This is a genomic window from Fodinibius roseus (assembly GCF_900129315.1).
Classification (GTDB): domain Bacteria; phylum Bacteroidota; class Rhodothermia; order Balneolales; family Balneolaceae; genus Fodinibius; species Fodinibius roseus.
The window spans coordinates 115,344-173,014 of the sequence record NZ_FQUS01000011.1; the positions used below are offsets into that span (position 1 = coordinate 115,344).

The 57,671-nt window shown below is 48.6% G+C and carries 43 protein-coding genes (2 of these 43 cut by a window edge); 30 read left to right on the forward strand and 13 right to left on the reverse strand.

Going from position 1 to position 57,671, the window contains the following annotated elements:
- The 17 genes from BUB16_RS11605 to BUB16_RS11690 form a co-directional block, all read left to right on the forward strand.
- Window positions 1–56, forward strand: partial view of a hemolysin family protein gene (locus tag BUB16_RS11605; RefSeq protein ID WP_084088219.1) — the end only. Its footprint begins 1,345 nt before the window's first position; only the last 56 of its 1,401 coding nucleotides appear in the window; its start codon lies beyond the left edge, outside the window; its stop codon occupies window positions 54–56.
- A 16-nt stretch (window positions 57–72) separates the two neighbouring features.
- Entirely contained in the window at window positions 73–1,116 is a 1,044-nt protein-coding gene (murB, locus tag BUB16_RS11610; protein WP_244545689.1) for a UDP-N-acetylmuramate dehydrogenase, read from the forward strand.
- 4 nt (window positions 1,117–1,120) lie between these two features.
- The gene (locus BUB16_RS11615) at window positions 1,121–3,031 is read left to right on the forward strand and encodes a DUF2779 domain-containing protein (RefSeq protein WP_073064150.1); all 1,911 of its coding nucleotides are present in this window, start codon (window positions 1,121–1,123) and stop codon (window positions 3,029–3,031) included.
- Window positions 3,032–3,229: 198 nt separating this feature from the next.
- Window positions 3,230–4,723, forward strand: a complete 1,494-nt coding sequence (locus BUB16_RS11620; protein ID WP_073064317.1) for a M48 family metalloprotease — start codon at window positions 3,230–3,232, stop codon at window positions 4,721–4,723.
- Window positions 4,724–5,294: 571 nt separating this feature from the next.
- Window positions 5,295–5,744 carry a hypothetical protein gene (locus tag BUB16_RS11625; RefSeq protein ID WP_073064152.1) on the forward strand — a complete coding sequence of 150 codons (450 nt, stop codon included), beginning with the start codon at window positions 5,295–5,297 and terminating at the stop codon, window positions 5,742–5,744.
- Between the two features lie 176 nt (window positions 5,745–5,920).
- The gene (locus BUB16_RS11630; RefSeq protein ID WP_073064154.1) at window positions 5,921–7,258 is read left to right on the forward strand and encodes a type II secretion system F family protein; all 1,338 of its coding nucleotides are present in this window, start codon (window positions 5,921–5,923) and stop codon (window positions 7,256–7,258) included.
- Window positions 7,259–7,290: 32 nt separating this feature from the next.
- On the forward strand, window positions 7,291–9,075 hold the full coding sequence (locus BUB16_RS11635) for a GspE/PulE family protein (RefSeq protein ID WP_073064157.1): 1,785 nt from the start codon (window positions 7,291–7,293) through the stop codon (window positions 9,073–9,075).
- Between the two features lie 41 nt (window positions 9,076–9,116).
- Window positions 9,117–9,596, forward strand: coding sequence for a hypothetical protein (locus tag BUB16_RS11640; protein ID WP_073064160.1), 480 nt, complete (start codon window positions 9,117–9,119; stop codon window positions 9,594–9,596).
- Between the two features lie 85 nt (window positions 9,597–9,681).
- Window positions 9,682–10,227, forward strand: coding sequence for a hypothetical protein (locus tag BUB16_RS11645; RefSeq protein WP_073064163.1), 546 nt, complete (start codon window positions 9,682–9,684; stop codon window positions 10,225–10,227).
- Between the two features lie 23 nt (window positions 10,228–10,250).
- Window positions 10,251–11,306 carry a hypothetical protein gene (locus BUB16_RS11650; RefSeq protein WP_073064165.1) on the forward strand — a complete coding sequence of 352 codons (1,056 nt, stop codon included), beginning with the start codon at window positions 10,251–10,253 and terminating at the stop codon, window positions 11,304–11,306.
- Between the two features lie 207 nt (window positions 11,307–11,513).
- Window positions 11,514–12,794 carry a type IV pilus twitching motility protein PilT gene (locus BUB16_RS11655; RefSeq protein ID WP_073064168.1) on the forward strand — a complete coding sequence of 427 codons (1,281 nt, stop codon included), beginning with the start codon at window positions 11,514–11,516 and terminating at the stop codon, window positions 12,792–12,794.
- A 3-nt stretch (window positions 12,795–12,797) separates the two neighbouring features.
- The gene (locus BUB16_RS11660) at window positions 12,798–14,462 is read left to right on the forward strand and encodes a PilN domain-containing protein (RefSeq protein ID WP_073064171.1); all 1,665 of its coding nucleotides are present in this window, start codon (window positions 12,798–12,800) and stop codon (window positions 14,460–14,462) included.
- Window positions 14,463–14,486: 24 nt separating this feature from the next.
- Window positions 14,487–15,332 (forward strand): hypothetical protein, encoded by an 846-nt coding sequence (locus tag BUB16_RS11665; protein ID WP_073064174.1) that lies wholly within the window; start codon window positions 14,487–14,489, stop codon window positions 15,330–15,332.
- Window positions 15,332–16,729 (forward strand): type II secretion system protein GspD, encoded by a 1,398-nt coding sequence (locus BUB16_RS11670; RefSeq protein WP_084088220.1) that lies wholly within the window; start codon window positions 15,332–15,334, stop codon window positions 16,727–16,729. The genes BUB16_RS11665 and BUB16_RS11670 overlap by 1 nt, the downstream gene beginning before the upstream one ends.
- A 1,340-nt stretch (window positions 16,730–18,069) precedes the next feature.
- Window positions 18,070–19,365 carry an adenylosuccinate lyase gene (gene purB / locus BUB16_RS11680; RefSeq protein WP_073064185.1) on the forward strand — a complete coding sequence of 432 codons (1,296 nt, stop codon included), beginning with the start codon at window positions 18,070–18,072 and terminating at the stop codon, window positions 19,363–19,365.
- Between the two features lie 83 nt (window positions 19,366–19,448).
- Window positions 19,449–20,450 carry a LuxE/PaaK family acyltransferase gene (locus tag BUB16_RS11685; RefSeq protein ID WP_084088221.1) on the forward strand — a complete coding sequence of 334 codons (1,002 nt, stop codon included), beginning with the start codon at window positions 19,449–19,451 and terminating at the stop codon, window positions 20,448–20,450.
- Between the two features lie 22 nt (window positions 20,451–20,472).
- Window positions 20,473–21,555, forward strand: coding sequence for an acyl-CoA reductase (locus tag BUB16_RS11690; protein ID WP_084088222.1), 1,083 nt, complete (start codon window positions 20,473–20,475; stop codon window positions 21,553–21,555).
- A gap of 197 nt (window positions 21,556–21,752) precedes the next feature.
- On the opposite strand, the gene BUB16_RS11695 is transcribed toward BUB16_RS11690, so the two are convergent.
- The 3 genes from BUB16_RS11695 to BUB16_RS11705 all read right to left on the reverse strand — a co-directional run bounded on the left by BUB16_RS11695 (window position 21,753) and on the right by BUB16_RS11705 (window position 25,776).
- Window positions 21,753–22,757: a metal-dependent hydrolase gene (locus BUB16_RS11695; protein WP_073064191.1), complete on the reverse strand. Its 1,005-nt coding sequence runs from the start codon at window positions 22,755–22,757 to the stop codon at window positions 21,753–21,755.
- A gap of 212 nt (window positions 22,758–22,969) precedes the next feature.
- A complete protein-coding gene (locus BUB16_RS11700) occupies window positions 22,970–25,012 on the reverse strand; it encodes an LVIVD repeat-containing protein (protein WP_211483157.1) in 2,043 nt (680 codons plus the stop codon).
- A 113-nt stretch (window positions 25,013–25,125) separates the two neighbouring features.
- Window positions 25,126–25,776, reverse strand: a complete 651-nt coding sequence (locus BUB16_RS11705) for a DUF305 domain-containing protein (RefSeq protein WP_084088223.1) — start codon at window positions 25,774–25,776, stop codon at window positions 25,126–25,128.
- A gap of 564 nt (window positions 25,777–26,340) precedes the next feature.
- Between BUB16_RS11705 and BUB16_RS11710 the strand changes: the two genes are divergently transcribed.
- The 5 genes from BUB16_RS11710 (at window position 26,341) to BUB16_RS11735 (ending at window position 38,703) form a co-directional block, all read left to right on the forward strand.
- Window positions 26,341–27,789 carry an ATP-binding protein gene (locus tag BUB16_RS11710; protein WP_073064197.1) on the forward strand — a complete coding sequence of 483 codons (1,449 nt, stop codon included), beginning with the start codon at window positions 26,341–26,343 and terminating at the stop codon, window positions 27,787–27,789.
- A 4-nt stretch (window positions 27,790–27,793) separates the two neighbouring features.
- Window positions 27,794–29,323, forward strand: coding sequence for an ATP-binding protein (locus BUB16_RS11715; protein ID WP_073064201.1), 1,530 nt, complete (start codon window positions 27,794–27,796; stop codon window positions 29,321–29,323).
- A gap of 247 nt (window positions 29,324–29,570) precedes the next feature.
- The gene (locus BUB16_RS11720; RefSeq protein ID WP_073064204.1) at window positions 29,571–31,328 is read left to right on the forward strand and encodes a response regulator; all 1,758 of its coding nucleotides are present in this window, start codon (window positions 29,571–29,573) and stop codon (window positions 31,326–31,328) included.
- 30 nt (window positions 31,329–31,358) lie between these two features.
- Window positions 31,359–34,898 carry a ligand-binding sensor domain-containing protein gene (locus BUB16_RS11725; protein WP_073064206.1) on the forward strand — a complete coding sequence of 1,180 codons (3,540 nt, stop codon included), beginning with the start codon at window positions 31,359–31,361 and terminating at the stop codon, window positions 34,896–34,898.
- A gap of 238 nt (window positions 34,899–35,136) precedes the next feature.
- On the forward strand, window positions 35,137–38,703 hold the full coding sequence (locus BUB16_RS11735; RefSeq protein ID WP_084088224.1) for a sensor histidine kinase: 3,567 nt from the start codon (window positions 35,137–35,139) through the stop codon (window positions 38,701–38,703).
- A 117-nt stretch (window positions 38,704–38,820) separates the two neighbouring features.
- Here BUB16_RS11735 and BUB16_RS11740 read toward each other — a convergent pair whose 3' ends face one another.
- Complete coding sequence (locus tag BUB16_RS11740) at window positions 38,821–39,867, reverse strand: glycosyltransferase family 4 protein (protein WP_073064215.1); 1,047 nt, start codon at window positions 39,865–39,867, stop codon at window positions 38,821–38,823.
- Between the two features lie 31 nt (window positions 39,868–39,898).
- Complete coding sequence (locus BUB16_RS11745; protein ID WP_073064218.1) at window positions 39,899–40,813, reverse strand: sulfotransferase family protein; 915 nt, start codon at window positions 40,811–40,813, stop codon at window positions 39,899–39,901.
- 664 nt (window positions 40,814–41,477) lie between these two features.
- Between BUB16_RS11745 and BUB16_RS11750 the strand changes: the two genes are divergently transcribed.
- Together BUB16_RS11750 and BUB16_RS11755 are read left to right on the forward strand one after the other, a co-directional pair.
- Entirely contained in the window at window positions 41,478–41,954 is a 477-nt protein-coding gene (locus tag BUB16_RS11750; protein ID WP_073064325.1) for a hypothetical protein, read from the forward strand.
- Between the two features lie 264 nt (window positions 41,955–42,218).
- Window positions 42,219–42,425 carry a hypothetical protein gene (locus BUB16_RS11755; RefSeq protein ID WP_073064221.1) on the forward strand — a complete coding sequence of 69 codons (207 nt, stop codon included), beginning with the start codon at window positions 42,219–42,221 and terminating at the stop codon, window positions 42,423–42,425.
- Window positions 42,426–42,438: 13 nt separating this feature from the next.
- On the opposite strand, the gene BUB16_RS11760 is transcribed toward BUB16_RS11755, so the two are convergent.
- A complete protein-coding gene (locus tag BUB16_RS11760; RefSeq protein ID WP_073064224.1) occupies window positions 42,439–43,521 on the reverse strand; it encodes a PAS domain-containing sensor histidine kinase in 1,083 nt (360 codons plus the stop codon).
- Window positions 43,522–44,223: 702 nt separating this feature from the next.
- Between BUB16_RS11760 and katG the strand changes: the two genes are divergently transcribed.
- Entirely contained in the window at window positions 44,224–46,464 is a 2,241-nt protein-coding gene (katG, locus tag BUB16_RS11765; protein ID WP_073064228.1) for a catalase/peroxidase HPI, read from the forward strand.
- 524 nt (window positions 46,465–46,988) lie between these two features.
- Here katG and BUB16_RS11775 read toward each other — a convergent pair.
- A complete protein-coding gene (locus tag BUB16_RS11775; RefSeq protein WP_073064234.1) occupies window positions 46,989–47,429 on the reverse strand; it encodes a CBS domain-containing protein in 441 nt (146 codons plus the stop codon).
- Between the two features lie 88 nt (window positions 47,430–47,517).
- On the opposite strand from BUB16_RS11775, the gene BUB16_RS11780 reads away from it, so the two are divergent.
- Window positions 47,518–48,207 (forward strand): TrmH family RNA methyltransferase, encoded by a 690-nt coding sequence (locus BUB16_RS11780; protein ID WP_073064238.1) that lies wholly within the window; start codon window positions 47,518–47,520, stop codon window positions 48,205–48,207.
- A 100-nt stretch (window positions 48,208–48,307) separates the two neighbouring features.
- Here the strand turns inward: BUB16_RS11780 and BUB16_RS11785 are convergent, their stop codons facing one another.
- The 4 genes from BUB16_RS11785 to BUB16_RS11800 form a co-directional block, all read right to left on the reverse strand.
- Window positions 48,308–49,282, reverse strand: a complete 975-nt coding sequence (locus BUB16_RS11785; RefSeq protein ID WP_073064241.1) for a M23 family metallopeptidase — start codon at window positions 49,280–49,282, stop codon at window positions 48,308–48,310.
- Between the two features lie 118 nt (window positions 49,283–49,400).
- Window positions 49,401–50,432, reverse strand: coding sequence for an HPr(Ser) kinase/phosphatase (gene hprK, locus BUB16_RS11790; RefSeq protein WP_073064243.1), 1,032 nt, complete (start codon window positions 50,430–50,432; stop codon window positions 49,401–49,403).
- Between the two features lie 11 nt (window positions 50,433–50,443).
- A complete protein-coding gene (hpf, locus tag BUB16_RS11795) occupies window positions 50,444–50,743 on the reverse strand; it encodes a ribosome hibernation-promoting factor, HPF/YfiA family (protein ID WP_073064245.1) in 300 nt (99 codons plus the stop codon).
- Between the two features lie 14 nt (window positions 50,744–50,757).
- A complete protein-coding gene (locus BUB16_RS11800) occupies window positions 50,758–51,675 on the reverse strand; it encodes a tyrosine recombinase XerC (protein ID WP_073064248.1) in 918 nt (305 codons plus the stop codon).
- 80 nt (window positions 51,676–51,755) lie between these two features.
- Between BUB16_RS11800 and BUB16_RS21230 the strand changes: the two genes are divergently transcribed.
- Window positions 51,756–52,034 carry a hypothetical protein gene (locus tag BUB16_RS21230; RefSeq protein ID WP_139240287.1) on the forward strand — a complete coding sequence of 93 codons (279 nt, stop codon included), beginning with the start codon at window positions 51,756–51,758 and terminating at the stop codon, window positions 52,032–52,034.
- Between the two features lie 37 nt (window positions 52,035–52,071).
- Here BUB16_RS21230 and BUB16_RS11805 read toward each other — a convergent pair whose 3' ends face one another.
- Window positions 52,072–53,241 carry a glycosyltransferase family 2 protein gene (locus BUB16_RS11805; protein ID WP_073064251.1) on the reverse strand — a complete coding sequence of 390 codons (1,170 nt, stop codon included), beginning with the start codon at window positions 53,239–53,241 and terminating at the stop codon, window positions 52,072–52,074.
- 610 nt (window positions 53,242–53,851) lie between these two features.
- Here BUB16_RS11805 and BUB16_RS11810 point away from each other — a divergent pair.
- A complete protein-coding gene (locus tag BUB16_RS11810) occupies window positions 53,852–55,003 on the forward strand; it encodes a hypothetical protein (protein ID WP_073064253.1) in 1,152 nt (383 codons plus the stop codon).
- Window positions 55,004–55,753: 750 nt separating this feature from the next.
- Here the strand turns inward: BUB16_RS11810 and BUB16_RS11820 are convergent.
- Entirely contained in the window at window positions 55,754–56,416 is a 663-nt protein-coding gene (locus BUB16_RS11820) for a lysophospholipid acyltransferase family protein (protein ID WP_073064257.1), read from the reverse strand.
- A gap of 80 nt (window positions 56,417–56,496) precedes the next feature.
- Here BUB16_RS11820 and BUB16_RS11825 point away from each other — a divergent pair, with 80 nt between their 5' ends.
- Both BUB16_RS11825 and BUB16_RS11830 read left to right on the forward strand, forming a co-directional pair.
- Window positions 56,497–57,123: an O-methyltransferase gene (locus BUB16_RS11825; protein WP_073064259.1), complete on the forward strand. Its 627-nt coding sequence runs from the start codon at window positions 56,497–56,499 to the stop codon at window positions 57,121–57,123.
- Between the two features lie 384 nt (window positions 57,124–57,507).
- On the forward strand, window positions 57,508–57,671 hold the beginning of the coding sequence (locus BUB16_RS11830; RefSeq protein ID WP_073064261.1) for an RNA polymerase sigma factor. 412 nt of this gene lie beyond the right edge of the window; the window shows 164 of its 576 coding nt (coding positions 1–164); it begins with the start codon at window positions 57,508–57,510; its stop codon lies off the right edge, out of view.

Below are 57,671 nucleotides of genomic sequence, written 5' to 3' on the forward strand. Positions count from 1 at the left end.
AAGTCCAGGGCAGCCGTTCCCGCCCGTCCGAAGAATCTCCAAAAACAAAGCAATAGAAGGTGAATTTTTTACATGCCACAACCTCATTCTCTTGATGAAATGCTGCAGCATGATGTCGAATTGCTGCCGTTCAACACCCTGGATATCGCCGCCCGGGCCCGGTCGTTTGTTTCGGTCCGAACGGTTGACCAGCTTCGGCATCTGCTGCAACATGATGCGGCCCGGTCCGATAACCTCTTAGTGCTGGGAGGCGGCAGCAATATCCTGTTTGCCGGCGATTATGATGGCCTCGTTTTACACATGGCGATTAAGGGTAAAAGAGTGATCGGGGAGACGGAAGAGCATGTATGGCTCGAGACGGGGGGTGGGGAGAACTGGCACCGGACGGTGCGCTATGCGGTGGATCAGGGGTGGGGCGGCATCGAGAACCTGTCACTGATTCCGGGTACGGTGGGAGCGGCGCCCATTCAGAATATCGGGGCCTACGGGGTCGAGCTGGCAGATGTTTTTGAGGAGTTGGAAGCCGTCGAGATTAACTCTGCCGAGATTCATTCCTTTGACAAGGAGCAGTGCCGGTTCGGTTATCGGGACAGTATTTTCAAGGGCGTGCTCAAAGGACAGTATGTTATCAGCAAGGTGGTCTTAAAGCTGGATAAGCAGCCCCGCCCGAATACCTCTTACGGGGCCCTTCAGTCAGCGCTCGATCAGCGGGATATCGAGCATCCCACCATCCGGGATATCAGCGATATTGTCATTGATATCCGCAACAGCAAGCTTCCCGATCCCGATACGCTCGGCAATGCCGGCAGCTTTTTTAAAAACCCGGTCATTGACAACGAAAAATTTGACCGGCTGAAGGCATCGTACCCCGGGATGCCCGGCTACCCGATCGACGACCAGACCACAAAGGTCCCGGCCGGCTGGCTGATTGAGGAGACGGGCTGGAAGGGAAAAGTGGTAGGAAATACCGGCACTTACCGGCAGCAGGCGCTGGTGATCGTCAATCACGGCGGAGCCACCGCTGATGAGATATTGGATCTCGCCCGGAAAATTCAGCAAACGGTCGGAGAGCAGTTCGACATCGATCTGGTCCCGGAGGTAAATATCATCGGCTGATATTATGGCAGAAACCTCCGGTACAACCCCATACTTTACCAAACACCTGTTCAGAGCGGGACTCCAATGTCCCACTAAGCTCTACTATAAAGCCCGTGGATACCCGGAAGACCGGTCCGCTCTGCCCTTTCTCATGCATGCCGGTTTCAACAGGAAATTGCTCAAATCGTTGATCCGCTCTGTCTATCCCGCAGGGAAATATATCGATGGAGATACCATTGAAGAGTCGGCTGCTCGCACCAGGGAGTATTTCGAGGCCAGTGAAATTGTTCTCTTTGACCCCGTATTTACCTGTCGTCAGATGATGGCGAAATTGCCGCTGGTCGTCAAGAACGGGCAGCAACTGACCGTCTTCCAGGTACAGACCAAGGCGTTTAGCTCGCGGAAACACCAATTGTTGGACCGCAAAGGCGATATTCCCCCGAAATGGAGGAAGTACCTGCTCGGCTTTGCCTATCAGCTTTATATTTTGCAGAAAGCATATCCCGGCTGCTCTGTACTCCCGCTCCTGGTGCTCCCGGACAAAGCGGGCTATGCGCAAACCGATGGGTTGCCGGCGCTGTTAAAGCCGTTTGAGACTCCGGCGGCAACCCCGCCGTCAGTGCCCGGGGAAAACCAGCAGCTGCTGGCGAAGCTTGACGTGAGGGAACCGGTAAGGCGGGTTCGGGAGGACCCGGGTTTTGCGGAAACGTACCTGCCCAAACCTTCTTTCCCGCAGTCGGTGGAGTATTTGCGCGAGATCTACCTCCGGGAGCAGAAAGTGGAACCGGAAGTGGGCTACAAGTGCAGGAATTGTGAGTTCAATATCGGGCAGGCCCAACAATCGGGAGGAGCACAGAGTGGGTTCGGGGAGTGCTGGGAGTCGAAGCAGCCCGGGGAAGGGGGGGACGACCCTGATCATGTGTTTGAGCTGATGGGACCGGGTACCCGGCAGCTGATGGAACGGGAAATATTTTACCAGCGTAATATTGACAACGGGGATATTCATTCGGTAGCATCGATTGCCGGGGGGGAGGGACGTATAACGGAGACCATGCGCCGGGCACTGCAGATACATAAAACGACATCGACGGAGGTGCCCGGGGAGATTATGCGTGCCTCTCTCCGGAAGGAGCTCCGGCGATGGGAATATCCGCTTCACTTTCTCGACTTCGAGGCCGGGAACTATGCGGTGCCTGTACGCAGGGGACGTCCACCCTATCACCTGGTGGTATTTCAGTTTTCGTGCCATACCCTCCGGAAAGACGGCCGTTGGCAGCATCACCAGTGGATTGACAGCCCGGGAAACGGTTATCCCAATTATGAACTCGTACGCCGGCTGATGGAGATTCCGCATATCAGCAAAGGTACGATTGTACAGTATTCCAACTTTGAGCGCAATGCACTCAAGATCATCCGCCGCGAGCTCAGAGATGAAGCGGAAATGGTCCCCGACAGCCCGCGGTTGATTCGGTGGATCGAAGATATTATCCGACGGAATGACTCGAACCATCCCCCGTCTCCTTACTTAGCCGATCTCAGCCGGCTCGTAAAAAATTATTATTATAACAATGAGATGGAAAACTCGCTGAGCATTAAGGATGTCCTGCAGTCGGTGATGACAAGAAGCGATTACCTGGCAAAGGCCTACAGCAAGCCCTATAACAGCCAAAACTTTGAGGAGATCATCTGGTGGCAGTCCGACAGCTCCGGAAAAGCAAGAAATCCCTATACCATTTTAGAGGAAAGTGGATCGGGTGCGGTCCGGCGCGGCACGGAAGCAATGTATATTTACGGGAAACTTATTGCCGGCAACATGAGTAAGAAAGAGAAATCAGCGTACCGGAAATCGCTGCTGCGCTACTGCGAGCTCGATACGCTGGCGATGGTTATGATTTATCAACATTGGAAGCAAACATTGAATCGATTATATTAGCTTTATGATAATGGTGATCAAAGCTGAAAGTATGTAACTGAGTGCTTTGAAAATCAGGATTTTGTACAATACCAGTCCAGGAGCTATTTTAAAGCCGCAGTGTATAGATTAAACATGAGAATTTTGAAATCGTGAAAACACAGAGATTGGGTAAAACAACGATTTTGCAAAGACTCTAACTATTAAATGGGATCTATTATGAGGTTATTACAGCTACGGAATGGATTGTTAGTTCTTTTGGCGGGACTTCTGGTTGCTGCCTGCGTGATGCAGCGAAGTCCGATTACAGGCCAGAAACGGGCTTATGGGTACAGCTGGGAAGAGGAGAAACAACTGGGAGCCCAGGCTGACAAGCAAATTCAGCAGCAGTATGGGGTCTACGAGGATGAAGAATTGCAAACATATGTTGAAGATATAGGCCAGAGGGTGCTTGCCCAAAGCCATATGCGGCGCGAAGATACCCAGCAAAAGTATAAAGAGACCGAATTTCATTTCCGGGTGCTGAACAGCCCGGTTCCCAATGCCTTTGCGCTGCCCGGCGGCTATGTCTACGTAACCCGGGGGTTGTTGGGACACCTGGAAAATGAAGCACAGTTAGCGGTGGTGTTGGGACACGAGATCGGTCATGTGGCGGCCCGCCACTCTTCCCAGCGTGCCTTTGAACAGCAGATTGGTCAGATTGCCCTGCTGGGCGGTGCGGTAGCGGGACAAGAGTTATTGGGGGTGCCCGGTGGAGAAATCCTTAATATGGGGAGCCAGGCCGCACAGCTCCTGTTTTTGAGCTACGGCCGCGAGGATGAGCGGGAATCCGATCAGTTGGGCGTTGAATATGCCTCCATGGAAAACTATAATGCCGCTGAGGGGGCCGGATTTTTTTCGGCCTTAAAACGAATATCCGAGCAGTCGGGACAATCCATCCCGGCCTGGGCTTCGACGCATCCCGATCCTTCGGAACGGGAAGACAGGATTCCGGAGCTGGCCCGGGAATGGGAACAGAAGGGATATGAGCAGAAGATTACAGGGACCGATCAGTTCATGAATGTTATTGACGGACTGGTATTCGGAGAAAATCCAAGGGAGGGATTCGCGCGCGAGGGGACCTTTTATCACCCGGAGCTTGAATTTCAGTTTCGTTATCCTTCGGCATGGAATGTGATCAATCAGACGACCATGGTAGGCGTGGTCAATGACGATGAAGATGCTATCATCATCATGGAGATAGACAGTGAAGCAGACAGCCCCCAGGCATCGGTCCGCAGTTTTGTTAACCAGGAGGGAATCACTGTCCAGGGCCAACAACAGCAGAGCATCAATGGACTTGATGCCTATCAGGCCACGGCCACAGCGACCGGGGATAACAATACGAAGTACAAATTCTATGTCTCAGCCCTCTCTTTCGATGAGAATATCTATCGTTTTATTTCGTACAGTGTAGCCGAAAAATTTGACGGGTATGAATCACAGTTCGTGAATGCCATAAACTCATTTACCCGGCTTACCGATCAAAGTATCCTGAATATTCAGCCGGCCCGCCTGCAGGCTTTTCGCACGGACCGTTCGGCCGCTTTTTCCTCTTTTGTTCCTCAAAATCTTCCCATGGATATTACGGCCGAAGACCTGGCCATTGCCAACCAGGTACAGCTGAATGAAACCATAGAGGCCGGCAGCTGGATTAAAATCCCCCGTCAATAATTTAAAAGAGCAAAAGCAAACATCCCGGAAGGCAACAATTAACGGGCTGTGCAAGGCGGGAAGGGGCCGCCTTCCCTGCAGAAGCGTTACTGAGCGAGGTATCGAAAAGCATGGAAGTAATAAATTTATTACAAAATATGTAGTAAATATTAAATTAAGCATGTGGAATAATTTTCCATATATGGCTGTTTTTTCCTTTTTTTTCGGTTAAAATACATTCTACAAAATCCATATCTGCCCCGTAAAATCCTGAGAGGAGTTTTGTTTCCTGCCTGCCAATAAACGGCATAACGATTTTAATACCAGTCACTTACAGGTATTGATCGTGCTGTAAATGCCCCCTTAGAAGATGAAGAGATCTTCCTGTCAAGCATGTTGGCACACCGTTTGCAAATAAAAGAGAAGTAACACACCCTCCTGAAATCTCTAACCTGTGACGAGTCCATCGGTTTGTCACGGCAGAAGGTTTTTTGATGATGAAAAATATCATCAAGAGGTATTGCTTTAACGTTAAAAAATAACAGCTCATATACGGGGCATTTCAACCATTAAAAAAACATAGGTATCTACAATGGGACAGCAACAACTTTTACTTGTAATCCTGGTAACCATTATCGTCGGCGTGGCTACGGTAACGGCCATTAATATTTTCGGCGCAAGTGCTGAAAATTCAGCTATTGACGCAACGCGGCAGGATATATTGACCATGGGAGCTCAAATGCAGGGCTATGCGCTTAAGCCTGAATTGATGGGCGGCGGCGGCGGAGACTTTACGGGCCTGACCGTCGACAAGCTGGGCTTTGGCTATACGGAAAAGACCAGTGACACAGCATTCGAGAATGGAAACGCGGCATACTCGCTTACGGTAGCGGCAGATGGCAGCAGTGTAGAAATAACAGCCACGCCGCACCGCCTTGCAGACGCGACGACCTGGAGCCCCAAGGCTTTTACGGTGACGGTTTTGAAAGATGACATTTCCGTGGATACTGAACCTGCCAAGGCAACGGCTTCCGCCTCTTAATTAAGGCAAGAAGCTTAGATCTACCCGCTGAAACCAACTCAGCGGTTTTTACCGGGAGCGTACAATACAGCAGTATTCGGGAAGGGAGGGACTGACAGCAGTCTCTTCCCTATCGAATAGAAGGTTTTGAAAAGAGACATCTTTAGGGCAAAAAATTAAACTAAACGAGGATATCTATGCCTCTCTTTAGATTTTCCGGGCAGACAGCGAATAACAAGCTGGTGCAGGGCGAGTTTGAGACCGATAGCAAAAGGAGCGCGAGGGAAAAAGTTAACCAGCTCGCTCGAGTCAGGAATATTGACATTACTTCTCTGGAAAAAAGGGAACTGTACATTTTTAAAGTTCAGCGCAACGGGTCAGCCGTAATCCAGGGAGAGCAGAAGGCCTTTAGCAAAGAGGAACTGACCCAGGCACTGCATAAACTCGGTTATACCGTTATTCGCGTCCGGAAAAAATGGTTCCGTTTCAAGGGACTTGTATCAACCGGGGAAGTCGTGACCTTTATCCGGTTGTCGGCGGACCTTCTGCGCCAGGAATTGCCGTACAATGAGATCCTGACGCTGCTCTATGAAGACACGGCCAACAAACGACTCAAGGAGGTTATCAGGGAAATTCAAAAAGATTTGCAGCATGGGAAAGAGGGGTATGAAGTGTATGGCAAGCACAAAGATGTCTTTGGCAAGTTTGCCGCCCATATGCTGGGGATCGCTTCCACCAGCGGTAACATGTCGGAGGTATTCGAAAGCACGGCTAAATTCATGGAGAGGGACGCTTCGTTTAAAAAGAACCTGAGGCGTTCGCTGATGATGCCCGGCATAGCCTTGACGGCTGTGTTCGGGGTGATCCTTTTTTATGTAGGATATATCTTTCCGCTGATGGCTGAAATGTTCCTGGAGTTTGATATTGCGCTGCCGCCGATGACGGAAGCTACGCTGAACTTTAGTCACTTCCTGCAGGATTACTGGATTGCTGTCACGCTGATATTTACGGTACCCGCTCTGTTATTTATCTATTACATACGAACACCCGGGGGAAAGTATGTACTGGATAAACATATTATAAAAATCCCGGTCATCGGGGACCTGCTCCATAAGATGAGTATCGAGATTTTCTCACGGGTTTTCTACACCCTGTACAGTGATTCAGGTCAGAATGTGGAGGTGATAAAAATCGCGGCAGAGGCGTGCAGAAATGTTTACATGGAACGGCAGATTAAAGAAGTGGCGATAAAACGAATGCTTAAAGATGGGACTGGCCTGGTGGATGCTCTTACGGCGACGGGCGTGTTCAGCCGGACGGCCATAAGCCGGTTTCGGCTGGGAGCCGAATCTGGATCTGTGCGTGAGAATGCCAAACAACTGGCTGATTATTACCAGGTGCAGACCGAATATAAGCTTCAGACGACTGTAGAGCTGATTAATGTAGGCGTTAATATCATTATTGCCATTGCATTGACGGCCATTACGGTGATCTCGTCCGAAGCCGCACTCATTCAACCGAATATTACCATTTAGGAATGGCGATATGACAAACGTAAACTGAAACGATGGGAAAAGTAAAGACACACCGGCATATTGGAGAAATCCTGCACCGGAAGGGTATTATTTCCGGGCAGCAGCTGGAAAAAGCATTTCAAATACAGGCTGCGGACAACGACATCTCCGCCCGCAGGTTTTCCCGGATACTTCACGAGCAGTTGGATGTCGACCGTCATATATTGACAAAGGCAATATCGGACATTTTTTCAATCAAAGAGTTTGTGCTGAGCGATGAGGAGTTGGAAGGCCAGAAGATAAGAGAAATCAAAGATGTTCTGGATAATATCCCTGAGTTTCTGCTGGATGATCTTATTGAACAGAATGCCCTGCCTGTATCCCTGCACCATCAAAAGGCAGTCATACTCACCTCGGATCCGATGAACCCGCGTGTTACTGATTTGGCCGGCCAGCTTTCGGCCAATCATTTTGAGCTGAGGTACTGTAAGCAGGATTTGCTGAATGATCTGATTGAAGAGGTGCTCTATAAGAAAAATGATATCCTGGAACAGCTGAATGATATCGAATTCGAGGAAACCGAACTCCAGGAGGACCAGGAGGAAGAAATTGAAGAAGAAGAGCTCGATGCTGAGATCAATCAGAGTATGCTTAATAAGCTGGTTGAAGGGATGCTGGTGGAAGCCGTACACAAGGGGGCCAGTGATGTACATATTATTCCCATGGGGAAGACGACGACTGATATCCGGTTTCGCATTGATGGAAAATTGCAGATTTGGCATCAACAGGATAAGGTGAAGCCGGAAGCGATCACTGCCGTGGTGAAGGACAAGACGAAGAACGTAGACCGTTTTGAACGCGACAGTTCACAGGATGGATTCATCCAGCGCAAGATTGATAATGTAAATATCCGCTTTCGCGTATCGATTATGCCGATCGTGGGTACGGAGTTCAACCGGAAATTTGAATCGATTGTCATACGTGTACTCGACGACCGCAAGGTGATCACTGATCTGAATAAACTCGGCCTGCAGCAAAATGCCCTTCAGCTGTTTCGCAAGGCTATCAGCAAGCCATCGGGAATTGTGATTATAACCGGTCCGACGGGAAGTGGAAAGTCCACCAGCCTGATTGCCGCGCTTTACCATGTCATGGATTCCACCAAAAATGTCCTGACGGTGGAGGACCCCACCGAATATATCATCAAGGGGGCTCGTCAGCTGAAAATCAACAGCCATATGAGCTTTGAACTGACGATGCGTGGAATTTTACGCCATGATCCTGATATCGTGCTGGTAGGCGAAATCAGGGATTTGTCAACGGCCGAGGTAGCTATCAAGCTGGCCAATACCGGACACCTTACGTTCTCGACGCTGCATACCAATGATGCTCCCAGCGCAATTTCGAGGCTGTATAAAATGGGGGTTGAGCCGTTCCTGATTGCCAACGCGGTAAATTTGGTAATGGCGCAGCGGCTGGTTCGCAAACTCTGTGACCACTGCAAGCAAGAGGTTGATGACTTGCATCCCGAAATAGCCCGGGGGATCGGGTTTACAGATGATGAAGTAGCCCAAACGACTTTTTACCAGGCGCATGAATTGGGATGTGAGAAGTGCTCAAACGGCTACAAAGGGAGGACCGCCATTATCGAGGCTCTCTATTTTACCAAAGAGATTCGCAATCTCATTTTAGATGCCGGGGCCAATATTGATGAGGAGGTCATACGGGAACATGCTGCGAAAAATGGCATGATGACCTTGCGGGCATCCGGCAGGGAGAGGGTTAAAGAGGGAATTACCTCTGTTGAGGAAGTCCTGGCCCTGACGGTGGGTGACTAAAATGGCAACAGGCAGTAATACAGCTATTGTGGGGTACCATTATGCTTGATACATCTGAATATATACTGCTGGTAGCCGCCCTATTTATTTTTGCGATGCTACAGCTGGGCTTTACGAGGTTGATACTGAATAATAACCGTACCATGGTCAGAACAGAATTGGATTATACGGCCGTAGCTCTTGCACAGAATATTGTTGACCATTCGCGCAACAAAGCTTTTGATGAAGCGGCCAAAGGAGCATATAATCCGCTCAGGGTACCGGATGATTTTACAGACCTGGGACCTGAAATCGGCGAGTACTACCCGTACTATGATGATTTCGATGATTATGATAACTATACGCGTACGGATACGACACAGCATGGTATTTATAAAACAAGCTGTCGGGTAGACTACATGCAGGAGAGTGATTTGAGTGAATTATCGCCGGTAAAAACACCCCACAAGCGCCTGTACGTCCGGGTTATTTCTGAGGTCGAAGATACGGTAGCTGTTACATATATAAAATCATATTACTAATTATTTGTTGATTGAATGAACCATAAACAGAGAAGTGGAACGGCTTTTGACATGCCAAAAGTAACATTTAACTAAATGCCCGGGAATGAATTTCTCAATTATATCCAGCTTTATTATCGGCACCATTTTATTAGTGTCACTGGTCAAAGTGAACCTCAGTCTGGTTGGGAATTCCATGGATGCCATGTATGACCAGGTTGCCAAGATCCATGTCAACAGCATTGCCACCCTGGTAAGTCACGATTTCCGAAAAATGGGATATGGATTAACCGGCGGCAGCCTGCAGGAGGCAACGCCTTCAAGAATAACGTTCCAGGGAGACCTGGACGATGATGGTCTCGTGGATATGGTTAGCTGGGAGTGGGACAAAACACAGCATGTAACGGAAACTTCCAATCCCAATGACTATGTATTGCTTAGAATTGTCAATGGAAAGAGCACACCGATTAAAATGGGGGTCATTAGGTTTGAGCTTTCCTATTACGATAAGCTGAATCAACCAACGGCTATAATCGAAGAAGTGCGGGGGATTCGGGTAAGGCTGTTGAGTGAGAGTGCGGACCCGGTAGGAAGCAAGTATATGAAAGCAAGCTGGGAGAAGAAATTTGTGCCGTTGAATATTGAAAACTAAAAATAGCTGAAGAGTATAGTAGTATGGGACGTCCGTTAATTTATATATGTACTATTACGTTGGTTGTATTGGGCATCCTGCAGATAAACCTTAACAACCGTCACATTGCGCTGGCAAAGCGTACGGCATCGTATGCCAATGAGGTTGAGATGAGAAATGTAGCTCATTCGGCTATTGAAGCAACCCTTTATAAACTGCGTGACAACGCCGGCTGGAGAAATGATAATAATCCATATGTGGTGGACTTCGATCACAGTTCCGCCTCAGTGATCATCGAAGATTATACCGTGAATTCAAGCTTGACGGCGGATCAATTAAGATTGATGTCAAAAGTTGATCTTGCGGCAGACACCGTCATGGTCAATTATAAAGTCAGGATTATATACCCGCAGATACCGGAAATCCCCGCGGCACTGGCGTTAACGGATCCTGATTTCCTGCCCAATTTTTACGGAAGTTTTGATATCAATGGCAACGATGAAAGCGGAGTGGAGGCGGTCGGATTGCCTGGTATCTCCGTTATTGATCAGGCGAGCAGGGATAAAATACTTGACAGTACCACCGAGAAGCAGCTTGGCCAAATTGTGGGAGAGACGGGCACGCCAAGTGTTGAAGTTGATCCGGCGATGGATTTTGAAACCATGTCTCACTTCATAGCGCAGCTTGAATCCAAAGCGACCTATTTAACCGGCCAATACACGTCCGATCTCGGAAGCCGGGATAATCCGGGGGTATTCATGGTAGAGGATTATGCCAAAATAACCAGTAATGTCAATGGATACGGCATTTTGATAATAAAGAAGTCGGGAGACCTGGATTTGACAAGTCTTGATCTTGCCGGGACGTTTAATTTTTACGGATTGGTCCTCTTGGAAAATACGTGGACCTTTGACGGCAAAGGTACAGTCGCGATTCACGGGTCGGTCATGATGGGTTCACCGGAAGGTTCAACGACTACAACGATTGATCTGGGAGGGAACCTGAATATTCTGTACAACAGCTCGGCCCTGAATTATGCCAGGGAAGCGGCGAAACAAACCATGCCGGCCACTTTCGATATTCTGGACATCTATGAATAGTTCACAAACTGACATAGGGCTTTGGAAAAGCAGGGGTTTTGTTCAACACCAACCCCTGAGCGATTTTAAAACCGCCGCAGCGTATAGGCTACAGGTGAGGATGTTGAAATCGCGGAAATGCAAAGATTGGCAAACAACGGTTTTCAAAGATCTCTGGTAACATGAGAATATTAATTATAACCCATACTAAATGACGGGTCACAACTCATGAATATTAAAATTAATAATGAGTATAGCATACAAGCCATATCGGGGATGTTGCAGCCTTTACTTCCCCGGCTGTCTGACACGGTCAGAGGAATAACCCTTCATCAGGAAATGGTGGATCTGCTCGACAGGCAGCCTGAGGAATGGCGAAAGAAGCTTAATAAAAAGGTGGAATACTACCTGAACCTAATGGAGGAGCTCGAAGCTTCGGATATTGACATGGGCGGCGCGGGATGTGTGGGGCAGGTCTGGTTCCGTATTCACGGGGACAAAAAACCCATTACTTCCGGGTACGAGTTCACCAGGCGGGAATCGGATTTGCTGCTGTTAAATTTGCTGATGTCACGGCAGCGGGAGAAACTGTTCCATAACCGGAATTTTGATTTTTCATATACCATACCGAAGCCATCGGGGCTGGACCAGCGTTTCAGGGCCAATATGTACTACGACATGGAGCATCTGGCGTTAAATATGCGGCGTATTGATAATATAATCCGTCCATTTAAAGGACTCGGTCTCCATACTGATGTGGCCAAGGCAGTAAGTCTTAAATACTTTCAACATGGAATGACGCTGGTAACCGGTATTACAGGTTCCGGTAAATCCAGTACACTGGATACGATCATTGATGTCAATAACCAGAGTATGGAGGCCCATATTGTCATTATTGCTTCTCCGGTGGAACTGGTACACACGCCCAAGCGATCAATTATTCGCCACCGAGAGGTCGGCAGAGATGTTAATTCCTTCAAGGAGGGAGCTATACAGGCGCTTCGCCAGGATCCGGATATCATCATGATTGGCGAGCTCCGGGACCCCGAAACCATTATGACAGCCCTGGAAATTACCGATTCGGGTCATAAAACGTTTGGTACGCTGCACACTTCATCCGCGATGGAAAGTATTGACCGGATTATAGGTGAAGTGCCAACCGAAGAGCAGACCCGTATTCGGATGCGCCTGGCAGATGTACTGACCTGTGTGATTAGCCAGAAGCTGATACCGAGTCTGGACGGCAAGCGGGTGTTGGCTAAAGAAGTATTACTGGTTACGCCCTCGGTGAAAGCGGCTATACGGAATAATAATATCGGGGAAATTTACCAGATGCTTATGGAAGGGGCAAAAATGGGCATGCATACGCTCGAGCAGGATCTGAAACGCCTCTATACGCAGAACAAAATTTCTAAAGAGACGGCAATGAACTCTGCTAACAATAAAACCCGGATGCATAAGCTGATCAATCCGTCTACAGCTGACAGATTAAATACAATGGTGAGGTAGGGTATGGAAAAAGAATTTATTGGAGTGACACAGGACGGTGATTTGCTAAAAATTGCCCGCATCCAAAAAGAAAAGAGTGGATGGAGGTTAACAAATTTAAGCCGGGTTGCGATAAAAGTGGAAGCAGATGTTGAGCAGGAAAAAAACCGCTCGAAAGAGATGGTGGATGACCACGGCGGAGATTTTCTTTTTGGAATTGATGAGAGCTATGATGAGAGCCTCTATTCCAATGATGACGGGAATGAAGAGGATAATTTTGATCTTCTGAGGGCAATCGGGGAGGAGGGGGACAGCCGGGATTTATTTCATTCAAATGTTGGAACGCTGAGAGACGAACTGGAAGAGCATTATCCAAAAAAGCTAAAAGCAGGTATAACTATACAGAATGGCGATACCAACTTTCAGGTCCTCAAGGATAAAAATTACAACCAGTTAAAAACCAGGGAACTCCAGGATCATCTTGCCGGACATCTGGAGAAAGTGTATGGTTCGGTGCCCGGTACCGACCACTATAATTATAACATTCGGGAAGACGGTTCGCTCTTGTTAATATCCTATCAAGAGAAGCCCTACCTGCTGAGATTGTTGGATCGCGCCAGGAACCTGTATTCCGGCAAGATAAAGATACAACAGATGCTGCCCGACGAAGTTCTCCTTGCCGGGCTGGTGAAGGAAAATTATACGCCGGAAGAGAATGAAATATCCTGTGTGATACATATGGGTTTGGACCGCAGCAGGCTATTTTTCATGCGGGGCGGTCACATACAATACGCGGTTGCTCCCATTGAGATAGGGAGGGAAACATCAAGTGTGTTAGAGGTCTTATTCAGCAAGATATTGTTCCAGTTAGATACCGGTGAACTGAGCGGCCTGGATCGGATTCTGATTACGAACAATGATCCGGGCGGAGCAGCAATAAGCTATTTCAGGAGGCAGTTTCCCGACGTAATGGTAGATGAGTTCCGGTTTAAAGCTGGTACCATCACCATTCCGAAACACCTCGCGGGGGACAGCCCATCTTTTACCTCGGCTATCGGCGCTGCTTTATCAGCAGCGGAGACCAGGAACCCGAATTTCAGCGAATACTCGATGGTGCCGGCTTATGTGCGTGAGCGCCAGAATATGCTGAAATTGCGATGGCACGGAATGGTACTGCTGATTTTTCTGCTGGTAACGCCGACCATATGGAACGTTATGTATCAGGAAAAACAAGATAAGATTGAAGAATTCAATGCAGAGTTGTTCCGTACGGAATTAAGGATCCTGGATTTGGAACCGGTGGTAGCGAAGGCCGGCGAAACCCGGCAGCTTTACGAGTTGGAGCAAATGAAAATGGAGCTGCTAAACTCGCTTAGCGACGGAGCCTACTACTGGAGTGAAACGCTAAAAACATTAAATGATGGGTTGGGATCTATTAAAAACGTGTGGATAGAAAGGATCAAACATGTTGAGGATGGATTTATGCTTCAGGGATATAGCATGACACGGGGCAGAATTCCTCAGGTAACCAATCTTTTTGACAGGGCCGATTTAAAGGCGGTATCTGTGGTAGAGATGCGGGAAAGGAAACTGTACAAGTTTTCAATCAAAGGCTACAACGATACTTCAGCTGATCTGGACAGTAAGTTCGAGAGGATTCCGATTGATAATGACGCTAATACAAATTAAGAACAAGCAAGGACAGGACGAATCATGACGTATGCTATCAGAAACTCACTTATAATGGTCGGTGTATGGCTTTTAATGGTTGGCGCCGGCTGGTCGCGGTTTTATTGGGTGGAAGACGCCGAAATAGCCCGGCTCGACCGAATGATTGTCCAAAAGACGGATACGCTGCGGGAATACCAACAAATAGCAGGCAACTATGAAGACCTGCTGAAGGAATATCAGACATTGAAAGATGGCGTGAAAAAAAATGCAAAAATGCTTGTGAAGGCAGAAAATGCGGATCAGGTATATAGTGCATTAATTTCATTTGGAAAGGATGATGCCTTCACGTATATGAATTTTATTTCCGTGGATTCTACAAAATATGACAATTTCGGCTTATTGGAGTTTGACATCAGTGGAGAAGGATATTATAGAAATTTCAACCGGTTTGTAAATCGGATCGAATACGGACCTTCCCTGTTCAAGATAAAAGAAATGGCTATTGAACCTGTGATCGATGTGGAAAATCTGGGCAGGGTACACTACAGTTTTAAGCTGGAAAGCATCTATGACCGGAACGCAATTTTTGAGGATTATGCCATTGAACCGCAAAAAGAGCTGCCGGCCTATACGTACAATTCATTCTATCCATTAATCCATGATGTGAGGGAAAACAGCGATAATCTTCCGGATGTCGAGGCGAGTCAACTGTTAAGTGTGGGAAAGGATTTTGTTTCACTGCGGGATCAGAATGGTGTAATCCAATATCTCTATATCGGCGATGAGGTATACCTGGGGAAGCTTGTCAGTATTGACACGAATAAAAATTCAGTGACTTTTCAGTTGAATAAAGGCGGAATATTAACACATATAACACGAGTATTATAATGAAAGTAACAGGAATTAAAAGGGTAAGGTACCTACTCATTATTGCAGCAGTATGCGCATTCTCTCTGCTTTTTCATCAGACTGCAAAGTCACAAATCGGTGTGGAGGCCCCGGTAAGGGAGTATACGAATCCGGAAGAGCTGGTTAGCTTGAGCAAGAATATGACCTTCGACGAAGCGGTCGGCGTGCTCAATGAATATAGCCAGCGGTATGCCAAAAAAGTTATTGTTGATCGAACCGAAACCACCGGCGAAATCGGGGTTCCAATCAATAATGTGTATTGGAAAGAAGGGCTGCAGTATATCGCCGATGTACAGGGCCTGCAGGTGATTGAATCTTCCCGGTTGTTTGAACTTCAGCCTGCTTCGGAGGAACAAAGGCCCGGGTATGGTGAAACAGCCGGGGATAAAAGTGCCGGCGAAGGGACGTTATATCATTTTGGCAGCCGTGAAGTTCGAATCAAGGCGATTTTCTTTGAAGGTAACAAACGAGCGCTCCGTGAGATCGGAGTAGACTGGAGCACCATCCGCAATTTAGGATCTCGTCCCGACGGGCTGGGCCAGCTTATAGATCCGAGTTCCGGGGGGGGAGGCGGTCGGTCCGGCGGGGGGAGCCGGACATTGCCGGGAACCAGTTTTACCAATGAATACGTGGAAGTTAATTCCAGGTCTGCCCGTGAGGTTTCCCAGAATCTTTTTAATGGGATTGTCAATTTTGGAGAGATTGCGGGAAGTGGTATCGAGGTACGAGCTTTGTTCAAGGCCTTTGAAGCTAATAACCTCGGCAAAATACTTGCCACACCGGAAATTAAAGTTCTGGATGGCGAAGAGGGCCGCATCCAGGTAGGACAGGATTTCTCTATAAAACAGCGGGATTTTGCCGGGAATGTTACGGATCGATTCTTTAGTGTCGGTACGATACTGACGGTCACACCCCATATTGTCAACGACGGAGATTCTACTTTTGTCGACATGGAAATAAGTGCCGAGCGTTCAACGGCCCAGCCCGACCCTGTAAGTACGGTAATCAATAAGCAGCAAGCTAATTCCCGAATATTATTGCTTGACGGGGAATCTACCGTAATTGCAGGATTGTATCGAACGGAAAAGGCTGAAGTTCGCAAGGGCATACCGTTGCTTAAGGATCTGCCGGGATGGTTCTTTGGCATGCGCTATCTCTTCGGTTATAATTCCGAAGATCGGATAGAACAAGAATTAGTGATTCTTATGAAAGCCAGTATTGAACCGAGATTATCAGATCGCAGGAGCCGCCGCCTCAAATCGTCCCGGGAACTTTTGGATGAACAACGTTCCCGGTTTCGAAAGACGGGGGAAATCTATGAGGAGTTTGAGAATACCGGCAAGGGATATGAAGAGAAAGATTCGAACAATAGGTAAGAGTATTCCCGTTTGAAATTATTAAAACTGTGCCTTTTCCCGGGCCGTGTTATGAGGCAGGCCTCGGGTTGTGGAAACCGGTCCGGGCCTGGTAGTGTAAACTAAACTCTGTCCGGTCTGCTTATGTACCCGGGTCACGGGTACTGCTTTTCACGTACCGCCGGTCATAGGGCGGCTGTGGGAAACGCCGGTACCCTTTCTCTACCCTGCCGGAGCGATCATTTTTTTGATTTGGATAATTCCATCTTTGCCGGCTGCAATTTCCTTCCCTGTTTTCATAACGGTAAGATGGTGTACCCCTCCTTGAACAACAGCACTTCGAAAATATGCGATAACAATCAGGTTAAATGCTCAGGAATAATTACTTGAGCCTGGTGTGTAATAAATTACCACACACGCTGTGTAATAATTGATCATTAGGATCCTGCAGGTATCTCCCCTGGAAGGGCATATGGATTATATACCTTTCCCAAAGTTTCTCACTTCTTTTCAAATAATCTCCTAACTATAGTAATAACAACAGGATATCATAGTGTCATAAAGGATATTACCTGATAGTAATACCATTTTTTATGACTTGTAAATAGCTTTGGCACATTGTTTGTAATGAATGTATAACAGAGAGATGACAGCAATAGCAGTGACATCAAGTTGAGAGTAGATGATACGTAAAAAAAAGAGAGACGGTACGCTGATAGAGAGAGCATTCGTAAAGGGAGAGACTGATGTAAGTCTCTCCCCAATCGAATGTGATGAGAAATACAGCGGGACAACGGGAAAATTGACAAAAACAGTCCTTTGGCTGAGAGTTTTAGACAGAACAAGAATTAATGACTCTCATGAGATCAAAAGAATTAAAAGCCGGTTTTGTAATTCGCAGTATCAGTACTTACGAACACTGGGAAAAGTCGCAGGGTCTGTTTCGAGAATGAATCTGAGTCTGTAGGAGGGGATATGGCAACTCAGCAAAACCATGAGAAAAGTGAGCAAGATTGTAAACCTTGACTAAACCTCAAAATTCGTACTCTTTCCCAAGAGTATTATATGGGGTCGAGCCTGGACTGTGGAAATCAGCCCAGGCTTTTTTTATTCATGACAGCTTACCAAAAACCTACAGCGTCATGCACGGAGAACCGGGGACTTGGCCTGGCAAGACTCTTTTGCTATCTCTGCCGGATGGCAGGTTTTAACATATCCTGCATAGCTCAGTTTCCTGCAAGGGCCTGAAACTATGGCAAGGATCTCGTACCAGCGGCCGCACGTTTGTCTTTTCTCCTTTACAAATAAATCCGATATCTTTGGGACTGCATAAGAACTCAAAATTATTGGATCAGAATTTCATGATTGAGCGATATTCCCGCAAAGAGATGGCCGATATATGGTCGCTGGAAAACCAGTTCCAAGCCTGGCTCGAAGTTGAGCTGGCTGCCTGCAATGCCTGGAGCAAGCTGGGCAAGATTCCCAAAGAGGACGTCAAAAAATTATATGACAAGGCCTCCTTTGATGTCAACCGTATTAAAGAAATCGAAAAGCAGACGCGTCACGATGTGGTGGCTTTCACGCGTTCTGTTTCTGAATCGCTTGGTGAAGAAAAAAAATGGGTGCACTACGGGCTGACGTCCACGGATGTGGTGGATACCGCCAACGGCTATCGCCTGAAACAGGCCAATGAGATTCTCCGGAAGGATATCCGGCACCTTATTGATGTGCTTGCAGGGAAGGCCAGAGAGCATAAGTTCACGGTGATGATGGGCCGGACGCACGGAGTACACGCCGAACCGACAACCTTTGGACTCAAATGCGCGCTCTGGTATGCCGAGATGAAGCGAAACCAGGAGCGTTTTGAAGAAGCGGCCGATCAGGTAGAGTTTGGTAAGATGAGCGGATCGGTGGGCACCTTTGCCAATATACCGCCGGAGGTGGAAGAGTCGGTTTGTGAGGAACTGGGACTGAGCGCCGCTCCTATATCCACCCAGACCCTGCAGCGCGACCGGCACGCAAATTATGTGTCTACGCTGGCGCTTATCGGTTCCACTTTGGAGAAAATAGCGGTCGAGATACGTCATCTGCAGCGCAGTGAAGTGCGAGAGGCTGAAGAGTTTTTCCGGAAGGGACAAAAGGGATCCTCGTCAATGCCCCACAAGCGTAACCCGGTGAGTTCTGAAAACATTTCGGGATGCTCGCGCGTGTTGCGCGGCTATATGATGTCGGCCTATGAGAATATTCCTCTCTGGCATGAACGGGATATTTCGCATTCCTCCGTCGAGCGGATCATCCTGCCGGATGCCACCATTTTACTGGACTATATGCTCAATCGTTTTTCCGGGGTCGTGGAGAAACTGACTATCTATGATGATAATATGCACGACAACATTTACAAGACGTATGGGCTGACGTTTTCGCAGCGGGTACTGCATATGCTGATCGATAACGGAATGTCGCGTGAAAAAGCCTATGATACGGTCCAGCCGCTGGCGATGCAGGCGTGGGAGGAGCAAAGGATGTTTCGCGATCTCGTGGAGGCGGATGAGACGGTACAGGCGAACCTGACAGAAGAGGAGATCGAGGAGGCTTTCAACCTCGATCACCATACCCGAAACGTAGAGCGGATTTTCGAAAGGGTGGGCCTGAAATGAGTGATCTCCTACTGGTAAGCCCTGGCGAGGCAGCGTATTTTGGTATAGCATAACACTATTATGGTTACACTCGATATTCTGTTTTGAGGAGAAATTGGCCTGATATCATATTTTCGGATGAGCTCTCGTTTGAAGAGAAAGCGAGAGGAGTCTTTGAGTACCAGGTTGAGCAAAACCCGGTCTATCGGCGATACTGCGGGGCGCTGAATCCCGAAATCCCTGAACATGCGGAAGAATACGTTGACACGCCCCCCCTGCTTCCCATCAAAGCCTTTAAGGATGCCGGGGTCACAACCCGTTCTCCTGCAGAAGCTGACCTCGTATTTAAAAGCAGCGGCACTTCCGGCATGAAGCGAAGCGTGCATTATGTGGCGGATTCCGGGATCTATGAGCAGTCGCTCTTAAAGGGATTCCGCCGGTTTTATCAGTTGGATCGTTCGGTCATTTGGGGCTATACCCCCGGTTATGCCGAAAACCCCCATTCGTCACTGATCTATATGATTCGCACGCTCATCAATCGGGACTCCAGCGGGTTAAGCCGGTTTCTGCCGCTGGAGGAGCCCCTGGAGGAGGACGCCATCCGGGAGGTCGTGGAAAGGGGAAAACAGCTCATTCTCTTTGGAGCGGCATTTGGCCTCCTGGATCTGCTTGAGCTGGAAGAGACGTCCTTGCCTTCGAACAGTATAGTCATCGAAACAGGTGGCATGAAAACGCACCGTCGCGAGATCTCCCGGGATCGGCTGCACCGGAGGTTAGCAAATGGCTTTGGGCTGGATGCCAGCCGCGTTCACTCGGAATACGGGATGGCGGAGCTGCTGAGTCAGGCATACGCTACCGGGGGCAAGTGGTTTAAAACGGTTCCCTGGCTGAGGGTCACTGTCCGGAATCCGGATAACCCGGCTGAAGTGTTGCCTCCCTATAAAGAGGGACGGATAGGCCTCATCGACCTGGCCAATGTGTACAGCTGCTCGTTTCTGCTTACCGGCGACAGAGGGGTAATGGACCGTAAGGGCCGGTTCCGGGTAGGGGGACGCTGGGACCCGAAAGACCTGCGGGGCTGTAACTTCTTAATTGATGAGGATTAATTTTTTTTAATCTATGGCAGATATGGAAAAACGCATTGAGGTCCTGCTTGAAGCCACGCAGAGCTGGCTTCACCCGGATAACCACTACCTGATGGATGCCGTCGACCGGACCATTCAGGAAGGCTATTTTAGTTTTGAGGATGTGCAGTTTGCCATCGATGCCATTCAAAAAAGCATTGACAGGGAAGCGGTACAGGCGTGGGCCGGGGAGACGGGGGTAGACGGGGAGAATAGTCATAATGCACGAAAGACACAGAATCAGAATGTGCTATGCCTGCACGCCGGTAATTTGCCGCTGGTGGGGTTCCAGGATGCATTCAGCACGCTGCTGAGTGGCTCCCGCTATACGGGTAAGATTTCACGCAAGGACCCGTACCTGTTGCCTACTTTTTTGAACGAGGTGAAGAAGACGGCTTTATGGACCGGCGTCAATGTGCAGTGGGCGCACAGGCTGGATGATTTTGAGGGTATGCAAAATGATGCCGTTATCTTTGCGGGATCCGAATCGTCGGTGCCGTGCGTCAAGCAGGCGATCCGAAAATGGAATCTTGCCGGGGATGACTGCCGTTACCTCATCCGGACGGCCCACTTCTCGATCGCCTTCCTGGATCGAAAAGAAGAGCGTGTGATCGATGAGCTGGTGGAAGGGATCTTCCGCTACGGGGGCAAGGGCTGCCGGTCGGTAGCCCTGGTGGTATCGACCTATTCGCTGGATGAGATCAAAAGTGAGCTCCGGGAAGCGGTGTATTCCTTCTGGCTGGAAAATCCCCAGCATTGCTGTCCCCCGCCCGGACTTAAACAGCAGTACGCCTATAATGAAGCTGTAGAACGTCCCCAGCTGTGGCTGGAGCATTTTTTGGTGCAGGAAGGGGGACTTGAGTTCGACCGGAACTTTGTCTGCTACTGGGTGCAGGGTAATGAGGAGACGGTCACGGAGATAGCGGAACAGTATGAGCGGGAATTACAGAGTGTTTACATCTCCCATCCCGGTGTGGATATACAGGGCCTTGAAAATCAAACGGAATCTCTTGCCGAGGCCCAGCAACCAGCGATTTCATGGAAGCCGGATGGGGTGGATACGCTGGCCTGGCTGGTGAATTTATAGCGTCCCGTCACCAGCGGTCCCTTGGACTGTTAATGAGCGTTTGCAGCAGCAAGGTTACCAACCTTCATTCGGTCTCCTTGTGTTAGGTTTGGGGTTGTGTGATGACTTGCCGAATCTACGCAAGGAGACCTTTATTTTCTAATTGGTACACAGTCGATGGGTAAGTACCTACCATAGCGGTGGACGAGGTCGGCTGTTCACTTCGCCGGCCGTCCCAAAAGCATCTCCATAAAGGCCTCGCGCACCTCCGTGCCCGCATCCCGGTAGGTTTTGAAATCCACATGCTGGTCCGCCTTTGCCGTGTCAACTTCAATGCCCCACAGAGGCTTCACGGAGGTGGGAAGCATGGAATAGCGTCCGTCGCCGATCACGTTGTCATGATTTGGATGGGTTGTGAGAATCCCGTCGGAAAGAGCAGAAAAGCGTTCGATATCCCGGAATAAGGTAGTGCTTTTTATATGCCCGAATTGCTGCTGCCAGGGGAGGAGCGCTGCCGCTTCGCCTTCATATACAACCGGTTCGGCAAAGGGCAGGAGCCGCGCACCGTAGGCGTACAGGCTGTCGCCGCTCACATAGCGAATGCTCCATAGCAGCTCATTGGCAATGGTCGGTTTGGCAATGAGCTGTTGAACAGGATGATGGCGCTGCTCTGCCAGGGTACACGCCAGGTCCTCGGCTCTCTCGCGCTGTATCAGTCCGAAGAGCAGGTACAGGGAAATCCAGCCGAAGGCGATCCCAATAAAACGTTTTTTCCTGTGATAGAATGCCAATGCTACGGCCAGCACGAGACCCAGGGAGAAAAGAGGATCAAAAACGGAGATGATATTCCAGGCGAAACGCTCACCGGTAAAGGGCCACAGCAGCTGCACTCCATAACTGGTAAAAGTGTCTGCAAGTCCCGCTGTAGCATAGCCGAGCAGGCAGAAAAGGTATGTTTCCTTAAAGCTCAGCTTATTTCTGACGAACCACCAGAGCAAGCCGGAGGCCATAAGCGCCCCCGGGGGAATAAACACCAGCGCATGCGTGAACTGCCGGTGATACTCGAGATTCAGCAGTGGATCAGCGGAATGGCCGATCAGGACATCCAGGTCGGGCAGCATCGCGCTGACAAACCCGAGGAAAGCCGCCGGACGCGTTTTTTCCCTGTCTGTGAGAGGGGATGAAGCCGCGGCTCCGATAAGGCCGTGAGTAATGGGATCCATACGATAAGATTATTGAAGTTAGCCTGGAAAAATAGGGAAACAGTATCACCTCCTGAAAAATTATTTTAATAAATATTCGTAGGAAATAATTTATTAAAACGGGGAGGATAATGAAGTCCTCATCAGGTTAAGCAACGTATAACCCGGTGAGGACTTTTATAATCGAACGAAGGGGTATGACCGGCCGTGTGGCCTACCGATACCGATCCATGCTACCGCGAAGCCAACTCTCGCATGGTCGAGATCAGCTTTTGAACTTTTTCCTGCCGGGCAGAGTTTCCGGCATTATTAGCCACTTCGTCAGCCAGGTCGGCAAGGATTTCCTGTCGCTCGTCTCCGGAGGCGGATTCTGCTTCGGATAGTCCCCGCCTGGCAGCCGTGATTCTATCCATGGACAAGCCCTCTCCCCGTTCGAGCTGATCGAGGTACGCTTTGGCAAGGGCAAAAGTCGCCGGCCAGTCGTATTTGGGCTGTCCCTGGGGATTAAGCTGCTCAAACCTCACGGTGTTGGCCGCGGCAATTTCATTTTCGGTGAGATACGGACTCGGTTTTAGCTCAAAGATATCGAGTCCCCGCGCAATCTCCGAGTTAACAATGGCGCCATTGTACCAGTACACCGACCAGCTTCCTCCCATCTGCATGCGGGTAGAGTCCACGGGCCCCCGATCGTGGTAGGCAATTTCAACCGGATTTTCGGGATCGGTCCAGTCAAAAACAGAAATTCCGCCCTGGTACCAAGACTGCACCATGATGTCGCGATCCGGCACCGGAATCAGAGACCCGTTGTGTGCCACACAATTTTCCTGTTCTGTTTGCGGAGCAGGCATCTTAAAGTAGCTCTTGAACTCCATTTCATTGTTCTCATCGATCGTGAAAATAGCGTTGGCTCCCCATTCCTTCGGATCGTTTTCCCGGCATTTGGGCTGTGCGCCGCCCCCCCATTCATCCGTAAAAAGAACTTTGTCCCCTTCATTATTAAATGTGGCGGAGTGCCAGTAGGCAAAATTGGAGTCGGCTACCGCGTCGACACGCATCGGATTTGCAGGATCTTCAATATCCAGCAGGAGCCCGTATCCCTCACAGGCCCCGCCCGCCAGTCCGATTTCCGGGTACAACGTTATATCATGACACTGGTTGGGACCCCGTTCCTCCGGTTCATCCTCATTCCGGATGCCAAATCGTTCTTCCATTATTTCGGGAAGTTTTTCGCGCAGTGCCGCACTGTCGGACGCTGTCGGTTCACCGCTGCCTCCCCGTGCACTTACGATTTCATTGAGCATGGCCCGTACCATGCCGGGGGGGAGAATACGCGGCTGACCGGCGAACTCAGCAACAAAGGCGCCCTCTTCTTCGGCCTGTTTAATTTCGGCGAGATCTTCGGGAGACATCCCGTGAGTGGGGGGCGCATCCAGCTCGTCAAAAATGCGGGGGGAGTTTACGATTGCGGCCTGTTCGGGATGGTCGAGCGGGACCTTTATCACCTCGATGCGAAAAAGGGCCGTATTGGGATCCTCTTCCGGCATAGCGCTGGTGCAGCCGGGCAACTCTTCTTCCGGGCGTACCGGGGCGGATCCGGAAACATAGACATATACATTTTCCTCGTCTTTGGGATCATCCAGTACGGAGTGGGTATGAGAGCCGCGGCAGGTCTGGACGTTCGATACATATTCCGGATTTTTAATATCGGAGATGTCGAAAATACGGATGCCGCGAAGGCGTTCCTCACTCACGGTTTTGTCAACTCCTTCTGTCCCGCAGTCAAGGCGTCCCCCGAATCCCTCACCGGAGACAAACAGCAGGTCTCCGTATACGGAGACATCACTTTGGGAAGCGGGACAGACAAAATCAACCACGAGTTCCGGTGAAGACGGGTCGGATATATCCCAAACCATAAAGCCGTTATAGTTCCCCTGGATGGCGTAATTGTCTTTAAAGGCAAGATCGGAATTTGTAACCCCTATAAAATCCTCCGGGGGTGGTGTCTGGGATAGCATTTCCAGGTTCCAAATAGCTTCCCCGGCATCAAATAAACCCGCTTCCAATCCCACGCGGGGGTCGGGGGTGGGGGGGGCGGCTTCCGAGAGGGGTTTGATATCAGTAGAACTATAGTCTCCCGAAGGCGGGGACTCCATTTGCGAAGTAGGGGCACAGGAATAGGTGCCGAATGCTGCTACCAGCAATAATAACCAGAGGTAGTGTAAGCTGGCTCCGGCAGTACCGGCCGTTGAAAACGTGCGTTGGTAATCGTAATTCATCGTTATCTCTGTCTCTGTTAATGTTTGATATGCAATTGATTTTAAAACGGTAATAGAATACCGGTGACTGCTAACCGAATTTCATCACCATAAATCTTTGTGAGGAATACGGGCTAACCCGACCCGGCTAACTGTTCCAGCATCAGGTTCATACGGTCGATTTCGGTTCTCTGATCTACCTGAATATCGGAGGCAAGCCGGAAGGCCTCTTCATCCTGTGCCGCTCCATCGGTGGCAAAAAGATGTTCAACCATGTGGACGGCTCCCGAGTGATGTTCAATCATGTATTCCAGGAAAAGCCGGTTAAACTCAGGACCCCGGGCATTGGCAAGCTCTTCTATCTGTTCCTGAGAAAGCACCCCATGCATTTTTTTATAGCTGGTATAGGGTTCTCCCTCAATCTCAATCATAAGATTTAGTCCCTCTATCTCTATCTCGGGCACCGGCTGATCGCGGTCACGGAGCCACCGCTGCATGGAAGAAATTTCATCTTTTTGAGCATTGATGATACGGGCAGCCAACCGCTGGATTTCCGCACTCGCATTATTTTCGGGGGCAAGGCGCGACATAACGAGGGCCTGGGCATGATGGGCTATCATGCCGGTCATAAACGATACATCGGCCTCGGTGAAGTTCATCCGCGAACTGTCTACCCGGGCCCAATACAGGGCTTCCAGCTCAGGCCGGCCATTGTCTGGGTCACTCGTCGAAGGGCTGGTTGCGGTGTTTTCCGTGCTCTTGCACGCCGCGGTCCCGATCAACATGAGACATACCGCAATGATTCCGGGTGTGAATGTTCTTTTAAAATTTCTTCGTATCACGTGTAACGGTATAATATTTTTCAAAGGATGATGGTATCCCTTGGTTCCTGTCGTTATAAGTTATTATAATATAAGGGAAAAACCAGAACCGAAATGGTTGGCATGTATAATAAACTTCCTCTTTCTGAATTAGTTATCATGACAGGCAATGATAACTATTTTTTATCGGTTTTCCGTTCCCGATTTTCATAACATTTCCGGAATTATAGAACTCTTCGAAAAACCGGGAATTTTGTTCAGGGTCAGAGCCTCAGGGAAGTTGCACCCGCAGCATATCGCCCGTATGTGAACATTTCAACCGGCCGGTAACGCCGACATCGGCCAAAAGAACGGTTTTGCAAAAGGCTTCTTATAATTAACAGCGGGGAGTACTGGATTTGTGCTTGTATTTATAGGTATAATTCTGCATTGTGTGCTCAGAAAGACACGTACATTTTTTTAAAGTTTCTGGTCGGAACGCGAATATCTTCTGTTATACAGTTGTAGAAAAAAAATGATCCGCTAGATATGGCATTACATCCTGATGGAACACAATTAGGCACAGCACACCGCCTGACCCGTGCGAATTACCTGCCCCGGGTGGTGGGTTATGGGGGGGGATTCCTGGTCATCTCCCTGTTGATTATAGAACGGGGATGGTCCTACTGGAACTTACCGCTGGTAGCGATTTTTTTCCTGGGTTTTCCCCAGCTTGTGTACCTTGCGGCAAAAGCTATGCCGGGCGAAAAAAGGGTGGAGATAACGGCCATGATGATTGAATCCCTGGTATTGGGCATCTGGATTGTTTTTATGGAATTTTTTCTATGGGAATCATTTGCCTTATTTTCCGGCGCCCTGGTGGTAAATACCATGAATGGCGGATTTAAGCAGATGGCTAAGGCATTGTTACTCTTTATCCTCGGCCTGCTGCTCGGCGGCGCTGTGATGGGATTTGAGGTGCAGCTGGAGGGACCATTATATATAGAAATAATGGCGATGATCGTCCTTGTTTTTTTTATCGCCAATGCCGCCACCTCATTTTTCACTCAATCCCGGAAATTGACAGACATACGCAGCAAGTTGGAACATAGAAATAATGCGTTGAACGAGACGATAGCGGAGCTGAAATCGGCGAGGGAAGAGCTGGTGGAGAAGGCCCACAAGGCGGGGATGGCGGACCTGGCGACGGGGGTTCTGCACAATATCGGCAATATATTGAACAGCGTGAACATCTCCGCCACCCAGATCAAAGAGACCCTGTCCCGCTCCAAATTCCCGCAGTTCAGGCAGGCCAACGAGCTGCTGGCTGAGCACAGGGACGACCTGGAAGCCTTTCTGCTGGAGGACCCGCGGGGCCTGCAGCTGCTGAACTACTACCTGAAGCTGGAAGATCCCCTGGGAGAGGAGCGCGAGCAGCTGAAAGCTCACAGCGAGCGGCTGACTGAGAAGGTGCAGCTGATGACCGAGGTGATCGATGCCCAGCAGGATGTGGCGCGGGTGGTCCGCATCAAAGAGGAGTTTCAGCTGGAGGAGGTGGTCGAAGATACGCTGATGCTGCAGTCGGGCACGATCGAGCGCGACAGCCTGGAGATCGTCAAAGACTTCGCCGATACCGCGAAGGTGGTGGCCCAGAAGAGCAAGCTGGTTCATATCCTGATCAACCTGCTGCAGAACGCAAAGGATGCGATGTCGGGGATGGATGCCGGGCAGAAGCGGATCCGGATACGCACCTACGAGGAGGGGGAGGAGGTGTGCCTGTCGGTTTCCGACAACGGGGAGGGGATCAGGGAGGAACACCTGAAGAAGATCTTTGCCCACGGGTTTACGACCAGGGAAAAGGGGCATGGGTACGGGCTGCACACCTGTGCCAACTATATGTCGGAAATGGAGGGCGGCATCCGGGCGGAAAGCGAGGGTAAAGGCAAGGGGGCGACTTTTATCCTGACGTTTTCACCAGCGGGTCAAAAAAGGGAGTAGCACCATGTCGATATACTATCAAATTGTTAAATGGTTAAAAGACAAGGGGTTCGAGCTGGGAGAGGCCCATCCTTTGGCCAGGAATAATTATGTGCCCCGGCTGGTGGGGAATACGGCTGCGTTTATTGTCGTGGCATTGCTGGTCCTGGAGCGGGGATGGTCTGCCTGGTATTTCCCGTTCATGATATATTTCTTTTTGATTCATCCCCAGCTTGTGCTGTTAGCTTCAAAGGTGGTGCCGGGAACAAAAAAAATTGAGATTGGAGCGATGATGATTGACTCCTTCATCATGGGATTATGGATACCCTATATCAACTTTTTCCTGTGGGGTTCCTTTTCGTTCTTGTTGGCAAACATTATCACGCACGGCATTATCGGCGGTTTTCGCCAGATATTGAAGGCCCAGCTGCCATTTATCATGGGAATTATATTAGGGATCGGCATGACGGGGGTTACATTGGAACCCGACGCTCCTTTTTATATAGAAGCTACCTCCATGATATTGCTGTTACTTTATATGATTAACCTTGGCGGAACGTTTTATGAACAGAATATTCGTATTAAAAAGCTTAGCAATAACCTCGGGGAAAAGAATAATGCGTTGAACGAAACGATAGCGGAGCTGAAATCGGCGAGGGAAGAGCTGGTGGAGAAGGCCCACAAGGCGGGGATGGCGGACCTGGCGACGGGGGTTCTGCACAATATCGGCAATGTATTGAACAGCGTGAACATCTCCGCCACCCAGATCAAAGAGACCCTGTCCCGCTCCAAATTCCCGCAGTTCAGGCAGGCCAACGAGCTGCTGGCTGAGCACAGGGACGACCTGGAAGCCTTTCTGCTGGAGGACCCGCGGGGCCTGCAGCTGCTGAACTACTACCTGAAGCTGGAAGATCCCCTGGGAGAGGAGCGCGAGCAGCTGAAAGCTCACAGCGAGCGGCTGACTGAGAAGGTGCAGCTGATGACCGAGGTGATCGATGCCCAGCAGGATGTGGCGCGGGTGGTCCGCATCAAAGAGGAGTTTCAGCTGGAGGAGGTGGTCGAAGATACGCTGATGCTGCAGTCGGGCACGATCGAGCGCGACAGCCTGGAGATCGTCAAAGACTTCGCCGATACCGCGAAGGTGGTGGCCCAGAAGAGCAAGCTGGTCCATATCCTGATCAACCTGCTGCAGAACGCGAAGGATGCGATGTCGGGGATGGATGCCGGGCAGAAGCGGATCCGGATACGCACCTACGGGGAGGGGGAGGAGGTGTGCCTGTCGGTCTCCGACAACGGGGAGGGAATCAGGGAGGAACACCTGAAGAAGATCTTTGCCCACGGGTTTACGACCAGGGAAAAGGGGCATGGGTACGGGCTGCACACCTGTGCCAACTATATGTCGGAAATGGAGGGCGGCATCCGGGCGGAAAGCGAGGGTAAAGGCAAGGGGGCGACTTTTATCCTGACGTTTCCACCAGCGGGACAAAAGGAAAGAAAAACGGGCTTTGAAGACTCCATGCCACCCGGGAACTCCCCCGGGCAGGCAAATGATTGAGCCCTGGAATATCATTCCCGAAGGACTGAATGTCATGCAAAAGTATATAGCCTTGTAATATTTTTTGTATATTTATTGTAATAATATTGTAGTTATATCATTTCACACTATTCTTAATAGTGGTTCTATTTTTAGGAAAGTTTCTTTTTTAAAGTTTTCTCAATCATAACCGATAACAACAGAAGAGGCCGGGGCAAGGACTCCTGTAATGCCGGGGCCGGGTTAAGCATAAATCATACGTTCAGCTATGGAATACAAACAAAAGATTTTATTAGTGGATGATAATGAAGCCATCCATGAAGATATTGAATCAATACTTGTTAAGAGCAGGAGTGATGCTGATGCTGAATTACAGGAAATGACCAATGAGCTTTTTGGCACTTCGTCATCCGGCGGCGGAGAGGTGGTCGCGGACATAAGTTATGAGATTGACCACGCTTATCAGGGAGAAGAAGCCATTGAGATGGTCAAAGAGGCGGATGAGAGCGGCGAGCCGTACCCGCTGGTTTTTATGGATGTCCGCATGCCGCCCGGTATCGATGGTATCCAGACGATCAAAGAGATCTGGAAAGATCACCCTTATACGGAGATGGTTATCTGTACTGCTTATTCCGATTATTCCTGGGATGAGATTGTTCGCAACCTGGGCAGTACGGATAAATTGCTGTTTATGAAAAAGCCTTTCGATGCTACAGCCCTGAAGCAGACCGCCCTGTCGCTTATTACGAAGTGGAAGCTCCAGCAGGAATCCATTGCGTATACTGAAAAACTTGAAGAAGAAGTGCAGGAGCGAACAAAAGAGCTTAACAAGCTGCTTAAAGAGTACAAGAAGATGAAGGATAAGGCCGTGGAAGCTTCCGAAGCCAAAAGTGCTTTCCTGGCGAATATGAGTCATGAAATTCGAACGCCCATGAATGGCGTTATCGGAATGAACGACCTGCTGCTGGAAACGGAGTTGAACAGTGAGCAGCGCGAATTGTCCCGGATGGTTAAAACAAGCGCCAAATCACTGTTGCGGGTCATAAATGACATTCTGGATTTTTCCAAAATGGAAGCCGGCAAACTCGAAATCGAGGAAGTACCCTTTGAAATAAAGGATATTATGGAGGAAGTCGTCCATATACTCTCGTTTTCATCAGAACGTGATAATATCGAGATCAGTTACACGATTGATGATGAGGTCACCGAATCGCTAATCGGCGATCCGACGAGGATACGGCAGATTCTCGTGAACTACGGGAGTAATGCTATTAAGTTTACGGAAAAGGGAGAGGTTACATTTGAAGTTTCAGAGCTTGAGTCTGACAATGAGGATCATCTGATTCAATTTTCTGTCACGGATACGGGAATGGGGATACCGGAAGAAAAACAGTCCGGAATTTTTAAATCGTTTGCGCAGGCTGATTCCACCACCACCCGGGAATACGGGGGAACCGGTCTCGGGTTGGCCATATGCCGGCAGTTGGCAAAGCTCATGAATGGAGATGTAGGGGTGGAAAGTGAAGTAGGCGAAGGGTCAACCTTCTGGGTTAATTTACCCCTGAAAAATTATGAAGGCAACGGGAGCGAGAAAGACAGCGGGAACCGGGATGCTGCTGAGAATACGAAACCTCGCATGCGAAAGCACAGAATTTTGGTGGCAGAGGATAACAAGATCAATCAAATGGTGGCCAGAAAGATTCTCGAGAGAGAAGGGTTTGAAGTTGATATTGTTGAAAAGGGGACGGATGCCGTAAAAGCGGTGGAGGAAAACGACTATGCGTTTGTACTCATGGATATACAAATGCCTGAAATGGACGGGTATGAAGCGACTTCGATCATCCGGGAAGCCGAGGAGGTAAGCGGGAAGCATATTCCCATTATTGCATTGACCGCCTCCGCCCTGGAAAAGGACCGGGAGTTATGCCTTGAGGCAGGAATGGATGATTATGTTTCCAAACCGGTTGATAAAGAAGACTTGATCAGGGCATTGAAAGAAGCGGCACGTACGAACTACAACTTTTAAGATCGATTAAATTTGATTTGCGTTGGAATTATGAAAATGACATCCATCCGCTCTTTTTTAGAGTTCCTGGCGGACTTCTTTTTTTTGAGTATTACGATTATTCATAAACGATTGATTAAAGTTTTAGGCTTCACGGCCGCTTTCCTCTTTTTCCTGTGTATATCCCAGGGTTATTCTCAGGAGCATTCGTTCCAGTTTAAGCACCTGGGACTTGATGAGGGACTTTCCCAATCTTCGGTGCCTTCAATTATCCAGGACGATGAGGGATTTATGTGGTTCGGGACTACGGGGGGATTAAATCGTTATGACGGACATGAAATGACGGTTTACCGGCGGGATTTAGTCGACAATAATAGTTTGAGTGATAAGCATATTGCCGACATGTGCAAAGATACGGAGGGGAATCTCTGGATTGCGACGGGAAACGGGCTTTCTTTTTTTAACATAGGGGAAGAGCGGTTCAAACGCTATTTCGCAGAGGATCGACCGGGAAGCGTCAGCGCTAATGTTATTCATGCCACTCACTGTGATACGGATGGTACGGTCTGGGTTGCGACCAAAAATGGACTAAATAAGCTTGTAGACAAGGATGAAGGGGGCTTTGTCCGCCTGGCCGTGGTAGATGGAGAAAATAATTTTCAGGAGGTATACCGGGATTCAACCGGCCGATTGTGGGCAGGCACGTTCGGAGAAGGCCTTTATTACCTGGACCGGGAGGGACAGCTGGCGCACAGCCAGATAACGGGTTTGAACAATAAGAAGATCACCACTATTCATGACGGTGAGGCCGGTTATTTATGGGTTGGTACGAATAACGGTCTGTACCGGATAAACCCGGAACGCAATAAGGCAACGCTCTACCAATATGAAGCTGATAATCCCGCCTCTTTAAGTGAAAATACGGTTAATGTTGTGTATCGGGACAGCCAGTCCAATGTATGGGTCGGTACCGGGGATGGTTTGAACCTCTATCACCCGGAAACAGACGAGTTTACCCGGTTTAAGGCTGATCCCAGGGATGATCAAAGCATCAGTTCCAATCAAATACACAGTCTCTTTGAGGACAGGCACAACACGCTGTGGATCGGTACGTGGTCGGCCGGACTCAATAAATTCAGTTACCATCAGAAAGACATACAATATTATTTTCACGATCCGGAAAGCGGAAACAGTTTAAGCGGTAACAATATCTGGGACTTCTTGCAGGATAATGATGGTCAAAATATCTGGATAGGTACCGATGAAGGGTTAAACAGGTTCAACCGGGATACAGGAAAGTTTGAATACTTCCTCAATGAGCCGGGTGATGACCACTCCTTGAGCAGCAATCGTATTTTTAACATAGCGCAAGATCGATCGGGGGATCTTTGGCTGGCAACGAGCCGGGGGGTTAATAAGCTCAATCCAGAAAGCGGAGACGTGGATCGCTACCTGCACAAAGCCAATGATCCCAATACCATCAGCTATAATTCGTTATGGAGCCTGGCTATTGATTCTTCGGGCTGTATTTGGATTGCCACCACGAGCCGGGGCCTCGATGTGATGGACCCTGAAACAGAAACATTCACTCATTATCGTCATGATTCTGACGACCCGAAAAGCATAAGCTCCTCTTTTGTTACTGAAATTTATATAGACAGCAAGAGTAACATCTGGGTCGGCACCCGGCAGGGACTGAACCTGTATCAGCCCGAAAGGGACAATTTCAAGCAGTTTGCCTACACGGCCGGGAATCCCCATAGCCTTGGGAACAGTTCGGTATTGGACATCCACGAAGATTCGAAGGGGAGACTTTGGGTGGGTACGACCATGGGAGCGAATGTGCTTGATATCGAATCTCATAACGTCCTGCACTATTTTTCCAGAAAAAACGGCTTGCCCGATGATATTGTTTACGCTATAACCGAGGACCATGAAGCATCCGTTTACCTGGGGACAACGCGCGGGCTTGCAGTGTGGAATTCGGAGACGGAAACATTTAGCATTTTCGACAAAAGAGACGGCCTGCAGGGGAATGAGTTTAATGCCGGCGCCGCCTTAACTTCGTCGGCCGGGAAAGTTTATATGGGTGGGACCAATGGATTCAATACTTTTTTTCCCGGTGATCTTACCGGGAATCCCAATGTGCCGCCGGTCGTTATAACGGATTTTCAACTTTTTAACACTTCGGTACCTGTTCATGGAAACAGGGAGGAAAAGGGAGAGAACAGAGATATTTTAGAGCAATCGATCACCCATACCGATACGCTTACCCTTTCCTATTCCGATAACGTGATATCTTTTGAATTTGCAGCACTGAACTTTACAATTCCTGAAAAAAACCAGTATGCCTATAAATTAGAGGGATTTGATGAAACCTGGAACTATATCGGCAACCGGAATTTCGTTACTTATACTCATCTTGATCCCGGCGAATACACGTTTAGGGTTAAAGCGGCCAACAACGATGGTGTTTGGAATGAAGAGGGAACCTCTCTGGCTCTGATGATCACACCCCCCTTCTGGCAGACAAGCTGGTTTTATCTGCTGGGCATACTATTAGCAGGCGGAACTGTTGTGCTGGGCTACCGGTGGAAACTCAGAAGCATTCATCAGCAAAATGAACAGCTCGAGCAGGAGGTGGAGTCCCGGACCTCCGAATTGTATGAGAAGAACAAGCATTTGAAAGAAGCCCTGAAAGAGCTCAGGGAAACGAGATCCCAGCTGGTTGAGAAAGCCCACAAGGCCGGAATGGCGGATATCGCAACCGGCGTGCTACACAATGTGGGCAATATATTGAATAGTGTTAATACTTCTGTCTCGATGATCCGGGAAACATCGAAGAAGTCGAAACTGGCCAACCTTTACGAGGCTAATAATCTTCTTGAAAAACATATGGATCAGATCGAGGAGTTTATTCTTGAAACCCCTAAAGGGAAAAAACTGCTCTCTTATTACTTGAAACTGGAGGAGCCTCTCAGAAAAGAGCAAAAAGAGATACTGGATCAATCCAGGCGTCTCAACAAAAAAATCGATTTAATCAGTGATGTGATCACAGCCCAGCAAAATTATGCCGGTTCTGCCATGGAAGCTGACCAGATGTCGCTTGAAGAAATGATTGATGATGCATTAAGCCTTCAATCCGCTACCATTGAACGTCATAAACTGACAGTCAGGAAAGAAATAAACTCCGTGGATCCCATTATAGCTCATCGTACACAGCTGATTCATATCCTGATTAATATATTCAAGAATGCCAAGGAGGCTATAATAAAGAAAGCGCCGCCGGAGAAGATGATTTCCATTAAAGTCTGGCAGCAGCAGGATGAGGTATTTCTTTCTGTATCCGATAACGGAGGCGGAATTAAAGAAGAAAACATGGATAAAATCTTTACCCAGGGGTTTACCACAAAAAAAAGCGGCCATGGATTCGGGCTGCATAGCTGTGCCAACTATATGCGCAGCATGGGCGGTCAAATAAAAGTGGAAAGCGAAGAAGAGGGGGCCACTTTTACCTTGATATTTCCCACTACTTATAAGAAAAGACTTAATCAAAGTGAAACGCTCAGGGCTTTTCAACATGAAAACTGAACCCCAGCATGGTTTATAAACAAATGAAGTCCTTACGTATTCGCAACTGTTCACGCCGGTTTTTTCTTTTTTTTGGAGGCATATTTTTCTATATCTGCAGGCCGTGGATAACAACCCATGCCGAATCTCCAGGGGGTCCGGGGTGGTCTTATTCGCAATCCCGGATGGGTGCCGGTAACGTTCGGCCCTGTCCGGATCACTTCGGCAAACGGAAAATGGTCCACAAGGGTAATACTGAATGAAGACATTACATTCACATAAAATAGTATTTTCCTGCTTCCTGTGGGTACTCCTTTCGTTGTCTGTGACTGTAGAAACAAAAGGACAGGGGGCAATGGACATGCAGTTTCATCATTTGACCCCGGAGGACGGTCTCTCTCAGAGTTCGGTATACAGCATCCTTCAGGATAGCGAAGGATACATGTGGTTTGCAACCCAGGATGGATTAAACAAATATAACGGCTATGAATTTACGGTCTATTCCTATGATCCCGATGACCCGTACAGTCTCAGCTTGAACGAGGTCCGGACTCTTTATGAAGATAGCAGGGGAAATGTATGGGTGGGTACGTTGGGGAGAGGGCTAAATCTCTATGACCGGGAGCGTGATCGTTTCATCCGTTTCACGGGAGATATCAATAGATCGCAAGAAACCCTGAGTGATAATTCGATATGGGCGGTGTATGAGGACAGCAGGGAGAATTTCTGGGTTGGGACAAGCTGGGGATTGAACCTCATGAAAAGAGAGGGAGAGATAAATGAGGATTATCTGACTAAAGTTACTCATTATATTAACCGGAACGATGATCCGCAGAGCATTAGTTCGAACAACATTACGGCTGTCTTTGAGGATAGCCGGGAGAATTTGTGGATAGGAACGGAAGAGGGATTGAATATCCTGGACCGGGAAACAGGAAAGTTTAAACGGTATCTGCACGATTCCGGGGATCCCCACAGTATTGGCGCCAACCATATTACCACACTCTATGAAGACCGTACAGGAACATTATGGGTAGGTACTCTGGGCGGCGGGTTAAACTCTTACGACTACGAAAGCGACCGGTTTTACCGGTATACCCATGATGCGGACAGGCCCAACAGCATTGCAGAAAATGCTATCCATGTAATACAGGAAGGCAGCGACGGCAGGCTTTGGGTGGGTACGAGCAACCAGGGATTAAGTATATTTGACCGGACAAGCGAAGAATTTCGAAATTATAAGTATGATAAAACCGATCCGCGCAGTCTCAATAATAACGCGATCAACAGCCTCTACAAGAGTAGGGATAACACCATGTGGGTTGGGACTTTTACGGGGGGAATAAACTTTGTTGACAAGAGCAGTAAAAAAATTGAACACTATCAAAATAACCCGAATTCAGCTTCCAGCCTCAGCAACAATTCCGTACGCAGTTTCATGGAGACTTCAACGGGTGAATTTTTGGTGGGCACCGACGGGGGAGGGCTTAATTTTTTTGACCGGCGGACAGGGAAATTTTCGAGTCTGAAACATGACCCCGATAACCGCAACAGCATTCCCTCGGACGTTATTCTGAGTATGGAAAGCCATCGGGAGGAGGGCAAGATCTGGCTGGGAACTTACAACGGGGGACTCAGCCTGTTTGACGTGGAGAATCAGCGCTTTACGCATTATCAGCATGATCCGGATGATGAACACAGCCTGAGCAGTGATAATGTATACCAGCTTTACACGGATCAAAAAGACCGGTTGTGGATCGCAACGAACGGCGGGGGGGTAAACATGCTGGAACCGGGGGCCGAAAAGTTTATCCGGTATATGGAAAACTCCGAAGACTCGACAAGCATCGATAACAACGACATCAGAAGTTTTTATGAGGACAGCAAGGGGAATCTGTGGATTGGCTCTTATGGGGGACGTCTTACGAAATACGAAGAGGAAAGGGAAAAGTTTACTTTTTATGACATAAACACCGGGGATTTGTACAGCAGTGTTATTCACTGCATGCACGAAGACTCTGAGAATAGATTCTGGCTGGGTACGCGGGGGGGCGGGTTAAAGCTTTTTGACCGGGAAACCCACAACGTTACGACCTATTCAAAAAAAGAGGGCCTGCAGAGTAATATAGTCAACGGAATCCTTGAGGATAATCATGGCAATTTATGGATAAGCACCAACGGCGGAATTTCTCAATTTGATCCCGAATCTGAACATTTTATCAATTTTGGTATGGAAAACGGCTTGCAAAGCCGGGAGTTCAATGCCGGGGCTTATTACAAGGATCGAGAGGGATATATGTATTTCGGAGGGGTCAAGGGGTTCAACCTGTTTCATCCGGACAGCGTTACGTTGAATACGAGCGTCGCTCCCATAGTACTTACCGATTTTATGCTGTTCAACCAGCCGGTACCCATAGGCGGCGATTCTCCGCTGAAGAAACATATCAGTCAAACCGATCGCCTGGTGCTGTCCCACGACCAGACGGTCATTACGTTCGAATATACGGCTTTGGAATATAGTCCGTTGCAGGGGATGCAGTTTGCCTATAAGCTGGAAGGTTTCGATAGTAAATGGCACTACGTAGGAGATACCAGGTCTGCCACGTACACCAACCTTGATCCGGGAGAATATGAATTCAAAATAAAAGCGGCCAACAGCGATGGAATATGGGGCGAAGAGACTTCTGCACTTACGTTGGCCATAGCCCCGCCTTTTTGGCGAACAACCTGGTTTTATATAGTATCGATACTGTTTTTAGCCTCCGTCATTTATGGAGGTTACCGCTACAGGGTACGCAGTATAAGAGCGCAGAACCGGCGGCTGGGACGAATTATAGCTAAACGAACGTCGGAACTGGATGAGAAAAATTCTGAACTTGCCGGTAAAAACGAACATTTGGAAGAACTTCTCGAGGAGCTGAAAGAAACCCGGGGTGAACTGGTTAAAAAAGCCCATAAAGCCGGCATGGCGGATCTGGCCACGGGTATTTTGCATAATGTGGGGAATATCCTGAACAGCGTCAATACGTCGGCTTCACTGATCGAAGATACCTTGCGAGATTCAAAGTTAAAGAGGCTGTCGCAGGCGAATACTATTCTGCGCAAGCATATTGGCCGGATTGATGAGTTTGTTGCCAACAACCCAAAAGGAAAGGAATTAATGCACTATTACTTAAAATTAGAGGCGCCGCTCAACGAAGAGAGGAGGAAAGTGCTTAAACAGTCGGAACGGCTGAATGAAAAGATCAAGCTTATTAATGATGTTGTTGCCGCTCAACAGAGTTATGCCGGGGCTCAAATGGATGCCGGCCAGCTCTCTTTCGCTGAGATGATTGATGAGGCGCTGGCCCTCCAGGCCGGCTCGATCGACCGCTATGAGCTGACCATTCACAAGGAATTGGAACCGGTGGATCCGATTGTCGCCCAACATTCCAAGCTGGTGCATGTGCTTGTAAACCTGATCAAGAATGCGAGGGAAGCATTGGATGATGTGCCGCGAGAGCAAAGGAAAATTACCATTAAAACCTGGCAGGATGCGGAGAATGTATATCTTTCTATTTCCGATAATGGAGTTGGCATTCGCAAAGTGCATCTGAATAAGATTTTCACCCAGGGTTTTACGACCAAAACGAGCGGTCATGGATTCGGTCTGCACAGCAGCGCCAATTATATATCTGAAATGGGTGGGAAAATAGCGGTGAAAAGTGACGGAGAAGGAGCGGGCACTACGTTTACGATCACTTTTCCACGCCAGAAGCAAAGCGGGTCCCCCGGCGCCTCACAGGAAGGATCAAAAGAAAATGAGAAGGACTATCATTCTTTTTGAGGTCATGGAATAAAGTACAGCTCTCTCCCGTATCGCGCTCGATTGCTATCACAGGGAACTGTGAGCATGACTGACTCAGGGCTTGCAGGCGGAAACGCGGAAACTAAACGCCCTGTATCATATCGTCAGAAAATGATAAATCTCTCGGGCTGCCCTGTCCCAGCTAAAACGCTGCGCTCTTTTCAACCCGAGCTCTGTAAGCTTGGTTTGCAGGTGCGGGGAATCCAATAGCTCCAGGATAGCTTCTTTGATGGAATTTATGTCAGTAGGAGTGACCTTCAATGCCGCATCGCCCGATATTTCATCGAGAGCCGTGGTGTTCGATGTTATGACCGGAGTGCCGCAGGCCATAGCTTCAATAACGGGCAGCCCGAATCCCTCAAACAGGGATGGAAGCAAAAAGCCGGCGGCTCCGGAATAGAGTGCCGGCAGGTCCTTATCATCCACATAACCCAACATCCGGGTGGCGTCACCGGACAGATTGAGTTCAAGGCTGCTGAAGTTGGCGTTGCTTCCGCCGGCAATGGCTAATACGAATTCCCTCATTTTCTCCTGTTCTCTGCAGCGTTTCCAGGCTTCTATCGTTCGCTTAAGATTTTTTCTGGGATCGAGTGAACCGAGGGTAAGCAGGTAAGGCGTGTTGAGGTCGTATTTAAGGCGGATGTCCTGAATGGTAGAAGCTGCGGCGGGCTTGAAACGACTGGTATCCACCCCGTTGTATACGGCTTTAACTTTATCCGGGGGGATATCCAGGTGGGTGCAGATGACATTTTTGGAGAATTCCGAAACGGTGAGGATGCCTTTCGCCCGCTTTGCAACCTGCGGAATAAGCGTTCTTTTCCACAGGGAATAAGAAGAGGAAAACCACTCCGGGTGCGGGAAAACAGCAATGTCATGAAGTGTTATGATATGATTACGGGCAAAAACGGGTCCGCTGTTGGCCGGGGACCAGAGCAGATCATCCCGGTCCTTCCGGGCGGGTAGCACCAGTTGCTGCCATAAATTGCCTCCTATTCTGCCCGAAGTAACCATCCCCTGCGGTTTTAGAACTTCATAGGGATACCCCCCGCGGTCAAAGCCCCTGATAACCTCCCGTCCGTATCGCTGTACGCCCGTGATCTGTTGCCGCAGGAAATGTCCGTTAATATACACTGTGTTTGCCATCTATCTGTAAATAATTGGGTACATATTGAAATTATTCAGGTCTCCATGCGTCGAGGTTACGGCCGATCAGCTGTTCCGTTTCGTGAATGTCGGCCTCGAACAGGCCGTAGAGTTCCGCGCGGAGCTTTGGGGAGATGTCCAGGTCGCTTTTTCGGATATTGACTGACCGGAACAGCTGCAGGGCCCGGTGGGTGATGACAGGAGGAATAACTTTGTTTATAGTGGCCTTGTAGCCGAGAATCCAGTTCACAGCTCTTGAGAGTATCCAGCTCCGGGCTACCCCCGAAGCATTACGTTCCTGCTGTTCAAAATTATAATCATATGTCTCCAGCCCCATAAAATCGGTGATCTCATGCATAACTTCAGCAATATTTTCTTTGATATCTTCAAACAGGAAAATACGGATTTGCTCCGGTTCAAAATAATCGAAATAGCGCTGGATTTGGTCGTGATATCGCCCCATGCCGGTCAGGTGCCACGAAAACTCCCACCCTTCCCGGATCCGCACCTGCTCGCGTCTTATGGCTTCCGAAAAGGAAACGGTTTCGCGTCCATCGCGCAGCAAATGCTTGTAATGGGAAAAAGCGCGCTCTACCGGGTTCCTGATAACAATGATAATAGTACTTTGCGGGTCATAGCGGGCGATCTGAGCGGAGGCTGTCGTGCTGTACAGGTATGAAACAGAAGCATCGAGCTTTACGGTGTGTTTCTGTTCCGGCTTATACAAACTGTGATAGCTGCTTAGCGTGTCGGTCCAAACTGTGCTGTCGTCTCCCGGCCCGCTCCCGGGCTTTACGGGGTCGGAGCTGTTGGCGATATTGCTGAAAAAATTCGGCTCCTTTACGATCGGAATACAGACTTCCGGGTGTTGATTGAGCAGGTAGTAAAGAGCGGTCGTGCCGGATTTGGCCGCTCCCGCAATAAAGGTATTCCGAAGATTCTGCATGACGTTTTTTTAAGCAATTACAGGATATGCTGCGGAAGACAATAGGACAGACGAGCTGATATCTATGGATAGGTATGGCATAACGGAAGCGTTTGCGTGAACTGACGGCATATACGAATGACGGGGTTATTTAAATCATCCATCGACTTTAGATGAAACTGTTGATTTATCATAAATATAAGAACATATGCTTGCTTTAAAACTGTTACCTCTCATCTGAAAAATTGTTTCGCAAAGGTATAATGCCGGTATTGTCATTCTCTCCGGCTTCGGCACAAGAGCGTGGCCGGTGAAAGACAGTGTTATACAGGAGTCGGGAGGACTTAAAGGACGCAGGGGAGTCAGACGATTTGATTCCCATTTTGGGGTATTTTTAGGCGAATATCGGGTCTGGTTAACGAAAAGAACTCAAAATATGACCAAAACCGACGGATACACAGTAGATTTTGCTTAGTCCGACAGGCCCCTATAGAAGGCCTTTATGGGCTTGTGATTTTAAAAAAACAGTTTTGCAAAACTGTCTGAAAGTCAACATAATCTCCTGGGAGAGAACTGAGTATGAATGATTAAACGCGAAACGGGGTTCCTTTTATAAATGTTTTATGCGGCCGCCACATATGCTTATGGCCGTTCATATTCAAACATTCACATAATATCGTCGAAGATGAGATTACTTAAAATAATTGTTTTCATCAGTATAACGGGATTGCTGGTTCATTGCGCATCTACCCCGGCAAGAGGGCAAGCCGGCAGTGATGACCGGAGTAATTTTGGAATAGGAATAATGATCGGTGAGCCCACGGGGGTTTCCGTCAAATCGTGGAACAGCAGCCGGACGGCATTTGATATCGGGGCGGCCTGGTCGCTTACCGGGAGAGAGGAGGCCCTTCATATGCATTCCGACTTTTTATGGCACTCCTGGTTCAGAAATACCGAGGATCTTGCTTTTTACTACGGTATTGGCGGGAGGGTGATATTTGCGGACGAGGCGACGGCAGGCGCACGGTTTCCTCTTGGATTAAATCTTATCTTTCAAACGATTCCTTTTGATCTGTTTGTTGAAGCAGTGCCTATTGTAGATCTAACGCCTGAGGTGGAACTGGCGGGCAACGGGGCGGTCGGCCTCCGCTACTATTTCTAAGGGATAGGGATATGAACCTGTTTTCTGATTAGCAGGGTAAGCGCTGTTTTAAAGAGTTAATTGTGAAGCAATATGGAAAAGAGGATCTCAACCCTTTTACTTAATTGGTTAACCACAATCAAAAATAGAGGAGTCCTCCTGTGCAAACAGGGGAATGACCATGATGAACTCCATTTTTCTTGTTTGTAGTTAGAAAAAAGGAAATAACACAAAGAAAAATTCGTTTAATGAACAATAATACGAACTATTAAAAAAGGAGCAACTATGGATATTAAAGAGAGAACCCGCAAGGAACTGGAAGAGCGAATTCAGGCACTGGAAGGGATCATTGCCCGGAAGGGCGTGGGCGCAAGTTATCGCCAGAAAATCGACCGCATCCAGCGAGATGTAAATATTGCTTTGATGCTCGGTGCGACATCGGCTATTCTGGGATTGACCATCTGGGCCGTTACGAGATCCAACAAAAAATAAATGGACGGTTTCTTTATGGCTGGGCCGGCAGGGTGAAGGTGAACGTACTCCCTTTGCCCGGCTCACTTTCCAGCCGGATGCCGCCCCCGTGCCTCTCAACAAAATCAATACAGATATCCAGGCCAATCCCGGGACCTTTTTCCCCATTGGTCCCGAACGCCGTATAATTGTGGTCTTTATCTAAAACTTTCTCCTGCGCATTTTCGTCAATGCCTACTCCTTCATCCACTACCGATATGGTTACACTGTCGCCGGTTTCCTCTGCCTTCACCATAACCGTTCCTCCCGGATGGGAATATTTGATGCCATTGGCGATGAGATTTTTCAGGATCTTTTTTACCATGCCGGCATCGGCATCTGCATGGATAGCGTCGGGGACCCGGTTTTCCAGGCTGATTCCTTTCTCCCCGGCATCCGACTGTACCTTCTCAAATACAACGTCTGTGAGCTTCGAAAGATGTACTTCTTGGATATCCGTTGTTACCTCTCCCAGCTTAACCCTTGACCAGGCCAGCAGATCCTCCAACAGCTCATGGGTCTCCCGGGTATTCTTGTTTAGCAATTCCAGGTATTCCAGGATATCTTCCTTGGAGAATTCGTCATAGTCTTGTAACAAAATAGAATAAACGCCCTTCGCGCCTCCCACGGCATTGCGGAGATCATGGGAAATGACAGAAAAAAGTTTGTCTTTTTGCCTGTTCAATTCCGTGAGTTTTTCATTCTTCAGGGCAAGTTTTTTCTCCATCTTCTTCTGATCCGTGGTATCTTTCACGGCCAGGAGGAATTTGTCCCCCTCCCCATTGCTTATTTTTGATAGGACGGCGTTATACCATCGGTTTTTTTCTCCCATCTCAATCTCGTACTCGAAGGTAACCTGCTTTTCTCCCTCCTTTAACCTGTCAAAAGCTTGTCCAATCTTTTGACTTACCTGCGAGGGTAACACCTGCCGGTGATGTTTTTCTACTAACTCTTTTGCGGGAGGCATGAACTCTTCCCCGCGATCCGTAGCGGTATAATCTTCAATTATTCCGTCCGCAGTGAATACGAAAAGATGATCATAAAACGCGTTTAATATCGATTTCAGGTATTCGGTCATAGAAGTGAAGTTAAAGACTATTTATTAGTTTAGCGTAAGCATCGGGTTGAGTTACTCAAATGGCCCTTTACAAGCGATAGACCTTTGTATAAATCCTCCAGTACTAACCGCCTTTTTTTTAAACTTCATGTTTAATTTAATTTTAAGAAGCTTACTGTTTTAAAGCTGTATAAGCAACCCTTTAGGGAAAAGAAGGAAGAGGTAAACTTTTCAAATCCATTTGTCCACACATTCATACTCAGATAATGCTGCGGATTATTGTTCCTTGCCTGTGCATAACATAGTTATATCTAATAATTTCACAGGGGGAATAATGATCTTGGGATATTTCAACCCCCGGCCGGCTTATTCAGAGCCGACTGTCCACCTGCAAGTTATTGTTAGTTGTTATCGGGCAAGTGGGTTTTTTCTTAAGTACTTTTTTATTCAGGGAAGCCTTTGTAAAACCGTTCTTTTGTCCCATGCCGGCGTTATCGGTCGGTTGAAATTCTTAGGTGTGAGCTATTTGCTGCGGGGGCAACCTTCCTGGGGTCTTAACCACGACCAAATTCCCTGGTTTTTCAAGCTCTCTCTTTATAACAGCATTTGCATGCAGATCTCATAACTGAGTCTAATACCGGTAATAGTATTTTTCTATCAGAGAAGATCAAATGATTTAGTTAGTTTATACTTCTCAAATAAAAGTAATAAACCAATGATCGCATGGATAACAACGAACCTCAGACTTCAAGTACCCAAGGTAACAACGAGAGCAGCGAAAGTAAGTGTCCGTTTCATAATGGCGCTTCCAGGCAAGTTGCAGGGGGCGGTACCAAAAATCGGGACTGGTGGCCGAATAAGCTGGATCTCGATATTCTTCGCCAGCATAGTCCCAAATCCAATCCCATGGATGAGGAATACGACTATGCCGAAGCCTTTGAGAAGCTGGATCTCGATGCCGTAAAGCAGGATCTCAACGATCTGATGACCGATTCCCAGGACTGGTGGCCGGCTGACTGGGGCCATTACGGGGGACTCTTCATCCGGATGGCCTGGCACAGCGCGGGTACGTACCGCGTGGCCGATGGCCGCGGAGGGGCAAGTACCGGCAACCAGCGTTTTGCTCCAGTGAACAGCTGGCCTGACAATGTGAGCCTCGACAAGGCGCGACGACTGCTATGGCCGATCAAACAAAAGTATGGCCGGAAGCTTTCCTGGGCCGACCTGCTGATTCTGACAGGAAATGTTGCGTTGGAATCTATGGGCTTTGAAACCTTTGGTTTCGGCGGGGGACGTGAGGATGTCTGGGAACCTGAAAAAGATGTTAACTGGGGACCTGAACAGGAATGGCTGGCCGATGAACGCCACGATGAGGATGGCAATCTCGAAGGACGCCTTGCTGCCGACCATATGGGACTGATCTATGTCAATCCGGAAGGCCCAAACGGGGAACCCGATCCGGCAAAAGCTGCGGAGTTTATTCGGCAGTCGTTTAAACGCATGGCAATGGACGATTATGAAACGGTGGCACTTATTGCCGGCGGACATACCTTCGGGAAAGTCCACGGCGCGGCTCCCGAAGACCACAATGGACCCGATCCCGAGGCAGCTCCAATTGAAGAACAGGGATTAGGCTGGAAAAATAATTATGGCACCGGTAAAGGTCCCGATACGATCACCAGTGGTTTGGAGGGCGCATGGACTGGCAACCCTGTTAAATGGGACATGGGCTTTTTTGAAAACCTGTTCGAATATGAATGGGAACTCACCAAAAGTCCCGCCGGAAAATATCAGTGGACGCCGAAGGATGAGGCTGCTCAAACGATGGTGCCCGACGCACACGATCCGGACAAAAAGAACGCTCCCATGATGCTCACTACGGATCTCGCGTTAAAAGTTGATCCTGAATATGAGAAAATTTCACGGCATTTCTATGAAAATCCGGATGAATTTGCCGAGGCTTTTGCCCGCGCCTGGTTTAAACTCGTGCACCGTGATATGGGGCCCAAGTCGCGCTACCTCGGACCGGAAGTTCCAGAGGAAGATCTGCTCTGGCAGGATCCGATTCCGGAAGTTGATCACGAGCTGATTGACGATAAGGATATAGAAGAACTCAAAGATAAGATCCTCAATACCGATCTGACCATATCCGAGCTCGTATCAACGGCCTGGGCTTCGGCCTCCACTTATCGCGATTCCGACAAGCGAGGTGGGGCAAACGGCGCGCGTGTACGCCTGGCTCCACAAAAGGATTGGGAGGTGAACAATCCGGAGCAGCTATCCAAAGTGCTTGAGACGCTGGAAGTTATCCAAAAAGCATTCAACGATGCGCAACCTGACAACAAGAAGGTTTCCCTGGCAGATTTAATTGTGCTGGGTGGAGCCGCAGCCATTGAACAAGCGGCTAAAAAAGGCGGTCATGATATTACGGTACCGTTCACACCGGGACGTTCCGATGCCACAGAAGAGCAAACCGATGTGGAGTCGTTTGAATGGCTGAGGCCGGATGCGGACGGGTTCCGTAACTACTACGATACCCAGCGCAATGCCACGGTTGAGGAGCTGCTGGTTGACAAGGCGCAATTGCTATCGCTTACGCCACCTGAAATGACGGTGTTGCTTGGCGGTATGCGCGTGCTCGACACCAACTACGATGAATCTGATCATGGGGTCTTTACCGATCGCCCGGAGACATTGACCAACGACTTCTTTGTCAATCTGCTTGACATGGGTCTGGAGTGGAAGCCTGTTTCTGAGGACAGGGAACTGTTCGAAATTCGCGATCGAGAAACCGGGGAAGTGAAGTGGACCGGCACACGGGCAGACTTGGTCTTTGGATCAAATTCTGAGCTGCGTGCTCTTGCTGAAACCTATGCGGCTAAGGATAGCAAAGAGAAGTTCGTACATGATTTCATTGCTGCCTGGACCAAAGTTATGCAGCTGGACCGTTTCGACCTGAAATAAGGTCGGTCCACCAGACAGAGGGCTGGCACCCTATGTAAGCTATATATTGAACCTCTAACAACAAAACGGGTTCTGACTGACCTGATAAGGCAGCCTGGTTTCAGGCTGCCTTATTTATTTTGTCGAAGCCATTGCAAAACCGTTTTTTTGGCCAATATCTGCATGTTCGCGCCTTCAAACCCCTCACATATGTGTTTTATATGCTGTGGTTTTGAATGCGCTCGGGGGTAGATATTGATTAAAATTCCTGGTTTTCAAAGGCTTCATATCCTGGGTACCAAGAGCCTCTCAGACTTGGCAAAATCTGCTGTGTGCCCGTAGAATTTGGCTGGAATCCGAGCTCTTCATCGTTAAACAAGCCGCTAATCGCCTCAAAAGACTTCAAAGTCTGACTCTCCCCGCGCGCTCTGAGTCCGAGAAGCACCTATGTACGAAGCTCTTGGTTTCGGAATCTGACGCCCGGTTTTGTCTCCCGGACCAGCCATCTGAAACGATACTGAAAGTGGATCGATGCGAAGGAGCATTCAGGCCGGATATTGTCCGCCCTGTATATACTGCCGGAGGTTGGAGATTTCTCCTTTTTGCTTGGAGATGATGGCTTTTACCAAGTCACCGATAGAGATGACGCCGACGACAGCGTCATCTTCCATAACCGGGAGATGACGAATTTTCTTGTCGGTCATGACGGACATGCAGGACTCCACGGTATCCCGGGGACTGACATTATAGACGTTGCCGGTCATAATAGTACTGACTTTCGTCTCTTTGGAAGTCCGCCCTTTTAAAATAACTTTACTGCGGTAGTCACGTTCACTCAGAATACCCAGCAGCTGGTCTCCGTCCATGACGACCAGCGCGCCAATATCGAGTTCATCCATTTTTTCAATGGCTTCAAACACGGTTTGATCTGCGGAGATACTGTAGACCTCATATCCCTTGTTCTTTAAGATATCTCTGACGAGCATATAAACCTCTTTTTTTAATGGATAAATGACATAACAAAAAGTATTATAACATATATCTCAGATTAAATACACATCAGATAAAAAATTTATGGATCGAGCGTTAAAAGAAGCATTAATAGATCATCTGCTACAATTCATCACCGAAGATCGCTGGGAGCGCATTAATGAAGTCCTCTGCCAGCGTACCCGATTTTTGTCCGTCGTGCTGGAAGATCTCTATCAGCCGCATAATGCCAGCGCCGTCTTGCGAAGCTGTGACTGTTTCGGAATACAGGATGTGCACATTGTTGAGAACGAAAACAAGTTTAGTCCCGCTAAAGGTGTGACGATAGGCTCCGACCAGTGGCTTTCACTGCACAAGTACAACAGTAAGGGGGGAGGAGCAGAAAACACCCGGCAGTGCTACCGGCAGCTGCGGGAAGAGGGATACCGGCTCATTGCCACCACGCCCCATGAGGATGATGTGACGATCGATGAAGTTCCGCTGAATCAAAAGACAGCCCTGGTATTCGGGTCCGAGTTAACGGGACTATCCGATTTTGCTCTCGAAGGGGCGGACGGTTATGCCCGGATTCCGATGGTGGGCTTCAGCGAAAGCTTCAATATATCCGTGAGTGCGGCGCTATGCCTGTATGAGTTGTCCACCCGTTTGCGCAAAGAGGGAAGCGGATGGATGCTCAGTGAAGGGGAGAAGATTGATTTGCAACTGGATTGGATCCGGAAGTCGGTCCGCGCTGTTGATAAAATAGAGGAGCGGTGGAGGGGACAGGAATTCTGAAAATGGAGATGTAAAAAGTAGAAAGTTTGGAAGCTAAAGGTTGGCCCGCAGATCTGCACGGATAAGAGGCGTTTGGAAAATGGCAGCCTCTGAAACGGCCCTAATCCATCGAGCGTTCGCTGGTTTCGGCCTTTTCCTTGTACACAGCATATTCTTCCGGTGACACATCAACAAAAAGGAAATGAAGGGGATCGACAGGCTCGCCATCCTGGTGTACTTCGTAATGAAGGTGGGGGCCCGATGACAATCCCGTGTTTCCGGTATAAGCAACCAGCTCTCCGCGTTTGACTCTCGTACCGGGACCAATGTCCTTGGCAAAAGAGGAGAGGTGACCATAGTAGGTTTCATAACCGAAGCCGTGGTCGATAATGAGCAGACGCCCGTAAGTACCTTTGCGCGAAGCGTGCTTGACGACCCCGTCGCCGGTGGCAAAAACCTTGCTTCCGACATTGGAATTAAAATCAATTCCGTCGTGCTGGCGCCGGTACTTCAGGATAGGATGATATCGCTTTCCGAAGCCACTGACGATATCACTCTCTGTCGGCTTGATAGCCGGAACATGGACCATTTTTTCCTGATTTTCATTGTAGGTCGATTTAATGTCATCGAAACTCGACTGCTGGATATTGATGCTTCGTTCCAGGCCTTCCAGGTTTTGAGCGGTCTCTTTTAATATGTCTGCCGTTTCTTCACTATGAATATCAAACTCACTGTAGACATCAGCACCACCGGCACCTCCTTTTCGCTCATCCAGTGAGATGCTTTCCATCCCTAAAAGGGACCGGTACATTTCGTTATCAACTTCAGCAAGCTGGTCTACCTGCCGGTCAAGATTGGAAATGCTCTGTTGGGTAATTTTCAGCTGTTCCTTAAGGGCCTCGTTTTCCGCCTTGAGGGCAATTTCGGCAGGCGTTCCGATTGAAAAGGAAAGAATAGAGATTCCGATTCCACTTAAGACCACACCGCATAAAAGCCAGACGGAAGCGGTATATATAATTCGCTCTAATTTGTTGTACTTGACGGGCACAAACTCGCAGTTTTGCTCGTCATAATAGTAATAGTTTTTTAAGAACATGTTAAATATGCTGGTACCGGCGTAATTTCCGAGGGAAAAAAGTAAGTGTAAACCTTATATGATTTTAAATGGGGTAATAATAGTCATTAAAAGCGTAAAACCCAAATGGATTCAGCCCCTACTCTACGTCCCCTTCGAAGTATTCAATAGCGCTGCGGGGAGGGCTGGTTCTTTTTTTCTTCTCCGCAATGTGTTTTTTAACCTTTCCCTGGAACGCTTCTGCGGCATCATAGCCGTAATGACGAAGCAGGTAATTCATGGCAATGACTTCCGCGATGACGGTGATATTTTTTCCGGGAGTAATGGGTAAGTTGATAAACGGGATGTCAATATCCATGATAGAGGTCGTATCCCTGTTTAAGCCCGTGCGCTCAATATTCTGGGACTCTTCGTCCCACAAGGAAAGCTCAAGCACCACCTCCAGCCGTTTTTGATAGCGGATGGCGCGAACGCCAAACATCGACATGATATCGATGATACCGAGTCCGCGTATTTCCATAAAATGCTTGTTCATCTCCGTGGCGGAGGTCATGAGCACGTTATTTTTCTTGGTCAGTACCACCGCATCATCGGACACCAGCCGGTGGCCGCGTTCAACCAGGTCGAGGGCTACTTCGCTTTTGCCAATACCCGATTTGCCGACAATGAGGATGCCTACGCCATACACATCCACCATGGAGCCGTGCACGATCGTTTGCAAAGCGAATTGATCCTCCAGGAATTCCCGGAGCAGCTGCAGAAAACGGGTGCTTTCGAAGGGCGTACCGAAGACCGGGATACCAGCCTCTTTTGCCATGGCAAGCAGGTGATCCGGCAGCCCATTGCTGTTTGTGATAAAAAGCACCGGGATATCAAACTGCACGAGGTTCTCAAAAGAAGCTTTCTGCTCTTTTTTCGTAAGGCTTTTCAGGTACCGGCTTTCAGTATTGCCGATAACCTGTATACGCTGGTGGGTGAAAAGTTTGACAAAGCCGGCTAACGCCAAACCGGGGCGGTGAAGGTCCGCCTCGGTGACGTATCGCTGTTCGTTATCGCATTCGGCCACAAGGGTGTTAAGCTCGATGTGGACACGTTCACGCAGTCGCTCTACGAGATACGCAACGCTGATTTTTTCCTTTTTGGGAATACATTCATGTGGACCGAAAGGCATAACTCAGGGTATTATCGCTGGTGAAGGGTAATATCTTTATATTTTTTCAGTTGCCGCGCTATATTATCGATAACCATATTAATGGCCTGTTCATAAGAAGAAGCTTGTTCTTTAGCATTTAATAATTTTTGGGGTACTTTTACATTCAGTTCAGCCTGCTGGGGATTCTCGTCATCAGCTACCGGCTGTAAGATGATGTCGCAGGTGATAATGCGATCATAAAACTGATCTAATTTCTGAACGGCATCTTCAGCATAGGTGTGGAGTTCTGATGATGGATCAAAATGGCGTGCTGTGAATGTAGTTTTCATAATGAATCCTCTCGTTAAGTTTGAGTTTTAGCTCGTGGATGTGCTAATTCATAAACATTTTTCAATCGTTCAACGGATGTATGCGTATATACTTGTGTTGCTGACAGATCAGCATGCCCTAACAGTTCTTTAATTACACGGATATCGGCACCATTGTCAAGTAAGTGGGTTGCAAAACTGTGCCGGAGAACATGGGGACTTTTCTGGGTTACTTCGCTGGTGCGCTGCAGGAAGTCTTTGACCAGCCGCTGCACGGCCCGGCCGTAGATTCGTTGTCCCCCCGCAGCAAGGAAAACGGCTTTTCGCGCATCAGCATCGGTCTTCTTGCCGTACAGTTCCGGCCTGGTATCGAGGTGCCGCTCTATTGCTTCCTTCGCGCGTGCGCCCATGGGAACGATTCGCTGTTTAGATCCTTTACCTGTCACTTTTATCTGCCTGAGCCCGGGATTGATATCATCTTCATTCAGGCTTGTCAGTTCGCTGAGGCGAATACCGGTGCCATACAGAAGTTCGAGTATCGCCCGGTTTTGAGCAGAGCGCGGGGTGTCGCCGGGAGCCAGCTCCATCATCCGTTCGATGTCGGCCGCCGAGACCGTTTGGGGCAGGAGCTGGTCCTTTTTAGGAACAATGAGCAAGTGGGCCGGATTCTGTTCCACAAGTCCCCGTTTAAAACTATACTTGAAAAAAGAGCGAACAGTTGCCACTTTTCGTGCGATAGAGCTTTTAGCCAGTCCCCGCTCAGAGAGTTCCCCCAGCCAAAGCCGTATCGTTATGCGCTCAATGCGGTTGATATCGGGAGCCTCCCGTTCAAAATGAGCCCGGCAGAAAGTCAAAAATTGTTCCAGGTCATTTCGATACGAGGTAATGGTGTGCGGGGAGGCGTTACGCTCGACGTTTAAATAGCGGAGGTATTTGTCAATAGCATTCTTCATCTTTCTGCAATATGGAGACTTTACGGATAAAAATAAACACCAAGTTGAAGGTTTGTAGACTCATTATTCTTGCTATTTTTTTGAGTGACCAAAAAAGTAGCCAAAAAGCTCACCGGCTGGTGAAAACTCAGGAATCAGCTATATCGGGCGCTCCGGAAAATAATTTAACTGGCTCCGATATTCGCGGAGCTTCAGACAGAAATTATTTTTTATCCTCCGCACCTGCTTTAGACACGCAGATCCCTGATTTTCAAAGGCCGATCCTATTTTTTGATTTAAAAAGTGGAATAGAGGGCCTTGAAAAGCCAAGAAGTTTGCTCAATATCAACACCTGCACAAATTCAAACCGTAGCATATAAAGTATATGTGAGGATTTTTTATGCGTTTTATTTTCTCTTACAGTTTTCGCTCTTTCCACGTCGGGGAGTTGTTTGTTATATAATCCTTCAGTACTTGTATAGCCAATACCTGAAACCAGCCGACCCCGAGGGGATGGAGGAGCACATAAAAAATATTCCAGCCGAACCAGCGATTGATGATAAAGCGCTGGATGAATACCAGAAGCAGAGCCGCTGTACAGAATCCCAGCAGTATTGCAGAGCCGCCCCAATAAAGCAACAGGGGAAAAGCGAGGAAAGGGAGTATATAGGCAACCAGATGCAGGAGTCCCATCACCCCGAACATCGGGAGATTATACCCGAAGCCGGCCAGAAAATTTTTTCGAAGTCCCTGCCAGAGCTCGCTGCGGGAACGGTACATCCGGCAGCTGACCAGATCCCGGCCGTGATACATATTCATCGTATAGCCGTCCCGTTTAATATTCCGGGCCAGGCCCACATCCTCGACAATCATGTCCCTGACGGAATGATGTCCCCCAATCCCCTCGTAACTGCGTCGCTTGAAAGCCATAAACTGTCCGCATGCCGCCGCAAAGAGCGGGTCCACATGCTTCCTGAGGAACGGGGGGATCCATTTTGGCGGTCGGCGGACATAACGGACCGGAAGAAGGGTAAGCAGGGCCGTGTAGATGAGCGGAATTACCGTTTTCTCCCAGAAGGAACCCAACTGCTGAGAAGGCCAGAGCGTTATAAAATCCAGGATATCCTGTCCCATTGTACGTACGGTTTTGGCCACGGCAGCAGGTTCCAGCCAGGTGTCGGCGTCTATAAAGAGGAGAATTTCTTCATGAGAAGCCTCCGCGAGCTGATGACAGGCCCACGGCTTGCCCAGCCAGTCGTCGGGTTTCGGACGTCCGAGCAGCACTGTCAGCCGCTTCGGGAATTGGTCTTCCAACGCAGCAAGGATGTCGGACGTCCTGTCGGTGGAGCCGTCATCCAGTACATACACGTGGAAGTCGGGGTACTGCTGGCTGACCGCAGAGCGGACGCAGCGCTCGATGGATACCTCCTCGTTGCGTGCGGGGATGCAGATACTTACCCCCGGCGACTGCCGGGCAAAATAGCCGGGGGGCGCCGGTTCCGGCACCTTGAAATCCCGCCTGTTCCGCAATAAAATGAGGGTGGTAATCACAAGGTAGCCCAATGCTATGTAAAAGAGTATCAGCATGCCTAACCTGAATTATTCATTAATACTATGGAATGATTCGTTATCCTGTTCATTTTTTAAAGCCTTAGGATACCATACGGACATTTTTTGAATTATTAACATGAGGACTTCGAAATTTGCTCCTGCGCTGGATTGAAAATGGGTGCTTCAAGGTACTAAGGTACCTCTCCGCCTCCATTTCCATTCCGCCTTGCTCATAACCAAATATCTTTGTGAATAATCCAGGATAAAAGGTAGCAGGGAAAAAAGGAAGATCAAATTGTGCTTTGGATATTCATTTACAGCTTAAAAATATATCCTTGCTATCTTTTTTTATTAACAATTACTTATTACTTTTTTCGATGAAGAAAAAAGTAACCAAAAAATCACCGGCTGGTGAAAAATCAGAAATAAGGTTTCGCCGGTGCTCCGGAAAATAATTTAACTTGCTCCGAACCCCGCGGAGCCTCGGACAGAAATTATTTTTGGTCCTCCGCACCGCCTTTACCTAACTATATTCCTGATTTTTCAAGGCCGGACTTTTCTCCCGCTGGAAGTGAGGAAATTTCTACATTGAAGCTTTCGGTTTATATGCAGGCATGATTTTGAGTAAAAACTTTCACTCCGACCTATGAATATTTTATCCGATCCAGCCCGGGACACCCGTGCGACCGGCCAGCCGCCGGGAGGCTATGAGTGGTGGTACTTTGATGCGCTTTCCGACGACGGCCGGTATAGTTTTGTAGCCATCTTTTACGAGGGAAACCCCTTTTCCACCCGCTATATCAAGGCCCTGGAGGAAAAGACAGGACCGGCCTCTCCTGCATCCTCATCCACTTCCACTTCTTCTGGGCCCATGCCCTCGGAGTACCCGGCCGTGAGTATTTCAGTATATGATCAGGGGGAGCCGGTTTATTACAGTTTTACCGAGTATGACGCAACAGATTGCATCTTTTCCGAAGAGCGTCCCCTCGTGGAAATAGGTCCCCACAGGATGAAAGGAAGCCGCACCGGCGGTCAGCTCTTGTATTCACTCAGCCTGAACGAAGAGCTGCCCAGCGGCGACCGGCTGCGAGCGGAACTGACGTTTGACAGTCCTGCAGTGACGGACCTCTTCGAAGATACGGAAGACCATTCCCCGGCCGGGCATCACTGGAACCTGGTGCAGCCGCTGGCGGACGTTAGCGGAACCATAGAGATAGGAGCCGCAGGGAAGGGAGCGGAAGACCGTACTGTTGCGTTTCGGGGGGAGGGGTATCATGATCACAACAGGGGCGATGAACCGATGCGCGAGGAGTTTACCGACTGGTACTGGGGACGATGTCACTTTGATTACGCCACGCTGGTATACTACGTGATGAACGGAAAGGGAAAGGACGGGCCGTCTCAACATCAGCACCAGGCCTGGCTCATCGATCCCTCGGGGTCGAAAATCACAGCAAGAGGAAACCAGATTGACGTCAGCGATAAAAGTTTATCCCTCTTCGGCCTGTACTCGGGACGCAAGCTCAGTATGCGTGGCCATGACGGAACTGAAATGCAGGTCCAGCAGTCCCGCCTGCTGGACAACGGCCCGTTCTACCAGCGGTTTTTGAGTGATGTTTTCCTGAGCGTTCCGGGCAGCCGGGTGCTTGAATCCGCGCGCGGGATCACCGAATATATCTGTCCCGGCAGGATATACGGGCGTGTTTTCTGGCCCCTGGTCAACATGCGTATCCGCCAGGCTCACGCAAAGCCCCACTGGGTACAGCGGTCCGGGAGGCTTTACCGGTGGACGTGGTAATTTTGTTTGTTCCATTTTTTCTTTCATGAAAAAACGGAACCCAAAAAAATGACCGACTAAATAAATGGTGCTGGCGTTCCCTGCGCCTTCGCTAAAATCATTTAACTCGACATCGAAGTCCACGATGTCTCAAACAGAAATGATTTTAGCCGCTCTGGCTCCGGTCACTCTCCTCAGCACCATTTATTAGGCCGGAGTGAATGAAAAATTGTAGTAGAAATAGAGACTGGTTGATTTGATCCATTCCGGAAGTGCCCGGGGCTAGCAGCTATAAGGGAAAGGTCAAGGCTGAGAAAACTCAGCGCCCGGCGGTCGCGTCGGCTCCGGAGAAAAATATAAACTCACCCGACAGGGTCGGGTTCAAACAAATATTTTTCTTTTTCCTCCACCTTGCCTCCGCCACCCAAGGCGCTGACTTTTCAAGGCCGCCGTTTTTAAAAAGTGATAAGATACTTTTTGAGTAACCTTACTTTAAAAATAAGGGAAAGGTAAAAAGAGTCACCGTGGGAAAACCATTTTCCCGAACTTAGCAGGTGAGGCGGGGAAAGGTCGAGAGGCGGCACGAAGAGAAATAAATGGGGGAAGAAGTGGAAAAGCGACCAGCGTTCCGCAGCAATGGATTTGCCAAGATTTTCGGAATAACAAAATCTTCATTTATTTACGTGCCGGCCGAGACCGAACGCCGAAGCAGGTATGTCGGCGATTTTTTTGGTTCATTTTTTCATCGATGAAAAAATGAACATTAATAAATTAAAGAAACCGCTCAAAAGCTGAATCGTCAAAGCCGGCTTTTCGGCGCAGGTTGGTGAGGATGCGTTCCAGGGCCTGCTCGAAATGGCGGTTCTGCTCCCCGGTCGAAAGCGAGGTATCCGGTTGAACCGGGGCGCCTACCTCCAGGTGCAGCTCCGGTTTGTCCCGGCGGATCGTGTGCATATAGATGCCAATCGGTACGACATCCACCTGCGGGATCTTCCCGTTGAGCCAGGCTAAACCGCCTTCGAACTGCATCGGAGTGCCGGCCGGCGTGATCGTTCCCTCCGGGTAGATAAACAGGCTGGCATTGGGTCGTTCAAAAGATTGCAGGGCGTACCGCAGCGCCGCGACGGAATGACGTTTATCCTCTCTGTTAATAGAAAAAGCTCCTATTTTCTGAAAAAAAGGATGCTCGACCATCTGTCTGTCTTCCATCATCGCACGCGCCTGCTGCCGGAAGCGATATTCATTGAGCAGCAAGGGAATAAGCCCGTCCCACCACGAATGGTGATTCAGATAATAGATCGTTTTGGACTGGCCGTCCGGCTGGTAATCCTGTTTTAACCAGACCCGGCTGAACCTGCGCTTGAAAAGAAGCCAGGTGTAAAGGCGGAGGAGCTTGATAAACAGGGGCGATTCTTTTGCGGGAATAAAATCCAAGGATAAAATATTTGTTGAACATTCATCACCTGAATATCTTTAAGCTCCGTTAAATTTCCCAATTTTTAAACATCTTGTTTATGATCCCCAAAGACATCGAAGCGTATGCGCTGGCCCACACCACCGATGATTCCCCCGTTATTCAGGATCTTATTAAGGCTGCGGAGCAAGAGCTTGAGCATATCGACATGCTCAGTGGCCGACAGGTTGGGCGGCTGTTGTCGATTTTAATTACAATATCAGGGGCTAAGCGCGTACTTGAAGTGGGTACTTTTGCCGGCTATTCGGCGCTTACGATGGCCGAGGCACTCCCGGAGGAGGGCGAGCTGTTTACCTGTGAATACAATGAGAGATATGAAGAAATCGCCCGCAAATTTTTTAACAAGAGCGAGCACGGGTCTAAGATAACGTTGGTGATGGGCAAGGCACTGGAAACCATTCCGACGATTCCGGGAAACTTCGATCTGATTTTTCTGGATGCTGACAAGATCAACTATCCGGATTATTATGAATTGTTACTACCGAGATTAAACCGGGGAGGGATCATGGCGATCGATAATATGCTCTGGGGAGGAGAGGTTACCGATCCCGGCACTGATAAAGCCCGGGCGATTGACCGGGTCAATAAGCAGGTCGCCGAAGATCCGTCGGTAGAACAGGTGTTGTTGACGGTGAGGGACGGGATTACGCTGGTGCGTAAAAAGTGAGATCAAAAGGAGAGAGTAAGGGGGCAAGTAAGTTTTATTTTCTAAAGCTCGATTCCAGAACAATATCGAACTGTATTACGGTCAGGTAGACATCTTTAAAGGATTATCAATCCATCGGTATGATCAAAGTTTGTACTAAATTGATGAAAGAATAATTTATTTTTGGCCTTTATATTTCCGTTATTGGTGAATTTTTATTCTATTTTTTGCACTTTAAAATTTAATTTGAGAGCTTAATAAAGGCTGAAGTTAGGAAGTTAACTTGATGTTAAAAGCTCGTAACATGTTTATTATTCAAACATAACATTAAGTTAACAATTTTATAGGGAAGGGAATGTATACTTGTCTATCAGTATATTTTCACAGACTCATAATATCAAGTTAATGAATAAGGGACAAAGCGACAGACAGTTATTAGAAGATATAGGAGAAGGGGACCGGAAAGCATTTGAACAGCTCTTCAACCGGCACTGGGAATCACTGTTTGCAGTAGCTATGCATCGTTTGCAATCAGAACAGCTGGCAAAGGATGTGCTTCAGGAGCTGTT

Coding starts and splice junctions, on each gene's coding strand:
- BUB16_RS11750 (WP_073064325.1), top strand. CDS start 41,478: ATGAGATTACTTAAAATAATTGTTTTCATCAGTATAACGGGATTGCTG.
- BUB16_RS11725 (WP_073064206.1), top strand. CDS start 31,359: ATGAAAATGACATCCATCCGCTCTTTTTTAGAGTTCCTGGCGGACTTC.
- BUB16_RS11640 (WP_073064160.1), top strand. CDS start 9,117: ATGCTTGATACATCTGAATATATACTGCTGGTAGCCGCCCTATTTATT.
- BUB16_RS11755 (WP_073064221.1), top strand. CDS start 42,219: ATGGATATTAAAGAGAGAACCCGCAAGGAACTGGAAGAGCGAATTCAG.
- BUB16_RS11630 (WP_073064154.1), top strand. CDS start 5,921: ATGCCTCTCTTTAGATTTTCCGGGCAGACAGCGAATAACAAGCTGGTG.
- BUB16_RS11825 (WP_073064259.1), top strand. CDS start 56,497: ATGATCCCCAAAGACATCGAAGCGTATGCGCTGGCCCACACCACCGAT.
- BUB16_RS11740 (WP_073064215.1), bottom strand. CDS start 39,867: ATGGCAAACACAGTGTATATTAACGGACATTTCCTGCGGCAACAGATC.
- BUB16_RS11760 (WP_073064224.1), bottom strand. CDS start 43,521: ATGACCGAATACCTGAAATCGATATTAAACGCGTTTTATGATCATCTT.
- BUB16_RS11615 (WP_073064150.1), top strand. CDS start 1,121: ATGGCAGAAACCTCCGGTACAACCCCATACTTTACCAAACACCTGTTC.
- BUB16_RS11650 (WP_073064165.1), top strand. CDS start 10,251: ATGGGACGTCCGTTAATTTATATATGTACTATTACGTTGGTTGTATTG.
- BUB16_RS11745 (WP_073064218.1), bottom strand. CDS start 40,813: ATGCAGAATCTTCGGAATACCTTTATTGCGGGAGCGGCCAAATCCGGC.
- BUB16_RS11690 (WP_084088222.1), top strand. CDS start 20,473: ATGGAAAAACGCATTGAGGTCCTGCTTGAAGCCACGCAGAGCTGGCTT.
- BUB16_RS11715 (WP_073064201.1), top strand. CDS start 27,794: ATGTCGATATACTATCAAATTGTTAAATGGTTAAAAGACAAGGGGTTC.
- BUB16_RS11785 (WP_073064241.1), bottom strand. CDS start 49,282: ATGTTCTTAAAAAACTATTACTATTATGACGAGCAAAACTGCGAGTTT.
- BUB16_RS11705 (WP_084088223.1), bottom strand. CDS start 25,776: ATGTTGATCGGGACCGCGGCGTGCAAGAGCACGGAAAACACCGCAACC.
- BUB16_RS11700 (WP_211483157.1), bottom strand. CDS start 25,012: ATGAATTACGATTACCAACGCACGTTTTCAACGGCCGGTACTGCCGGA.
- BUB16_RS11635 (WP_073064157.1), top strand. CDS start 7,291: ATGGGAAAAGTAAAGACACACCGGCATATTGGAGAAATCCTGCACCGG.
- BUB16_RS11625 (WP_073064152.1), top strand. CDS start 5,295: ATGGGACAGCAACAACTTTTACTTGTAATCCTGGTAACCATTATCGTC.
- BUB16_RS11775 (WP_073064234.1), bottom strand. CDS start 47,429: ATGCTCGTCAGAGATATCTTAAAGAACAAGGGATATGAGGTCTACAGT.
- BUB16_RS11805 (WP_073064251.1), bottom strand. CDS start 53,241: ATGCTGATACTCTTTTACATAGCATTGGGCTACCTTGTGATTACCACC.
- BUB16_RS11735 (WP_084088224.1), top strand. CDS start 35,137: ATGAAGACATTACATTCACATAAAATAGTATTTTCCTGCTTCCTGTGG.
- BUB16_RS11660 (WP_073064171.1), top strand. CDS start 12,798: ATGGAAAAAGAATTTATTGGAGTGACACAGGACGGTGATTTGCTAAAA.
- BUB16_RS11670 (WP_084088220.1), top strand. CDS start 15,332: ATGAAAGTAACAGGAATTAAAAGGGTAAGGTACCTACTCATTATTGCA.
- purB (WP_073064185.1), top strand. CDS start 18,070: ATGATTGAGCGATATTCCCGCAAAGAGATGGCCGATATATGGTCGCTG.
- BUB16_RS11710 (WP_073064197.1), top strand. CDS start 26,341: ATGGCATTACATCCTGATGGAACACAATTAGGCACAGCACACCGCCTG.
- BUB16_RS11655 (WP_073064168.1), top strand. CDS start 11,514: ATGAATATTAAAATTAATAATGAGTATAGCATACAAGCCATATCGGGG.
- BUB16_RS11665 (WP_073064174.1), top strand. CDS start 14,487: ATGACGTATGCTATCAGAAACTCACTTATAATGGTCGGTGTATGGCTT.
- katG (WP_073064228.1), top strand. CDS start 44,224: ATGGATAACAACGAACCTCAGACTTCAAGTACCCAAGGTAACAACGAG.
- BUB16_RS11720 (WP_073064204.1), top strand. CDS start 29,571: ATGGAATACAAACAAAAGATTTTATTAGTGGATGATAATGAAGCCATC.
- BUB16_RS11620 (WP_073064317.1), top strand. CDS start 3,230: ATGAGGTTATTACAGCTACGGAATGGATTGTTAGTTCTTTTGGCGGGA.
- BUB16_RS11695 (WP_073064191.1), bottom strand. CDS start 22,757: ATGGATCCCATTACTCACGGCCTTATCGGAGCCGCGGCTTCATCCCCT.
- hpf (WP_073064245.1), bottom strand. CDS start 50,743: ATGAAAACTACATTCACAGCACGCCATTTTGATCCATCATCAGAACTC.
- BUB16_RS11780 (WP_073064238.1), top strand. CDS start 47,518: ATGGATCGAGCGTTAAAAGAAGCATTAATAGATCATCTGCTACAATTC.
- murB (WP_244545689.1), top strand. CDS start 73: ATGCCACAACCTCATTCTCTTGATGAAATGCTGCAGCATGATGTCGAA.
- BUB16_RS11800 (WP_073064248.1), bottom strand. CDS start 51,675: ATGAAGAATGCTATTGACAAATACCTCCGCTATTTAAACGTCGAGCGT.
- BUB16_RS11645 (WP_073064163.1), top strand. CDS start 9,682: ATGAATTTCTCAATTATATCCAGCTTTATTATCGGCACCATTTTATTA.
- hprK (WP_073064243.1), bottom strand. CDS start 50,432: ATGCCTTTCGGTCCACATGAATGTATTCCCAAAAAGGAAAAAATCAGC.
- BUB16_RS11810 (WP_073064253.1), top strand. CDS start 53,852: ATGAATATTTTATCCGATCCAGCCCGGGACACCCGTGCGACCGGCCAG.